This is a genomic window from Herbaspirillum sp. (genome assembly GCF_017744395.1).
GTDB lineage: Bacteria > Pseudomonadota > Gammaproteobacteria > Burkholderiales > Burkholderiaceae_D > Herbaspirillum.
On the sequence record NZ_JAGIBI010000010.1, the window covers coordinates 1 to 51,157 of the forward strand.

Sequence of the window (51,157 nt, forward strand, 5' to 3'; positions counted from 1 at the left end):
CAGGTTCTGGCCAAGCCGGGTTCGATCAAGCCGCACAAGCACTTCACCGGCGAGATCTATGTTCTGTCGAAGGACGAAGGCGGCCGTCACACCCCGTTCTTCAACAACTACCGTCCGCAGTTCTACTTCCGTACCACGGACGTGACCGGCGCGATCGAGCTGCCGAAGGACAAGGAAATGGTCATGCCGGGCGACAACGTGTCGATCACCGTGCAACTGATCAACCCGATCGCGATGGAAGAAGGCCTGCGTTTCGCTATCCGTGAAGGCGGTCGTACCGTCGGCGCCGGCGTCGTCGCCAAGATCTTCGACTAATCGTCGGATTGCACTACCTGTAATACCCGTAGCAATTTTTATCATCGCCGGGGATGACCCCATCCCCGGTTCGTTCTTTAAAGGAAAATCATGTCGGTTCCTAGCCAAAAAATCCGTATCCGTCTGAAAGCATTCGACTATCGTCTGATCGACCAGTCCGCACTGGAAATCGTCGACACCGCCAAGCGTACCGGCGCTGTCGTCAAGGGCCCGGTTCCCCTGCCGACCCGCATCCAGCGCTTCGACGTCCTGCGTTCCCCGCACGTCAACAAGACTTCGCGCGACCAGTTCGAAATCCGTACCCATCAGCGCCTGATGGATATCGTCGATCCGACCGACAAGACGGTTGACGCATTGATGAAGCTGGACCTGCCCGCTGGCGTTGATGTAGAAATCAAGCTGCAATAAAAGCAGGCAATGTGTTGGAAAAACGCACAACCTATGGTTGTGCGTTTTTTTATTCCGGGCTATAATGCTCGGCTTCGATGTGGGTTTTGCGTCTGCAGAATCCGCAATTATTGGTAGTACGAACATCAGCCCCGCCCAATCGCAGGCGGGAATGGAGAAAACAATGAGCCTGGGCCTTGTTGGTCGCAAGGTTGGTATGATGCGCATCTTCACGGAAGATGGGGATTCGATCCCTGTGACCGTGCTGGACGTGTCCAACAACCGCGTGACACAAATCAAAACGCCTGAAGTGGATGGTTATTCCGCTGTTCAGGTGACCTTCGGTCAACGTCGCGCTTCCCGCGTGACCAAAGCCGCTGCCGGCCACTACGCCAAAGCTGGCGTTGAAGCTGGTACCGTCCTCAAAGAATTCCGTGTTGACGCCGCTAAAGCTGCCGAGTTCAAGGCAGGCGACGCCGTTGGCATCGCCCTGTTTGAAGCCGGCCAGAAGGTCGACGTGCAAGGCGTGTCGATCGGTAAGGGCTACGCCGGTACCATCAAGCGTTACAACTTCTCGTCGGGTCGTGCAACCCACGGTAACTCGCGTTCGCACAACGTTCCTGGCTCCATCGGTATGGCGCAGGATCCGGGCCGCGTGTTCCCTGGCAAGCGCATGACCGGTCACCTGGGTGACGTCACCACCACCGTGCAGAACCTGGAAATCGCTCGCGTCGACGCAGAGCGCCAGCTGCTGCTGGTCAAGGGTGCTGTTCCTGGCGCCAAGAACGGTCAAGTGATCGTTTCGCCGGCAGTCAAAGTCAAAGCGAAGAAGGGAGCCTAATCAATGGAACTGAAGCTCCTGAATGACCAAGGTCAAGCTGCTTCGAACGTCGCCGCACCGGATACCATTTTCGGCCGCGACTACAACGAAGCCCTGATCCATCAGGTCGTGGTTGCTTACCAAGCCAATGCTCGCAGCGGCAACCGCAAGCAAAAAGATCGTGAAGAAGTCAGCCACACCACCAAGAAGCCGTGGCGTCAAAAGGGTACTGGCCGCGCACGTGCCGGTATGTCCTCGTCGCCTCTGTGGCGCGGTGGTGGTCGCATTTTCCCGAACTCGCCTGACGAGAACTTCTCGCACAAGGTCAACAAGAAGATGTATCGCGCAGGCGTCTGCTCGATCCTCTCCCAGTTGGCACGCGAAGGCCGTCTGTCGGTGGTCGAGAACTTCGCCGTGGAAGCGCCGAAGACCAAGCTGCTGTCGCAAAAGCTGAAGGGCATGGGTCTGGATTCGGTGCTGGTTATTACTGACAGCCTGGACGAAAACCTGCTGCTGGCCTCCCGCAACCTGCCGGGCGTGCTGGTGGTCGAGCCGCGTCAAGCTGATCCTGTGTCGCTGGTGTTCTACAAGAACGTCCTGGTGACCAAGGCGGCGCTGGCCAAGATTGAGGAGTTGCTGGCATGAACGCAATCGTGAAACATAGCGAAGAGCGCCTGATGAAGGTGCTGCTGGCGCCGGTCATCTCTGAAAAGGCAACCTTCGTGGCCGAGAAGAACGAGCAAGTCGTCTTCCTGGTCGCCAAGGATGCAACCAAGCTGGAAGTCAAGGCTGCCGTCGAACTGCTGTTCAAGGTGGAAGTTGAGTCCGTGCAAGTGGCGAACCGCCAGGGCAAGCAAAAGCGCTCGGGCCGTACCATGGGCCGTCGCAACCACACCCGCCGCGCGTTCGTGAGCCTGAAGCCGGGCCAAGAAATCAACTTCACCGAGGAGGCTAAATAATGGCACTCGTAAAAGTTAAGCCGACCTCGCCCGGCCGGCGCGGTATGGTCAAGGTCGTCAATGCCGACCTGTACAAGGGCCGTCCGCTGGCATCGCTGGTCGAAAAGAAGTCCAAGACCGCTGGCCGCAACAACAACGGTCACATCACCACCCGCCACATCGGCGGTGGCCACAAGCAGCACTACCGCGTTGTCGACTTCCGTCGCAACAAGGACGGTATTCCTGCCAAGGTCGAGCGTATCGAATACGACCCGAACCGTACCGCGCACATCGCACTGCTGTGCTACGCGGACGGCGAGCGTAAGTACATCATCGCTCCCAAGGGCCTGACCGTGGGCGACCAGCTGATCAGCGGCTCGGAAGCGCCGATCAAGTCGGGCAACACCCTGCCGATCCGCAACATCCCCGTGGGTACCACTATCCACTGCGTGGAAATGCTGCCGGGCAAGGGCGCCCAGATCGCACGTACCGCCGGCGCCGCTGTGGTGCTGATGGCACGTGAAGGCACCTACGCCCAGGTTCGTCTGCGTTCCGGCGAAGTGCGCCGCGTTCACATCGAATGCCGCGCCACCATCGGTGAAGTCGGCAACGGCGAACACAACCTGCGCAAGATCGGCAAGGCCGGTGCGACGCGTTGGCGCGGTATCCGCCCGACCGTTCGTGGCGTGGTCATGAACCCGATCGACCACCCGCACGGTGGTGGTGAAGGCCGTACCGCAGCGGGCCGTCATCCGGTTTCGCCGTGGGGCCAGCAGACCAAGGGCAAGAAGACGCGCAGCAACAAGCGCACGACTTCGATGATTGTCTCGCGTCGCGGAAAGAAATAAGGGATAAAACATGACACGTTCATTGAAAAAAGGTCCGTTCTGCGACGCCCACCTGGTGAAAAAGGTTGAGGCTGCCCAGGCAACCAAGGACAAGAAGCCGATCAAGACCTGGTCGCGTCGTTCGACCATCATGCCGGACTTCATCGGCCTGACGATCGCGGTGCATAACGGCAAGCAGCACGTGCCGGTCTATGTGTCGGAAAACATGGTTGGTCACAAGCTCGGCGAATTCGCGCTGACCCGTACTTTCAAGGGTCACGCCGCCGATAAGAAGGCTAAGAAATAAGGTCCTATGATGGAAACTAAAGCTAACCTGCGCGGTGTGCACCTGTCGGCCCAGAAGGGTCGCCTGGTTGCAGACCTGATCCGCGGTAAAAAAGTTGATCAGGCACTGAATATCTTGGCCTTCAGCCCCAAAAAGGGCGCGGCGATCATCAAGAAGGTTCTGGAGTCCGCAATCGCGAACGCCGAGCACAATGATGGCGCTGACATTGACGAGCTGAAAGTCAAGACCATTTATGTGGAAAAGGGTGCGGTCCTGAAGCGCTTCACAGCGCGTGCAAAGGGCCGTGGTGATCGTATTTCCAAGCAATCGTGTCACATTTACGTGACCGTCGGAAACTAAGGAGTCACGATGGGACAGAAGATTCATCCAACCGGTTTCCGTCTGGCGGTTACACGTAATTGGGGTTCGCGTTGGTACGCCGGCAATAACAACTTTGCCGAAATGCTCAACGAAGACCTGAAGGTCCGTGCTTACCTGAAGAAGAAGCTGAAGAACGCTTCGGTTGGCCGCGTCGTGATCGAGCGTCCGGCCAAGAACGCCCGCATCACCATTTACAGCTCCCGTCCGGGCGTTGTGATCGGCAAGAAGGGCGAAGACATCGAAGTGCTGAAGTCGGCACTGGCCAAGCTGATGGGCGTGCCCGTGCACGTCAACATCGAAGAAATCCGCAAGCCGGAAGCCGATGCTCAGCTGATCGCCGATTCGATCTGCCAGCAGCTCGAAAAGCGCATCATGTTCCGTCGCGCCATGAAGCGTGCGATGCAGAACGCAATGCGTCTGGGCGCACAAGGCATCAAGATCATGTCGTCGGGCCGTCTGAACGGCATCGAAATCGCACGTACCGAATGGTACCGCGAAGGCCGTGTGCCCCTGCACACCCTGCGCGCCGATATCGACTACGGTTTCGGCGAAGCTGAAACCACCTACGGCATCATCGGTGTGAAGGTGTGGGTCTACAAGGGCGATCGCCTGGCAAACGGCGAATCCCCGGTGCTGGTCGGCGAGCCGGAAGACGACAAGAAGCGTCGTGGTCCGCGTCGTGACGACGGTAAGCCGGGCGCACGTCCCCGCTCCAAGACTGGCGCTCCTGGCGCCGGCGCGAAGCGTGGTGGCCGTGCTCAGGGTGCCGATGCCGGTGTGTCGGCTGAGAAAGCAGGAGAATAATCATGCTGCAACCAGCACGTAGAAAATATCGTAAAGAACAAAAAGGTCGTAACACCGGTATTTCGCACACCCGCGGTACCGCTGTGTCGTTCGGCGACTTTGGTCTGAAGGCAACCGGCCGCGGCCGTATCACCGCCCGTCAGATCGAAGCTGCTCGTCGTGCGATGACCCGTCACATCAAGCGCGGTGGCCGTATCTGGATCCGCGTGTTCCCGGACAAGCCAATTTCCCAGAAGCCTGCTGAAGTGCGTATGGGTAACGGTAAGGGTAACCCGGAGTACTACGTGGCCGAAATCCAGCCGGGTAAGGTACTGTACGAGATGGACGGTGTCGACGAAACTCTGGCGCGCGAGGCGTTCCGTTTGGCTGCCGCCAAATTGCCGCTGTCGACGACTTTCGTTGTTCGTCAAGTCGGTCAATAATTAGGAGCGGAAATGAAAGCATCTGAACTCCGCGGTAAGGACAAGGCATCGCTGGAAAAGGAACTGGGCGAGTTGTTGAAGGCCCAGTTCAGCCTGCGTATGCAAATTGCAACCCAGCAACTGAACAATACCGCACAGCTGAAGAAAGTACGTCGCGACATCGCGCGTGTGAAAACTGTGATCAACTCGAAGGGTCAACAATGAACGATCAAGTGAAACAAGCGCTCAAGCGCACGCTGATTGGCAAAGTTGTGTCCGACAAGATGGACAAGACTGTTACCGTCCTGATCGAGCGTCACGTCAAGCACCCGCTGTACGGCAAGATCATCGTGCGTACCAAGAAGTACCACGCACATGACGAGTCGAACACGGCCAAGGCCGGCGACACTGTCGAAATCCAGGAAGGCCGTCCGGTCTCCAAGACCAAAGCCTGGACTGTGACACGCGTTGTACAAGAAGCACAAATCGTATAAGTAGTAAAAAGTAGTTCTTGCGCGCTCGATATTATGCTGCCATAATATCGAGCTACTCTTTTGCTGCGCCCTGCCTGCAAAAGAGGATAAAAAAGTAGCTATTCGTCCCCTAACTAGCGAGTTCGCTTGCTAACAGGACCAAGACTGACCGGGTTTCGCATCGTGCGAATCACGGATTAAGTTGGGAAAGAAAATATCATGATTCAAACTGAAAGCCGGCTCGAAGTGGCCGACAACACTGGTGCGCGCGAAGTCCTGTGCATCAAGGTCTTGGGTGGTTCCAAGCGCCGCTATGCGGGCATTGGCGACGTGATCAAGGTTACTGTCAAGAGCGCAGCGCCGCGTGGTCGCGTCAAGAAGGGTGAAATTTATAACGCTGTCGTCGTTCGTACCGCCAAGGGCGTGCGTCGTCAGGATGGTTCGCTGGTCAAGTTCGATGGTAATGCAGCCGTCCTGCTGAACGCCAAGCTGGAGCCGATCGGCACCCGTATCTTTGGGCCGGTGACTCGTGAGCTGCGTACAGAACGCTTCATGAAGATCGTCTCCCTGGCACCTGAAGTTCTGTAAGGAGTGGTCATGGCAAAGATTCGTAAAAACGATGAAGTCATCGTGTTGACCGGCAAAGACAAGGGCAAGCGCGGCGTCGTGGCTGCTCGCGTCAGCGCCGATTACGTCATTGTGGAAGGCGTCAACGTCGCTAAGAAGGCGACTCGCCCGAACCCGATGACTGGTGCAACTGGCGGCATCGTCGATAAGCTGATGCCAATTCATGTGTCGAACGTTGCGTTGTTCAACGCAGCTTCCGGCAAGGCAGATCGTGTGGCTTACAAGGAAGTGGACGGCAAGAAAGTCCGCGCCTACAAGTCCAACGGCGAAGTCGTTAAGGTTTAAACATCATGGCACGTCTTCAACAGTTCTATAAAGATAAAGTCGTTGCTGACTTGACTTCGAAGTATTCGTACAAGTCGGTAATGGAAGTTCCGCGCATCCTGAAGATCACCCTGAACATGGGTCTGTCGGAAGCGGTTGCGGACAAGAAAATCATCGAGCACGCAGTGGGCGATCTGACCAAGATCGCCGGCCAGAAGCCGGTGGTGACCAAGGCGCGTAAGGCGATCGCGGGTTTCAAGATCCGTGAAGGTTACCCGATCGGTTGCATGGTGACCCTGCGTGGCGCGCGCATGTACGAATTCCTGGATCGTCTGATCACCGTGGCCCTGCCGCGCGTGCGTGACTTCCGTGGCGTGTCGGGTCGTGCGTTCGACGGTCGTGGCAACTACAACATCGGCGTGAAAGAGCAGATCATTTTCCCCGAAATCGAGTACGACAAGATCGATGCGCTGCGTGGCATGAACATCAGCATCACCACGACTGCAAAGACCGACGACGAAGCGAAAGCGCTCCTCGCCGCATTTAAATTCCCGTTCAGAAACTGAGGATGCCATGGCAAAACTGGCACTGATTAACCGTGAACAAAAGCGCGCAGCAATGGTGAAGAAGTACGCCGCCAAGCGCGCCGAGTTGAAGGCTGTTATCGACGACCAATCGAAGTCGGATGAAGAACGTTACGAAGCGCGCCTGAAGCTGCAAGCGCTGCCCCGTAACTCGGCTCCGACCCGTCAGCGCAACCGTTGCGCATTGACTGGCCGTCCCCGTGGTACTTTCCGCAAGTTCGGATTGGGCCGTATCAAGGTCCGTGAAATCGCCATGCGCGGCGAAATCCCGGGTTTGACCAAAGCTAGCTGGTAATAGGAGAAGAAGCAATGAGTATGAGCGATCCTATCGCCGATATGCTGACCCGTATCCGCAATGCGCAAGGCGTGAACAAGACCACCGTCGTCATGCCGTCTTCCAAAGTGAAGGTTGCCATTGCCAACGTCCTGAAGGACGAGGGCTATATCGAAGATTTCGCCGTCGTTGCCGCTGAAGGCAAGGCCGAGTTGAAAATTGGTTTGAAGTATTACGCTGGCCGTCCGGTCATCGAGCGCCTGGAGCGCGTGTCCCGTCCGGGCCTGCGCATCTACAAGGGCAAGGATGAAATCCCGAACGTCATGAACGGTCTGGGCGTGGCGATTGTGTCCACCCCGCGCGGCGTGATGACTGACCGCAAAGCACGCGCAACCGGTGTCGGTGGCGAAGTGATTTGCTACGTGGCCTAAGGAGTGCAAGATGTCTCGTGTAGGTAAAATGCCTGTTGCACTGCCGAATGGCGCGGAAGCGACCATCACTGCAGCGCAGATCACCGTCAAGGGCCCGCTGGGTTCGTTGACGCAGCCGCTGACCAACAAGGTCAAGGTGGCAAACAACAATGGCTCGCTGACCTTCGAAGTGGCTGACGACAGCCGCGAAGCGAATGCGATGTCGGGCACCCTGCGTGCCCTGGTCAACAACATGGTCAACGGCGTCACCAAGGGCTTCGAAAAGAAGCTGACGCTGGTTGGCGTGGGTTTCCGTGCACAAGCACAAGGCGACAAGCTGAACCTGTCGCTGGGCTTCTCGCACCCCATCGTTCACCAGATGCCCGCCGGCATCAAGTGCGAAACCCCGACTCAGACCGAAATCCTGATCAAGGGTATCGATCGCCAGGTGGTTGGTCAGGTCGCCGCTGAAATTCGCGCGTACCGCGAACCCGAGCCCTATAAGGGCAAGGGTGTTCGCTACGCTGACGAAGTGGTGACTCTCAAAGAAACCAAGAAGAAGTAATAGGGGTTGATGATGGATAAGAAACAATCTCGTCTGCGCCGCGCGACGCAAACTCGCGCCAAGATCGCAGAACTGAAGGTCAATCGTCTGGCCGTGCATCGTACCAACACGCACATCTACGCCAGCGTGATCGGCCCCGATGCGAACGTGCTGGCTTCGGCCTCCACCCTGGAAGCGGAAGTCCGCGCCCAGCTGGCTGGCCAGTCCGGCAAGGGCGGCAACGCCGCTGCCGCAGCACTGATCGGCAAGCGCGTTGCGGAAAAGGCCCTGAAGGCTGGTGTGACTGAAGTCGCATTCGACCGCTCGGGTTTCCGTTATCACGGTCGCGTCAAAGCGCTGGCTGAAGCTGCGCGTGAAGCCGGCCTGAAGTTCTAAGGATAATCATCATGGCAAAAATGCAATCGAAAACGCAAAGCGACAAGCCTGATGACGGCATGCGCGAGAAGATGATCGCGGTCAACCGCGTCACCAAAGTGGTGAAGGGCGGCCGTATCATGGGTTTCGCTGCGCTGGCAGTGGTCGGTGACGGCGATGGCCGTATCGGCATGGGCAAGGGCAAGTCGAAGGAAGTGCCGGTCGCCGTGCAGAAGGCAATGGAAGAAGCCCGTCGCAAGATGATCAAGGTCACCTTGAAGAACGGCACCCTGCAGCACACCGTCAACGGCAAGCACGGCGCCTCGTCGGTGCTGATGTCGCCGGCCAAGGACGGTACCGGCGTTATCGCCGGCGGCCCGATGCGGGCGATCTTCGAAGTGATGGGCGTGACCAACGTGGTGGCCAAGTCGACCGGTTCGACCAACCCCTACAACATGGTCCGTGCCACCCTCGACGGTCTGTCGAAGATGAACACTCCGGCTGAAGTTGCTGCCAAGCGCGGCAAGTCGGTCGAAGAAATCCTGGGCTAAGGTGATTCAGATGGCTAACACAATCAAAGTCAAGCTGGTCAAGGGTCTGATCGGTACTCGTCAGGATCACCGCGCAACCGTGCGCGGTCTGGGTCTGCGTCGCGTCAACTCGGTTTCCGAGCTGCAAGACACCCCGTCGGTGCGCGGCATGATCAACAAAGTGTCCTATCTTGTGAAAGTTGTTTCGTAAGCGAGAGCTTGCGAACGGAGCGAATCATGGAATTAAACACAATCCAACCCGCAGAAGGCGCGAAGCACGCTAAGCGTCGCGTCGGTCGTGGCATCGGTTCCGGTCTGGGTAAGACCGCCGGCCGCGGTCACAAGGGTCAGAAGTCGCGTTCGGGCGGTTTCCACAAGGTCGGCTTCGAAGGCGGCCAGATGCCCCTGCAACGTCGTCTGCCCAAGCGCGGCTTCAAGTCGCTGGCAACGCCGTTCAAGGCTGAAGTGCGCCTGTCGGACCTGGAAAAGCTGCCCGTCGCCGAGATCGACGTGCTGGCACTGAAGCAAGCCGGCCTGGTGTCGGAACTGGCTCGTGTCGTGCGCATCATCAAGGCTGGCGAGCTGACCAAGAAGGTGACCGTCAAGGGCCTGATCGCAACCAAGGGTGCCAAGGCTGCAATCGAAGCCGCTGGCGGTTCCGTCGGCGAGTGATCCGGGCTCGGAGCATTAATTGGCAACTACTCCTCAATTAGCGAAAGGCGCCGCAAAAGGCTTCCCATGGGGCCGTTTGTGGTTCCTGCTGGGAGCGTTGGTCGTCTATCGCATCGGTGCGCATATCCCGGTTCCGGGTATCGATCCGACGCAGCTGGCTCAATTGTTCAAGCAAAACCAGGGCGGCATCCTGGGCATGTTCAACATGTTCTCCGGTGGTGCTCTGTCGCGTTTCACGATCTTTGCGCTGGGGATCATGCCGTACATTTCGGCATCGATCATCATGCAACTGCTGTCGGTGGTTTCGCCGCAGTTGGAAGCGCTGAAGAAAGAGGGTGAGGCCGGCCGTCGCAAGATCACGCAGTACACGCGTTATGGCACCCTGGTGCTGGCGACGTTCCAGGCGCTGGGCATTGCGGTGGCATTGGAATCGCAAGCCGGCCTGGTGCTGGATCCGGGTCTGGCGTTCCGCCTGACCACGGTGGTGACGCTGGTGACCGGCACGATGTTCCTGATGTGGCTGGGTGAGCAGATTACCGAGCGTGGTCTGGGCAACGGCATCTCGATCATCATCTTCGCCGGTATCGCGGCAGGCCTGCCGAATGCGTTGGGCGGTTTGTTCGAGCTGGTGCGCACGGGTTCGATGAGCGCGTTGTCGGCGATCCTGATTTGCGTGATCGTGGCGCTGGTGACCTTCCTGGTGGTGTTCATTGAACGCGGCCAGCGCAAGATCCTGGTGAACTACGCCAAGCGTCAGGTCGGCAACAAGATCTACGGCGGCCAAAGCAGCCACTTGCCGCTGAAGCTGAACATGGCAGGCGTGATTCCGCCGATCTTCGCATCGTCGATCATCCTGTTCCCGGCGACGATCACGAGCTGGTTCACGTCGGGCGACACGTCCAATCCCTTCATTCGTTTTCTGAAGGATTTGGCAGCGTCGATGGCGCCGGGCGAGCCGATCCATGCGCTGTTGTATGCGATCGCAATTGTGTTCTTCTGCTTTTTCTATACCGCGCTGGTGTTCAACAGCAAGGAAACGGCAGATAACCTGAAGAAGAGTGGTGCATTTGTTCCGGGTATCCGCCCGGGTGACCAGACGGCGCGTTATATCGACAAGATCCTGATGCGTCTGACACTGGCTGGTGCGGTCTATATCACACTGGTCTGCCTGTTGCCCGAGTTCCTGATCGCCCGCTGGAAGGTGCCGTTCTACTTCGGTGGCACATCGCTCTTGATCATCGTGGTCGTGACGATGGATTTCATGGCCCAGGTGCAGAATTATGTAATGTCGCAGCAGTATGAATCGTTGCTCCGCAAGGCTAATTTCAAAGGCGGCATGACCCCGCGCTAAGCGGACCGGTCCCCAGTGAAAGAAGAAAACGGGAATGGCAAAAGACGACGTTATTCAGATGCAGGGCGAGATTCTTGAAAATCTCCCCAACGCGACATTCAGGGTTAAGTTGGAAAACGGTCACGTTGTACTCGGCCATATTTCCGGGAAGATGCGGATGAACTATATCCGCATCCTGCCAGGCGATAAGGTAACGGTGGAACTGACGCCTTACGATTTGAGCCGGGCACGTATCGTGTTCCGAACCAAGTAACAGTGAAACATTGAAAGAAAGAGGGCCACAATGAAAGTGCTCGCATCAGTCAAGCGGATCTGCCGCAACTGCAAAATCATCAAGCGCAATGGCATCGTTCGCGTGATCTGCACCGAACCCCGCCATAAGCAGCGCCAGGGTTAATTTAACGTTATTGATCGAGGAATAACGAATGGCACGTATTGCAGGGGTCAACATCCCCAACCATCAGCACACCGTGATCGGCCTGACCGCCATCTATGGTATTGGCCGTCCGCGCGCAGAAGACATCTGTGCCGCAACCGGCGTTCCGACCAACAAGAAGGTCAAGGACCTGGACGATAACGAGCTGGAAAAGCTGCGTGACGAAATCGCCAAGTTCGTCGTGGAAGGCGACCTGCGCCGCGAACTGTCCATGAACATCAAGCGTTTGATGGACCTGGGCTGCTACCGTGGCCTGCGTCACCGTCGTGGTCTGCCGGTGCGTGGCCAACGTACCCGCACCAACGCCCGTACTCGCAAGGGTCCGCGCAAGGCCGCTCAATCGCTGAAGAAATAATCCCGGCAGGCGCTAGTCACTGGTCGGATTCAAGGAAATCATTATGGCAAAGTCCCCCAACAACGCAGCAGCATCGCGTGTTCGTAAGAAAGTAAAGAAGAACGTTGCTGAAGGTATCGCACACGTTCACGCTTCGTTCAACAACACCATCATCACGATCACCGACCGTCAGGGCAACGCCCTGTCGTGGGCGACTTCGGGTGGTGCTGGCTTCAAGGGTTCGCGCAAGTCGACTCCGTTCGCTGCCCAGGTCGCTGCTGAAACAGCCGGCAAGGTCGCGATCGAATGCGGCATCAAGAACCTGGAAGTGCGTATCAAGGGCCCGGGCCCTGGCCGTGAATCCGCAGTGCGCGCTCTGAACAACCTGGGCATCAAGATCACCCAGATCCAGGACGTGACTCCGGTTCCGCACAACGGTTGCCGTCCGCCGAAGCGCCGTCGCATCTAAGTTGTAGTATAATCTTGCGCTTTTGCGGGATTTGGCTGAAAAGTCACCCCGCAAAGCGCTGGAAACCACCCGCCAATGACCTTGGCGGGTTTTGTTCTTAAGACCACTGTCTGGCTGCAAGCAGGTCAGACTAGCGTCCGGCCGTAAGGGACGTCATTTAAACAAAGGAAATACTGTGGCACGTTATATCGGACCCAAAGCAAAACTCTCCCGCCGCGAAGGCACCGACCTGTTCCTGAAGAGCGCACGCCGCTCGCTGGATTCCAAGTGCAAGCTGGACTCCAAGCCGGGCCAGCACGGCCGCACTTCGGGCGCCCGCACCTCCGACTACGGCAACCAGCTGCGCGAAAAGCAGAAGGTCAAGCGCATGTACGGCGTCCTCGAACGCCAGTTCCGCCGCTACTTCGCTGAAGCCGACCGCCGCAAGGGCAACACCGGCGAAAACCTGCTGAAGCTGCTGGAATCGCGCCTGGACAACGTCGTCTACCGCATGGGCTTCGGCTCGACCCGCGCTGAAGCGCGCCAGCTGGTTTCGCACAAGGCGCTGACCGTCAACGGTATCGTGGTCAACATCGCTTCCTACTCGGTCAAGGCCGGTGACGTCGTCGCCGTGCGCGAAAAGGCCAAGAAGCAAGTGCGTATCGCTGAAGCCCTGTCGCTGGCTGAGCAATCCGGTTTCCCGTCGTGGGTTGCCGTCGATGCCAAGAAGTTCGAAGGCACCTTCAAGTCGTCCCCGGACCGCGGCGAGATCGCCAACGACGTCAACGAATCGCTGATCGTCGAACTGTATTCGCGTTAATCCGCAAAGTAGCAAGTATCACCCGTGCCCACCTTCCTGGTGGGCATTTTTCCGAAAGCCATCAGCCTTATCGGTGTAACGAGCCGAGGGTATTGAAAAGGACATTTCATGCAAAGCAATAGCTTGTTGAAGCCCCGTATCATCGAAGTCGAAGCCATCGCTCCCGGTCACGCCAAGGTCGTGATGGAGCCGTTCGAACGCGGTTATGGCCACACCCTGGGCAACGCGCTGCGCCGCGTGCTGCTGTCGACCATGACCGGCTACGCGCCGACCGAAGTCACCATCGCCGGCGTCGTGCACGAGTACTCGTCGCTGGACGGCGTGCAGGAAGACGTCGTCGACATCCTGCTGAACCTGAAGGGCGTGGTCTTCAAGCTGCACAACCGCGACGAAGTCACCCTGACCCTGAAGAAGGAAGGCGAAGGCGTCGTCCTGGCATCCGATATCGATCTGCCGCACGACGTGGAATTGATCAACCCGGATCACGTGATCGCCAACCTGACCGGTGGCGGCAAGCTGGACATGCAGATCAAGGTCGAAAAGGGCCGCGGCTATGTGCCGGGCAACGTCCGCCGCCTGTCGGAAGACACCAACAAGACCATCGGCCGCATCATCCTGGACGCTTCGTTCTCGCCCGTGCGCCGTGTTTCCTACGCTGTCGAATCGGCACGCGTGGAACAGCGTACCGACCTGGACAAGCTGGTCATGAACATCGAGACCAACGGCGTCATCACCCCGGAAGAAGCGATCCGCCAATCGGCCCGCGTGCTGGTTGACCAGCTGAACGTGTTCGCCGCCCTGGAAGGCACCGAAGCGACTGCGGAAGCACCGTCGCGCGCACCGCAGGTCGATCCGATCCTGCTGCGTCCGGTGGACGACCTGGAGCTGACCGTGCGTTCGGCAAACTGCCTGAAGGCCGAGAACATCTACTACATCGGCGACCTGATCCAGCGCAGCGAAAACGAACTGCTGAAGACCCCGAACCTGGGCCGCAAGTCGTTGAACGAAATCAAGGAAGTCCTGGCTTCGCGCGGCCTGACCCTGGGCATGAAGCTGGAAAACTGGCCGCCCGCCGGCCTGGAGAAGTAATTTTTGCCATGTGGCCGGTGAGGATGAAGGTCCCGCCGGCCATATTGGCAAGAACGCAGTAGCAATGTTGTCAAGCAGTCTTATTTAATTGTCATAACCGGTCCGCGTTCGAGTGAGCCAAGCGAACTCAACGATCGAAGAACTGGATTAAAACTAACCTGAAAGGAAATCACCATGCGTCACCGTCACGGTCTCCGCAAACTGAATCGTACTTCGTCCCACCGCCTGGCCATGTTGCGCAACATGACCGTTTCGCTGCTCAAGCACGAAGCCATCAAGACCACCCTGCCGAAGGCCAAGGAACTGCGCCGCGTCGTCGAGCCGATCCTGACCCTGGGCAAGACCGACACCCTGGCCAACAAGCGCCTGGCATTCAACCGCCTGCGCGACCGCGAAATCGTCGGCAAGCTGTTCTCCGAACTGGGCCCGCGCTACGCTACCCGCAACGGCGGCTACCTGCGCATCCTGAAGATGGGTTTCCGTCAAGGCGACAACGCTCCGATGGCATTCGTCGAACTGGTTGACCGTCCGGAAGTCAGCGACGATGCAGAAGTGCAGACTGCCGAATAATTTCGGTTGTCACCAAGAAAAAGCCAGGCATTGCCTGGCTTTTTTGTTTTTCGGCGCGGGTAAAGCAGTACGCTTGCGCATCGAATGCCTGCCTCGGATGCCTGCCGTGTGCAGATGTGGTTGAATAAGGGATTGTCTCTTCTTCATATGCAGCGCCATGCCCCGCCATCATCGGCCGCGCATGGCAAAGGACACCAGACATGACATCATCCCAATTGAACCAGCCGCTGCTGGTGCTGACCAATGTACCTGAACAGGAGTTGGCGCAATCCCTGGCGCGCACGCTGGTGGACGAGGGGCTGGCCGCCTGCGTGAACATCCTGGCGCCGGTGGCGTCGGTGTATCGCTGGCAGGGCAAGGTGGAGCATGCCAGCGAAATCCCGTTGCTGATCAAGACTACGCAGGCGCGCTACGCAGAGGTGGAGCAGGCGATCTGCCGCGCCCATCCTTACGATGTGCCGGAGATCGTCGCGCTGCCGGTGGCGGCAGGTTTGCCTGCCTACCTCCAGTGGATGCGGGAAGAGACCGGCAAGCCCCTGAGCACCTGATGTGAAGAACCGAAACTGAGCCGCATGAACAACATCAAGAACCGCATTTCCCGCGGCGCGCAGCGCCTGCTGACGAACCTCCTTTGCCTGCTGCCGCTGGCCGCCTTGCTGGCGCTGCAGCCGGCGCGCGCGGCCGACGACTACCTGCCGCCGGAACAGGCCTTCCAGCTCAGCGCGCGCATGCTGGACGCCGCTACGCTGGAACTGAGCTACCGCATCGCCGACGGCTACTACATGTACCGCGACCGCTTCCATTTCAGCGCGCAGGGAGCGACGCTGGGCGAGCCGCAGTTCCCGCATGGCGTGACCAAGTACGACGAGAATTTCCAGAAGGAAGTGGAGACCTACCACAAGGAAGTTGTAGCGCGGATTCCGGTGTCGGACGCAGCCGGCCCGTTCACCATCGATGCGGTATCGCAGGGCTGCGCCGACAAGGGACTGTGCTATCCGCCGATGACGCTGAAACTGAACCTGTCGCCGCAGGCGATCGGCGCCGTGGTGCGCGCCGGCAGCAATAGCGATGCCGCGGCGCCGGCCGGCACCGCCGATGTCGACGGCATTGCCGCCGTGCTCAAGGGCGGCAAGCTGTGGAGCATCCTCTCGCTGTTCTTCATCCTCGGCATCGGGCTATCGTTCACGCCTTGCGTGCTGCCGATGGTGCCCATCCTGTCTTCCATCATCGTCGGCCAGCAAGGCGCGGCGACCGGCCAGGGGCGCGCCCGCAGCTTCCTGCTGTCGGTCGACTACGCGCTCGGCATGGCGCTGGTCTATACGGCGCTGGGCGTGGCGGCCGGCATGCTGGGCGAAGGCTTGTCGGCTTACTTGCAGAACCAGTGGGTCCTGGGCGCCTTCGCGCTGCTGATGGCGGGGCTGGCCCTGTCCATGTTCGATGTCTATCAATTGCAGGTGCCGGCTGCGCTGCAATCCAAACTGTCGGACGCTTCCGGCGGCGGCAGCGGCAAGTGGGTCGGCGTATTCCTGATGGGCGCGATTTCCGCATTGATCGTCGGCCCTTGCGTGGCCGCTCCGCTGGCCGGCGCGCTGCTGTACATCAGCCAGACCGGCAACCTGGTGCTGGGCGGCAGCGCGTTGTTCGCCATGGCGTTGGGCATGAGCGTGCCGCTGCTGCTGATCGGCGCCTCGGCCGGCGCCTTGCTGCCGCGCGCCGGCGCCTGGATGGACGCGGTCAAGCGCTTCTTCGGCGTGCTGATGCTGGGCACCGCGTTGTGGATGGTGTCGCCGGTGATTCCAGCCTGGCTGCAGGTGGCCGGATGGGCGGCGCTCGGGATCGGCTATGGCGCCTACCTGCTGTGGTCGCGTCCGGCCGGCTGGCTGGCGCGCGCCTTTGGCCTGGTATTTGCCGCGCTGGGATTGCTGCAGCTGGTCAGCGTCGCCACCGGCGGGCGCGATCCGCTGGCGCCGTTGGCGCACTTGTCGGCGCCGGGCCGGGCGGGCGAGCAGGCCGAATTCGTCCGGGTGCGCTCGTCGGCCGAGCTGGATGCCGCGCTGGCGCAGAATGCCAGGGGCGAGCGCCGGCCGGTGATGCTGGATTTCTATGCCGACTGGTGCGTTTCCTGCAAGGAAATGGAGCGCTTCACCTTCACCGACGCGCGCGTGAAGGAACGGTTCAGCCAGATGCTGCTGCTGCAGATCGACGTCACCGCCAACAATGCGGACGACCGCGCCATGCTCAAGCGTTTCAAGCTGTTCGGGCCGCCGGGCATCATGTTCTTCAGTGGCGACGGCAGGGAGCAGGCCGACAAGCGCGTGATCGGCTATCAGGACGCCGACCGTTTCCTCTCGGTATTGCAAAGCTTGTGAGGCACAGGGAGTGCCGGAACGGGAACTGATCATTGCCGTGCGTTATTTGGTTACGCCTTAATAATTGTTGGATGAAGCCCCGGGGCAAGTTATAGTCTTCGTTCCCCTTTCTTCTCACCCTCGAACAAGGAGACCGTTATGACACTGCGTCTGGGCGACACCGCGCCGGATTTCGAGCAAGAATCCTCGATCGGCAAAATCAAATTCCACGACTGGGCGGGCGATTCCTGGGTCGTGCTGTTCTCCCACCCGGCCGATTTCACGCCGGTCTGCACCACCGAACTGGGCCTGACCGCCAAGCTCAAGCCGGAGTTCGACAAGCGCAACGTCAAGGCCATCGCGCTGTCGGTGGACGGCGCCGAGGCCCACAACCAGTGGATCAAGGACATCGAGGAAACCCAGCAGACCGTGGTCGGCTTCCCCATCGTGGCCGACGTCGACAAGAAGGTCGCCGGCCTGTACGACATGATCCACCCGAACCAGTCCGAGACCGCCACCGTGCGCTCGCTGTTCGTGATCGACCCGAAGAAGAAGGTGCGCCTGATCATCACCTACCCGATGAGCACCGGCCGCAACTTCGACGAAGTGCTGCGCGTGATCGACGCCCTGCAGCTGACCGACGGCTACACCGTGGCCACCCCGGGCAACTGGAAGGACGGCGACGACGTGATCATCCCGCTGACGGTCAAGGATGAGGAAGTGATCAAGCAGAAGTACCCGAAGGGCTACAAGGCGCCGCGTCCGTACCTGCGCATCACGCCGCAGCCGAACAAGTAAGAGTAAAGGCGTACGCAATCGCCATAAAAAAGCGCTCCCTCGGGAGCGCTTTTTGTTTTCGCGGGAGGCGCTTCTATTGCGGCGCCACCGCCTGCGAGAAATCCTCGATGAACAGCCGCGCCGCCGGCGACAGCTGGGTGCCGTGGCGCGTCACCAGCTGGTAGGGCTCGCTGCGCGTGTGCAACTGCAGCGGCAGGATGCAGGTCATGCCGAAGCGGGTGCAGAACTGCGCCACGTCCACCGACAGCAGCGCCACGAAATGTGGGTTCTTCTGCAGCAGCGACAGCGTGGTGAAGGCCGAGGTGGTTTCCATCAGATGCAGCGGGAAGCGCAGGTCGGCGTTGTGGAATTCGCGCTCCAGCGAGACCCGCATCGGCATGTTGGCCGAATACACCACCCAGCGCGAATCGGCCAGGTCCGACAGTTGCAATTGTTTCGCGTGCGCCAGCGGGTGGCTGACGCTGGCCACCACCGCCAGCTCTTCGTCGTGGATGTTGAAGGCATCGTACAGGTGCGGGCGCTGGCTGATGCTGGTGCGGCAGATCGCCATGTCCAGCCTCCCCTGGTCCAGCAGCCGCAACAGGCGTGCGCTGGTGTCTTCCACGATTTCCACCGACAGCGTGGGGCGCTTTTCCAGCAGGCGCGTCAAGGCGTCGGTCAGCAGCGGCACCGCGCCCATGATGGTGCCCACCGCCAGCCGCCCGCCGTTGCCTTGCATGATCGACAGCATTTCCTCGCGCAGGTGGGTCAGGTCGGTCTGGATCAGCCGCGCATAGCGGATCACGCAATGGCCGAGGTCGGTCGGCTCCAGCCCGCGGTTGGTGCGCACGAACAAGGACACGCCCAGGGTGCTTTCGATTTCCTGCAGGGCCTTGCTGGCGCCGGGCTGGGTCAGGGCGACCTGCTCGGCCGCCTTGAGCAGCGAGCCGTGGTCGGACAGGGCGATCAGCAGGCGCAACTGGCGCAGGTGCAGGCGCGAGGTGATCGAGGCGAGCGAGGGCAGGGAGGCTTGCATGGCGGCGGACCGTTCTGGCGGAATCGGAAAGGCTCCAGTATGACCGTTGGTTATACCCGTATCAACACATCTCATTAGTCAAAGCGCTTGCATTGGCTTAGAGTCTGGCTTTCCAACCAAGGCTGCAACGGGGAAAACGGATGAGTATCCGGGTTCCCGCCAGGCAGGACGCCAACGAGCCCTTGGGCCGATATCTATAAATCAAGGCTATGTGATGGCACTCATCAATTACATTACCCAAGTCCAGTTCGACTATGGCGCACTGTCGCTGCTGCAGCAGGAATGCGAGCGCATCGGCATCAAGAAGCCGCTGGTGGTCACCGACATGGGCATCCGCAACGCCGGCCTGCTCGCCAAGGTGCTGGGCCAGTTGAAGGACGGCGCCGCCGTCCCCGTGTACGACCAGACTCCCCCGAACCCGAACGAAAACGCCGTGCGCGGCGCCGTGGCGATGTTCCGTGAGGCCGGCTGCGACGGCATCGTGGCCGTCGGCGGCGGTTCCTCGATCGACCTGGCCAAGGGCGTGGCGGTGTGCGGCACGCACGACGGCCCGCTGAAGTCCTTCGCGCTGATCGAAGGCGGCCTGTCCAACATCACCGCCAAGACCGCGCCGGTGATCGCCATCCCGACCACCGCCGGCACCGGCAGCGAAGTCGGCCGCGGCGCCATCCTGATCCTGGACGACGGCCGCAAGGTCGGTGTGATCTCTCCGTTTATCGTGCCCAAGGTCGCCATCTGCGACCCGGAACTGACGCTCGGCCTGCCGGCGCTGATGACTGCCGCCACCGGCATGGACGCCATCGCCCACTGCCTGGAAACCTTCATGGCGCCGGCCTTCAACCCGCCCGCCGACGGCATCGCGCTGGACGGCCTGTGGCGCGCCTGGGCGCATATCGAACGCGCCACCAAGGAGCCGGGCGACCGCGAAGCGCGCCTGAACATGATGAGCGCCTCGATGCAGGGCGCGATGGCGTTCCAGAAGGGCCTGGGCTGCGTGCACAGCCTGTCGCACTCGCTGGGCGGCATCAATCCGAAACTCCACCACGGCACCCTGAACGCTATCTTCCTGCCGGCCATCATCGCTTTCAACGAAAGCGCCGAGACCATGGTCAAGGACAACAAGATGGCGCGCATGGCGCACGCCATGGGCTTGAAGAGCGGCGCCGAGATCGGCCCCGCCATCAAGGAAATGAGCAAGCGCCTTGGCCTGCCCGCCGGCCTGGGCGAGCTGGGCGTGACGGCCGACATGTTCCCCAGGATCATCCAGGGCGCATTGGCCGACCACAGCCACAAGACCAACCCGCGCGTGGCGTCGGAGCAGGACTACGAACGCATGCTGCAGCAATCCATGTGATGCGCAAAACGTAATCGCAACCCAGCCGGCCGCCCCTCGTCCACAAGAGGTGCGGCTTTTCGCGCACGACCCCGCCGGGGCGGCGCCCAACATTGACAGACTATTCAATAAACCAGGAGCACATCGTGAGCTTGAACATCCTCGGACATAACTACATCGGCGGCCAGCGCAGCGGCAAGGGCGAGGTCAAACTGCACAGCGTGGACGCCACCACCGGCGCGCTGTTCGAAACGCCGTTCCTGACCGCGACCGAAGCCGAAGTCGCCGCCGCCGTGCGGGCGGCCGAGAAGGTTTATCCGGCTTACCGCGCGACCACCTCGCAACAGCGCGCCGCTTTCCTGGACGCCATCGCCGATGAAATCGATGCGCTGGGCGACGACTTCATCGCCGCCGTCGCGCGCGAAACCGCGTTGCCGGCAACGCCGCGCCTGACCGGCGAGCGCGCCCGCACCAGCGGCCAGATGCGCCTGTTCGCCAAGGTCCTGCGCCGCGGCGATTTCTACGGCGCCCGTATCGACACCGCGCTGCCCGACCGCAAGCCGCTGCCGCGCCCGGACATCCGCCAGTACAAGATCGGCGTCGGCCCGGTGGCCGTGTTCGGCGCCAGCAACTTCCCGCTGGCATTCTCGGTGGCCGGCGGCGATACTGCAGCCGCCCTGGCGGCCGGCTGCCCGGTGGTGTTCAAGGCCCACAGCGGCCACCTGGTGACGTCCGAACTGGTGGCTGACGCCATCGAGCGCGCCGTCAAGAAGACCGGCATGCCGGCCGGCACCTTCAACATGGTCTACGGCAGCGTCGGCGGCCAACTGGTCAAGAGCCCCGAGATCCAGGCGGTCGGCTTCACCGGTTCGCTGCGCGGCGGCCGCGCCCTGTGCGACATGGCGGCGGCGCGTCCGCAGCCGATCCCGGTGTTCGCCGAGATGTCCAGCATCAACCCCATCATCCTGATGCCCGAAGCGCTCAAGGCGCGCGGCGAAACCATCGCCAAGGAACTGGCGGCATCGGTGGTGGTCGGCTGCGGCCAGCTGTGCACCAACCCCGGCCTGCTGATGGGCGTGCGTTCGCCCGAGCTGAGCGCCTTCATCGACAGCCTGTCGGGCGCGATCTCCGGCCAGTCCCCGGCCACCATGCTCAACAGCGAAGCGCTGTCGCACTACAACGGCGGCGTGGCGCGCCTGACCCAGTTGCCGGGCGTGAAGGTCATCGCCACCGGCGGCAGCAGCTACACCCAGGCGGTGCCGCACCTGTTCAAGGCGGATCCCTCCCTGCTGTTCTCCAAGGAAGCGCCGCTGGAAGAAGAAGTGTTCGGTCCCTGCACCGTGATCGTGGAACTGGAAAGCCGCGAGCAACTGATCGACTTTGCCGCCAGCATGAACGGCCAGCTGACCGCCACGCTGCAAGCCGAAATCGGTGACCTGCAGGGCAACCAGGACCTGATCGCGCTGCTGGAGCAGAAGGCCGGCCGCCTGCTGCTGAACGGCTACCCGACCGGCGTCGAGGTATGCGATGCGATGGTCCACGGCGGCCCGTACCCGGCGACTTCGGATGCGCGCGGCACGTCGGTCGGCACGCTGGCCATCGAGCGCTTCCTGCGCCCGGTGTGCTACCAGAACTACCCGGACGCGATGCTGCCGGTGCCGCTGCAAAACGCCAACCCGCTGGGCCTGATGCGCCTGGTCGATGGCGAAATGACGCGCGCCACCGTCGGCTGAGCCGACCGGAAACAAGGCATGCGCCATAAGGCGCATGCCCGGGAAGTCGCACAAGAAAGCACATAAGAAATCGAAATGGGCCGCGGCGCGATGCCGCGGCTTCCACCCGGAGGAGGAGACCTTGAAGAAGAACATCAAGCGCGCGGCCGTGTCCGCCGCCATGTGCGCCTTGTTTGGCGCATCCCTGCCGGTGCAGGCCGCCGGCGACACCATCAAGATCGGTTTCATCACCGACCTGTCCGGCACCTACGCCGACATGGACGGCCAGGGCGGCATCGAAGCCATCAAGATGGCCATTGCGGACGCCGGCGGCAGCATCAACGGCAAGAAGATCGAATTCGTGTTCGCCGACCACCAGAACAAGGCCGACATCGCCGCCAACAAGGCGCGCGAATGGTTCGACCGCGACGGCGTCGACATGCTGGTGGGCGGCGTGAACTCGGCCGCCAGCCTGGCCATGGGCAAGGTCGCGGGCGAGAAGAAGAAGGTGTTCCTCTCGGTCGGCGCCGGCACCACGCGCCAGACCAACGAGGAATGCAACGCCTACACCGTCCAGTACGCCTACGACACCACCGCGCTGGCGCGCGGCACGGGCGCCGCCATCACCAAGCAGGGCGGCAAGTCGTGGTTCTTCGTGACGGCCGACTACGCGTTCGGCACCTCGCTTGAGAAAGACACCAGCGAAGTGGTGAAGGCCGGCGGCGGCACCGTCGTGGGCCAGGTGCGCGCGCCGCTGGCGACCTCCGACTTCTCGTCGTTCCTGCTGCAGGCGCAATCCTCCAAGGCGCAGATTTTGGGCCTGGCGGTGGCCGGCGGCGACATCATCAACGCCATCAAGGCGGCCAATGAATTCGGCGTGAACAAGACGATGAAGCTGGCGGGCCTGCTGATCTTCATCACCGATACCCACGCGCTGGGCCTGCAGGTCACGCAGGGCATGTACCTGACCGACGGCTGGTATTGGGACATGAACGACCAGTCGCGCGCATGGGGCAACCGCTACTTCGGCAAGATGAAGAAGATGCCGACCATGTTCCAGGCCGGCGACGCTTCGGCGGTGGGGCAGTACCTGAAGGCGGTCAAGGCCGTGGGCAGCACCGATGCCGACCGTGTGATGGACTACCTGCGCAAGAACAAGATCAACGATTTCTTCACCTCCAACGGCGTCATCCGTCCGGACGGCCGCATGGTGCACGACATGTACCTGATGGAAGTGAAAAAGCCGTCCGAATCCAAGCGTCCGTGGGACTACTACAAGCTGGTGCAGACCATTCCCGGCGAGCAGGCCTACATGACCAAGGCCGAGTCCAAATGCGCGCTGTGGAAGTAAGACAGGTATAGGTTTAACCGGCGCTTCCGAAGAAGCGCCGGACAGGTTTTGAGCAGAAAGTCTGATGTGGATCGGACCATGTTCAACGCATCCCGGGCGACCGGGGTGCGTTTTTTTTCGTCCGTTGAACGGCGCGCTCAGCCGCGGCGCGGCACTTGCGGGCGCATCGACACGCCCAGGCGGTTCCAGGCGTTGATGAGGGCCACGGCGAAGGTGATGTTGGCGATCTCGGTGTCGCTGAAGTGCTGCTGCATCAGGGCGAAGGCGGCATCCTCCTTCTCGCCGTCCTGGTGCTTCAGGTCGGTGAAGCGCTCGGCCCAGTTCAGCGCGGCGCGTTCCGGTTCGGTGAAGAACGGGATCTCGCGCCAGGCGGCCAGGGTGTTCAGGCGCCGCTGGTCTTCGCCGGCCTTGAGCAGGTCGTGCGAATGCATGTCGGCGCAGAAGGCGCAGCCATTGATCTGCGACACGCGCAGGAACAGCAGTTCCAGCAGCCTCGGGTCGACGCCGCTCCGGTGCACGGCATCGTTGGCCTGGAGCAGGGCGTTGAAGGCGGGAGCGGCGAGTTTGGTGTGTTGCAGGCGTTGCTTGAAGTCGGACACGGCATTTCTCCTTGAGATGAGGGATCGACGCCGGCGCACATGGCCGGTGTACCTCCATAAGACGGAGCGCCAAGTCGGCTTGTGACAGTTTTTTTTAAAAAAAACGGAAAATTTTTTTTAGGAGCGCAAGGTCTGGCGGGCGATCGCCGCCAGTTTGTCCGGGTTGCGCACGACATAGATTTCCGCAATGAGGCCGTTCTCGGTCTCCAGCACCTGGGCCGATTCCAGCTTGCCGTCCACATAACGCAACAGGCCCGCACTGCCATTGATCCAGGCGGCCCGATAGGCGATGCGTTGGCCGAAGCGGCGGATGTTGGCGTAGTACAGCCAGGAGATGCGCGCGCCCGAGAACAGCGGATGCGGAAAGGACGATACCTTGCCGCCGCCGTCGCCGATCAGGCGCGCGTCTTCGGCCAGCAGGCTTAGCATGGCCTCGCGCTCGCCGCTTTGCACCGCCTGCATGAACTTTTGCAGCAGGGCGTCATGGGTTTCACGGGAGACGGGGGCGGAGGCGGTGCGTAGCGGCTTGCGCGGTACGGCGCTGCGCTTGCCGGCTTCTTCGTGCCTGGCCAGACGTTCGCGCGCGCGGTGCACCAGCTGGCGGCAGCTCGCTTCGCTCTTTTGCAGGATGGCGGCGATGTCGGGATAGTCGTTGTCGAACACTTCGCGCAGCAGGAAGGCGGCGCGTTCCTCGGGTTTCAGGCGTTCGAGCAGCAGCAGGTAGGCGAAGGAGACGTCGCTGTGCTGTTCCAGCAGCGCTTCGGGCGAGGGCGCCAGCAGCGCATCGCCGGACAGGTCGATTCCGGGGCCGGCTTCGGCCAGGTCCACCAGCGGTTCCGGCAGCCAGTGGCCGACGTAGGATAGGCGTTCCTGCTGCGCCTGGCGCAGGCGGTCGATGCACAGCCGCGTGACGACGGTGACCAGCCAGGCTTCGGCCGATTCCAGCGCTTGCGTATCCTGGCCGTGCCAGCGCAGCCAGGCGTCCTGCAGCACGTCCTCGGCATCGCTGCGCGAGCCCAGCATGCGGTAGGCCACGCCGAACAGGCGCGGCCGGTGGCGGCTGAAGAGGTCGAGGTCGTCGCTGCCGGCGCCCATGCCCGCGCCTGGGTTATGCCTGCTTGAGCTTGCGCGCGATGTCCAGCGCGAAGTAGGTCAGCACGCCGTCGGCGCCGGCGCGCTTGAAGGCCATCATGGCTTCCATCATGGTCTTGTCGTGGTCCAGCCAGCCATTCTGGGCGGCGGCCTTGATCATGGCGTATTCGCCGCTGACCTGGTAGGCGAAGGTCGGCACCTTGAACTCGTCCTTCACGCGGCGCACGATGTCCAGGTAGGGCATGCCGGGCTTGACCATCACCATGTCGGCGCCTTCGGCCAGGTCCAGCGCCACTTCGCGCAGCGCCTCGTCGCTGTTGGCCGGGTCCATCTGGTAGGTGGCCTTGCTGCCCTTGCCGAGGTTGGCGGCCGAACCGACCGCGTCGCGGAAGGGGCCGTAGAAGGCCGAGGCGTACTTGGCCGAGTAGGCCATGATGCGGGTGTAGATATGACCCTTGGATTCCAGCATGGTACGGATGGCGCCGATGCGGCCGTCCATCATGTCGGACGGCGCGACCACGTCGACGCCGGCGTCGGCCTGGGTTTGCGCCTGCCTGACCAGCAGTTCGATGGTTTCGTCGTTGAGGATGTACCCGGCCTCGTTCAGCACGCCGTCCTGGCCATGGCTGGTGTAGGGATCCAGCGCGACGTCGCACAGCACGCCCAGTTCGGGGAAACGTTCCTTCAGCGCGCGCACCACGCGCGGGATCAGGCCGTCCGGATTGGTGGCTTCGATGCCGTCCGGCGTCTTCAGCGCGGGATCGATCGCCGGGAACAGCGCCAGCACCGGCACTCCCAGCTTCACGCATTCCTCGGCTACCGGCAGCAGCGCATCCAACGACAGGCGTTCCACGCCCGGCAGCGACGGCACCGGGGTGCGCAGGTTCTGGCCTTCCTGGACGAACACCGGATAGATCAGGTCGGCGGCGGTGATGACGTTCTCGGCCATCAGGGCGCGCGAAAAGGCATCGCGGCGCATGCGGCGCATGCGCAGGGCGGGGTAGGCGGCAGTGTTGGGCAGGCTGGCGTTGGAAACTGGCATGGCTTTCTTTCAGTTCAATGTGTCGCTAATTGATATCAACCTAGGATAAGTTCTAGGAAAATGTCGTTATGTTCTGAAAATTGAGGCTCCCGCAGGAAGTTTTGCAACTTTCCATAGGGGCACCAATCTTACGTTCAGGCAATTCGTTGCCTCCCGCTTCCCCTTCCCTCCCTGAGCGGGGCTGATCGCGCAAGCGAAAGGCGTTCGGCCTTGGAGAGATTTCCCCTCTCTCCAAGGCCTTTTTTATTGCCTGCCCGGTCCTCTCGTCTCTTCCGCCTCTTTATTCTTCAAAACCGGCTTATTCGGCGGCCGGCGGCGTTTCTTCGCCTGCTTCATCTTCCTCGCCGGATTCGATCAGCCCGGCCAGTTGCAGGATCTTGTCATTGGCCTCATCCAGGCCGGTGCGCTTGAGCGCCGAGAACAACTGCGCCGTGAACGGGAACGGCTTGCCGTTTTCGTCGACGTAGCTGGCCAGGTAGGTCTGGGCCTGGCGCAAGGCCTTGGTGGCGTCGTTACGGTTGAGCTTGTCGGCCTTGCTCAAAATGCAATGGATGGGTTTGCCGGTCGGCGCGAACCACTCGATCATCTGGATATCGAGGTCGGTGAAGGGGCGGCGCGAGTCGACGATCAGCACCAGCGCGGCCAGTTGCTGGCGATAGCGCACGTAGTCGCCCAGCAGCGCCTGCCAATGGTGCTTGGCCGAGCCGGACACTTCCGCGTAGCCGTAGCCGGGCAGGTCGACCAGCAGGGCGCGGATCTCGTCGGGGCGCGCTTCGTCGTTGCGGTGCTGGCCGACATGGGCGCCGCCGATGGAGAAGTAATTGATGTGCTGGGTGCGGCCGGGCGTCTTGGAGGCGAAGGCCAGGCGCTTCTGGTTGCACAGCACGTTGATCGCGGAGGACTTGCCGGCGTTGGAGCGGCCGGCGAAGGCGACTTCCGGCACATCGGTCTTGGGCAGGTCCCGCAAATGGTTGACGGTAGTGAAGAAGCGGGCTTGCCAAAGTTGCGACATGGTGGGGCAGAAATCCGAAAGAGGGGCAAAAAATGCAGAAAAGCTATTGTACAATGGCCCGATACCCATTGCCGTGTTGACGCCGGGCAAGTAAAAATGGCGGCCATTGGAGACAGGTCAAAAGACCGGCATTTAGGTATGGGGGCAGCCAGCCGCCAACGGGCAGAATCTCTGAATTCCACAACCACAATAAGTATTAGGGTGACGAATGAACCGTGCTTTTTCCCCATTTCTGAAAACCGTATTTGTTGCATTCCTGGCAGTGTCTTCTCTGGCACATGCCGCTGAAGAGAAAAAGGCGGCCGCCAAGGCCGATCCGGCCAAAGGCGAAGCGCTCTACACCAACGGCGATAACGCCCGCAATATCGTGGCCTGCGTCTCTTGCCACGGCGCCGCCGGCAACTCGACCATCACGCAGAATCCCAAGCTGGCCGGCCAGCACGAGGCCTACATCGCCAAGCAACTGATGAACTTCCGTTCGCCGGAACGCAACAATCCGGTCATGTCGCCGCTGGCCAAGGCCCTGTCCGACGACGACATCAAGAATGTCGCGGCCTTCCTGTCGGCGCAGTCGCCCAAGCCGGGCGCGGCCAAGGACAAGGACACGATCGACCTTGGCAAGCACATCTGGCGCGGCGGCATTGCCGCCAAGAACGTACCGGCCTGCGCCGGCTGCCACAGCCCGAACGGCGCCGGCATCCCGGCCCAGTATCCGCGCCTGGCCGGCCAGCACCAGGACTATACGGTGGCGCAACTGACCAGCTTCCGCGGCGGCGGCCGCAACAACAGCCCGCAGATGACGGCCATCGCCGAGCGTTTGTCGGACAAGGAAATCAAGGCCGTGGCGGATTACATCGCCGGCCTGAAGTAAGGAACCGATCCGGGGAAAGAGGCGGCCTGCGTGCCGCCTCTTTTTTCGTCCGCGCCAGATATGCGTACCGGCATACAGGTACTGCGCCGTCGCGTATCACGCACTTATTCCGGGAGCGGTAAAATCCCGGCTTGACATGCTTTGCCGTCCGGCAAGGCTATCGCAACAGATCCGCAGATTCGGTAAGGCAGGAATATGACGACGGGCAGCAGTACCCAAGGGATAGTGATCAGGACCAGGCAGCGCTGGGTAGGCGATACGGTCGAACTGGTGTCATCGATGCGCTTTGCGATCAGCCTGCTGACGCTGATCGCGATCGCCTCGGTGATCGGCACCGTGCTGAAGCAGAACGAGCCGATGCCGAACTACGTCAACCAATTCGGGCCGTTCTGGTTCGAAGTCTTCAACAAGCTGGGCCTGTATGCCGTGTATTCGGCCTGGTGGTTCCTGCTGATCATGGGTTTCCTGGTGCTGTCGACCTCGCTGTGCATCGCGCGCAATGCGCCCAAGATGCTGCGCGACGTCAAGAGCTGGCGCGACAACGTGCGCGAGCAGTCGCTGCGCAATTTCCACCACAAGGCCGAATGGCAAAGCGGCGAGCCGCCCGCGCAGGCGGCGGCGCGCCTGTCCCGGCAAGTGGGCGCGCGCGGCTACAAGGTCAAGCTGGTCGACAAGGAAGGCGGCACGCTGCTGGCCGCCAAGCAGGGCGCGGCCAACAAATGGGGCTATATCTTCGCGCATGCGGCCATCGTCATCATCTGCCTGGGCGGCCTGCTCGACTCCGACCTGCCGATCCGTTTCCAGCAGTGGTTCTACGGCAAAGAGGCCTTCGCCGGCAACGGCATCATCTCGCAGATCCCGGAGCGCTATCGGCTGGGCATCGGCAACCCGACCTTCCGCGGCAACACGCTCATTCCCGAGGGCGCCAGCAGCAGCACGGCGATCATCCCCCAGCAGGACGGCGTGATGATCCAGGACCTGCCGTTCACCATCCAGCTGAAGCGCTTCATCATCGACTTCTATTCGACCGGCATGCCCAAGCTGTTCGCCAGCGAAGTGGTGGTGCGCGACCATGAAACCGGCAAGGAAACCGAGGCCACCATCAAGGTCAACGAACCGCTGATCTACAAGAACGTGGCGATCTACCAGTCCAGCTTCGAGGATGGCGGCTCCAAGCTCAAGCTGGTCGGCTACCCGATGCGCGGCGGCGAGAACAGCCGTTTCGACCTCGCCGGCGAAGTCAACGGCAGCACGCCGCTGACCCAGGCCGCGGGCGACTACACGGTGGAATGGAGCGGATTCCGCCCCTTCAACGTGGAAAACATGAACAGCGCAGGCAAGGGCGCGGCCGACAGCGGCGGCGACGCGCGCGCGGTCAACGTCGGCAAGACGGTCAACCGCGGCATCATGGGCGACCTCGACAAGCACCTCGGCTCCGGCGCCAAGAACGCCGCCGGCAAGGATTTCAAGAACGTCGGCCCGAGCATCCAGTACAAGTTGCGCGACAAGACCGGCCAGGCGCGCGAATACTTCAACTACATGCAATCGATGCAGATCGACGGCGCTTATGTGTTCCTGGCCGGCATGCGCGAGCAGCCCGACCAGCCGTTCCGCTACCTGCGCATCCCGGCCGACGACAACGACAGCGTGGCCGAGTGGATGCGCCTGCGCGCGGCGCTGGCCAACCCGGCATTGCGCGAGGAAGCGGCGCGCCGCTACGCCCGCCAGGCGATTTCCGACAGCCGCAACGCCACGCCCGCGCTGCGCGAACAACTGCAGCAGTCGGCCCAGCGCGGGCTGGATATCTTCGCCGGCGACGGCAAGGTCTCGGGCTTCATCGCCGTCACCCGATTCCTGGAGAAGCTGCCGGCGGCCGAACAGGAAAAGGCCGCCGACATCTTCATGAAGATCCTCAACGGCAGCATGTGGGAACTGTGGCAGGCCGCGCGCGCCAAGGATGGCTTGGCGCCGATCGCCGGCGACGAGGCGCATGGACGCTACCTGCAACTGGCGATCAATGCGCTGGCCGATTCGGCCTTCTATCCGGCGCCGGTGTTCCTGCAACTGTCTAGCTTCCAGGAGATCAAGGCCTCTGTGCTGCAGGTGACGCGCTCGCCGGGCAAGAAAGTGGTCTACCTGGGCTGCCTGTTCCTGGTGCTGGGCGTGTTCGCGATGCTGTATATCCGCGAGCGCCGCCTGTGGATCTGGATCAAGCCGCAAGGCGACGGCCAGGGCAGCCACGCACTGCTGGCCATGAGCACCCAGCGCAAGACACTGGACTTCGAAAAGGAATTCGCGCAAATGAAAGCCGGGCTCGCGCCCGCCGCCGATTCTGCGCCATGATGTTGAACAAAGCCGGCGCCGCCGGCATGGCGGCAGCGATGCCGTGGAGGATGAAATGGAACTGACAGAAGCAACCCGAGGCTACCCCCAGGAACAGGGCTTCTTCCGCCGCCTGGGCGTGGTGGACTGGATCTACGCGGCGGCGCTGGCGGCCGGCTCGCTGTACGCGCTCGCGCGTTTCGGCAGCTACATGGACTACTACGAGAAGGCGGTGCTGCTGCTGGCCGCGCCGACCTTCGCCTGGCTGGGCTGGCACTGGAAGCAGGTGCGCTGGCTGATGCCGCTGCTGGCCGTGCTGGCGCTGGGCGCCATCGGCATGTATGGCGGTTCGCTGGAGATGGCGAACCAGAAATTCTTCCTCAAGTACCTGCTCTCCAGCCAGTCGGCCATCCTGTGGATGAGCGCGCTGTTCTTCCTGTCCACGCTGTTCTACTGGGGCGGGCTGGCCACGCGCGCCGGCACCGGCGCGGTGCTCGGCTCCAAGCTGTGCTGGGCGGCGGTGGTGCTGGGCTTTACCGGCATGCTGGTGCGCTGGTACGAGTCCTACCTGCTGGGGGCCGACGTCGGCCACATCCCCATCTCCAACCTGTATGAAGTGTTCATCCTGTTCTGCATGATCACGGCGCTGTTCTACCTGTATTACGAGGAGCGTTACGCCACCCGACAGCTGGGCGCGTTCGTGCTGACGGTGATCTCGGCGGCGGTCGGCTTCCTGATGTGGTACACGGTGTCGCGCGACGCGGCCGAGATCCAGCCGCTGGTGCCGGCGCTGCAAAGCTGGTGGATGAAGATCCACGTGCCGGCCAACTTCATCGGCTACGGCACCTTCGCGCTGGCGGCGATGGTGTCGGTGGCCTACCTGCTCAAGTCCAAGGGCATCCTGGCGGATCGCCTGCCGTCGCTGGAAGTGCTGGACGACGTGATGTACAAGGCGATCGCGGTCGGCTTCGCCTTCTTCACCATCGCCACTATCCTCGGCGCGCTGTGGGCGGCCGAAGCCTGGGGCGGCTACTGGTCGTGGGATCCGAAGGAAACCTGGGCGCTGATCGTCTGGCTCAACTACGCGGCCTGGCTGCACATGCGGCTGATGAAGGGCTTGCGTGGGCAAGTGGCGGCATGGTGGGCGCTGGTCGGTTTGCTGGTGACGACCTTCGCCTTCCTCGGCGTGAACATGTTCCTCTCCGGCTTGCACTCTTACGGCGAACTCTGAAGGACGCGCAATGAAAGACCCCGCCAACGCGATCGACCTGGTCATCTTCGACTGCGACGGAACCCTGGTCGACAGCGAAGTGGTCGCCGCCGAAGCCTGGTCCGAATATGTCGCCCGCTATGGCGTCGACCTCACGGCGCGCGAGGCGCTGGCACAGTTCCGCGGCGTCAGCATGAAGCAGTGCGTGGCCCGGATCGAGGAATTGCACGGGGCGCCGCTGCCGGAAGTCTTCGAAAAGGAATTGCGCCAGGTGATGGCCGGCATGCTGGAGCAGCGGCTCCAGCCTATCAATGGCGCGCTGGAGATGGTGCAGGCGCTGTCCATCCCCTATGCGCTGGCGTCCAACGCGCCGCATCCCAAGATCGAGCTGTGCCTGCGCGTGACCGGCCTGCTGCCGTATTTCGCCGGGCGCATCTTCAGCGCCTACGACGTGCAGCGCTGGAAACCCGACCCCGCGCTGTTCCTGTTCGCCGCCAACAGCCTGGGAGTGGCCCCGGCGCGCTGCGCGGTGGTGGAAGACAGCCTGCCGGGCATCCAGGCCGGGATGGCGGCGGGCATGAAGGTGATCGCGCTGCAGGAGCACGGGGTGCATCCGGATATGCCCAAGGGCGTCTCGGTCATCACCCGGCTGTCCGAGCTGCATCCGCAACTGGCGTCCTGACGGCGATTGGCCGCGCGCAGTAACGGGGCAGGGGCATCCGGGGCGGCGCGGATTTGGGTAAGATGAAGCGTGCGCCAACCTGTGCCGAAGAAGCCGGGGCCCGCCTTTCCCGAGCCAGCAACCGAGCATGAGCCATCCTATGGACCGCGACCGGCAGATCATTTATTGCGACCGAGATATCGAAGTGCGCCCGCTGGGTGTACGGGAAGCGCCGGCGCTTTACGATGCGGTGCGCCACTCGGTGCGCGCCATCGGCGAATGGGAAGCCTGGTGCACGCCCGACTATTCGCTGGCCGACGCCAGGCTGTTCCTGCAGCGCAGTATCGAACAATGGGAGATGCGCGCCGCCTACGACTTCAACGTCATCGAACGCACATCCGGCCTGGTGGTCGGTTCAGTGGCGATCAACCAGGTCAGCCAGCTTAACCAGTTGGCCAACCTGGGCTACTGGGTGCGCGACGGCTACACCGGGCGCGGCATCGCAGCGGTAGCCGCCCGCGCGGCGGCGGCGTTCGCCTTCACCAAGACCGGCCTGACCCGGCTCGAGATCGTGGCCCAGGCCGGCAACCTGCGCAGCCAGCGGGTGGCCGAGAAAACCGGCGCCACGCTGGAGTGCCTGGCGCGCAACCGCCTGGTCTTCCATGGCGAGCCACGCGACGCCAAGGTGTTTTCGCTGGTGCCGGCCGATCTTGGCTTGCCGGTATCGGCGGCGGCCTGATCTGTTTCTTTTCCGCAATTTCTTCGTGCCGGAAAGTTTCCTTTATGGAATTTTCTTGTCTGGTTGTCAGTATTTTTACGTCTCTTGTGCCGAATTGATACGTTTGGCAACACTTGTTTCATTTTCAGCGTGCCTCGAAAAAGCGCACAATTGCTTCTTCATGGGGAGCTAAAAAAGCCATTGTTTTCAATAATTTACGAAATTGGTGCAGTACATCACGAAAATGCCGTTCGAAAACAAATGAAAATTAGCTGACAAAATACTGACTTTTGCGTATTCCAAATCGCACTTGGGGCGTTACATACTTCAAGCGCCTGTTAAGGGCGCTTATGTATCTGGAACGGTTGTCGGGAAGCAAGGATTTCCCGGATCGTTACCGGTCCCCCGGAATGTCAACCGGAGGACGTTGAGCGTCAAGCGACGTAAGAGGAAATACGATGCAAGCTATACAACGCAACAAGACCAGTGCCAACAACGGCTACAACGGCCGCGCAGCCCAGCAATACGTGAGCGACGGCGACGCCCGCCCGTCCCGTTTCGGCAAGCGCTTCAAGGGCGCGGGCGAAACGCCGCACCCCGACGACGATTGCGGACCGGTCTACGACAAGATTTCAAAACAGATGGACGATATCGTCGAAGGCGGCTCGCCGCAGCGCTTCAAGCGTCCCAAGATGGAAAGCGACATCATCGCCCGATGATGCCGTAGCGCCCCGCGCCATCGCGGGGCCGAGACGTCCGGCGGCGGGCCAGCACGGCAGGGCCCGGCCGGATCGGATGTTCAGAGCGTTTCTTCGCGCGGGTCCCGCGATAGCAGGCGCGACACCATCTCCTGCACCGACACCCCATCGAACAAGGCCGCCGCCACCGCGTCGGTGATCGGCATGTCGATGCCTTTTTCCTGCGCCAGCTCGCGTACCGCCTTGGCGCAGCGCACCCCTTCAGCCACGTGTCCCAGCTCGGCCACGATGTCATCCAGCTTTTTGTTTTGCGCCAAGCCCAGGCCCACGCGCCGGTTGCGCGAGAGGTCGCCGGTGCAGGTCAGGATGAGGTCGCCCACGCCGGACAGGCCCATGAAGGTTTCAGGGCGGCCGCCCAGCGCCACGCCCAGCCGGGTGATTTCGGCCAGGCCGCGGGTGATCAGCGCGGCGCGCGCGTTCAGGCCCAGCTGCAGGCCGTCGGCCACGCCGGTGGCAATGGCCAGGATGTTCTTCACCGCGCCGCCGATTTCAACGCCGACCAGGTCGTCGCTCGAATAGATGCGGATGTTGCCGCCATGTACGGCCGCCACCACGCACGCGCACAGCGCGGCATCGGCGCCGGCGATGGTCAGCGCGCAGGGCAGCCCGCGCGCGACTTCCTGCGCGAACGAAGGGCCCGACAGCACGCCGGCCGGAATCGCCGATCCCAGCACCTGCTGCACGACCTGGTGCGGCAACAGGCGGGTGCCTTCTTCCAGGCCCTTGCACAGCCAGACCAGGTTGGGGATGGGATGGCCGCGCAGCTGCCCGGCCAGGCCGCGCAGGCCGGCGACCGAGGAGGCGACGATCAGCAGCGAAGTCTGCGGCTCGCCGCAGACATGGCCTACGGCCGCATCGAAATCGGAGGTGACTTGCAGCGCGTCGGGCAGCGCGAAGCCCGGCAGGTACAGCCGGTTCTCGCGTTGCCGGCCGGCCTCTTGCATGGCCTGGGCATTGCGCCCCCATAGCACGACGTCATGCTTGCGCGCCAATGTGACGGCCAGCGCGGTGCCCCATGCGCCGGCGCCGAGGATGGTGATTTTCATGGGATGGCGTGAGAGCGTGGTGGTTAAGCGTAATCAGCGGACGCAAGCGAACCCGGTCCGCCGGGGTGCGGGAGCGGGACTCAGTCGCCCCAGACGTCGGCGGCCCGGGCGAAGCCGGTCTGGCCGTCGCGGTGGCGCACCTTGACCCAGCCATTGTGCGGGCTCTCGATCATTTCCAGCAGCACGTTCTTGTCGGCGGTAAACACGACGGCGCTGCCTTCATCGGCCGCATTGAAGATGCGTGCGTTGGCGGCGGACACCACCAGCATGCGCTTGGGCGTCAGGGTCTTGGACTGCAGCCACGACAGCGTGCCGGCGGCATCGCGCACCTTGCTCCATTCGCCGTAGGTCAGCACCACCTCGACCGGCATGCCGCGCGGCGCGACATAGACGCGGCGGCCCTTTTCGGAAGGGGCGTCGTACATGATGGCAGGCGCGGCGCCGACCGACTTGAAATCGAGCGCGAAGGCGTTGGGAGCGAATGCGGCAGCGCCCAGGACGGTCGCGCAAAGGATCAGGGGCAGGCGTTTCATCGGTGAAGTCTCCGCGTTCGGGAAAGCGCCCCGGCATGGCCGGGGCGGGATTGCAGAGCGGTCAGTTGACGGCGGTGGAGCCGCCGTTGACCAGGGTGGCGCCTTGCTGTTCGGCCAGGGCCTGCAGGCGCTGCTGGTAGAACAGTTCGAAGTTGATCTCGGCCAGGTGCACCGGCGGGAAACCGGCGCGGGTGATGGCGTCGGCGATGTTGGCGCGCAGGTACGGGTAGATGATGTTGGGGCAGCCGATGCCCAGCAGCGGGTCCAGCTGTTCGGCCGGCACGTTGCGGATCTCGAAGATGCCGGCTTGCTTGCCCTCGACCAGGAAGGCCACTTTTTCGCCGACCTTGGCGGTCACGGTGATGGTCACGGTCGATTCGAACACGCCTTCGGCCAGCGCCTCGGCGCCGACGTCGACCGACACTTCGATCGACGGGGCTTCCTGTTCCAGGAAGATGGCCGGCGAATTCGGCTGTTCCAGCGACAGGTCCTTCAGGTAGACGCGCTGGATCTGGAAAACGGCTTGTTGCTCAGCTTGTTGGTTCTGTTCCGACATGGATCTCTTTCAGGTTCGGTGAATCGATAATAAAAGTGTGCTCAGGCTTGCAGCAGCGGGTCCAGCTTGCCGGCGCGGTCCAGCGCGCTCAGGTCGTCGAAACCGCCGACATGGGTGTCGCCGATATAGATCTGGGGCACGGTGCGGCGGCCGGTTTTCTGCATCATCAGCTCGCGCTGTTGCGGGTCGAGGTCGACGCGGACCTTCTCGATCTGCGCCACGCCCTTGCTGGTCAGCAGGCGCTCGGCCATGACGCAGTACGGGCACACGGCGGTGCAGTACATGACGACCGCGGCGCTCATTTCGCGTCCTTGGTGGTCAGCGGCAGGCCCTGGCCCTGCCAGGCGGCGATGCCGCCGTTCAAGCCGTAGACTTCGGTGAAGCCGGCTTTCTTGAGCGAGGCTTCGGCCTTCATGGCCTGGGTGCCGTTCTGGCACACCACGATGACCGGGCGGCCCTTGAGCTTGTCCAGCTCGCCGATGCGTTGCGGCAACTCCTTGAGCGGGATATTGCGGGCGTCGCGCAGGTGGCCGGCGGCGAACTGGCCGGCGTCGCGCACGTCCAGCACCAGGGTCTTGCCCTGGTTGAGCATCTGGGTCGCCTGCAGCAAGGTCAGCTTATTGCCGCGCTGCTGCAGGTAAGGAACCAGCAGGGCGCCGCCGGAGACCAAGGCCAAGGCGATCAGGAAAATATTGTCGATGATGAATTTCACGGCTATCCAATGAGTTTACTGAATCCCGGCATTATAAAATAGAAGCTTTCGCGATTTGCATTATCCGGATCGCCCGGCCTTCACGGGCCCGAAAGTCACGGCAGCCGCCATGCGCCCGGACTTTCCGCATACCGCTTTTCCATCATCAAAAAAGCCCACTATGTACAAAATCGTATTCATGCGCCACGGCGAATCGACCTGGAACCTGGCCAACCGCTTCACCGGCTGGGTCGACGTCGACCTGACCGAAAAGGGCGTGGCCGAAGCCCGCCAGGCAGGCAAGCTGTTGAAGGAAGCCGGCTTCCAGTTCGACCTGGCCTATACCTCGGTCCTCAAGCGCGCCATCCGCACCCTGTGGACCACGCTGGACGAAATGGACCAGATGTATGTTCCGGTGAAGAACGACTGGCGCCTGAACGAGCGCCACTACGGCGCCCTGCAAGGCCTGAACAAGGCGGAGACCGCCGCCCAGTACGGCGACGCCCAGGTGCTGGTCTGGCGCCGCAGCTACGATACCCCGCCCAACCCGCTGGCCCCGGGCGACGAGCGCGACGCCTTCGGCGATCCGCGCTACGCCGGCCTGTCGCGCGAGCAGGTGCCGCTGACCGAATGCCTGAAGGACACCGTGGCCCGCGTGCTGCCGGCCTGGAACGATGCCATCGCCCCGGCCATCCGCGCCGGCAAGCAGATCATCGTGTCCGCCCACGGCAACAGCCTGCGCGCCCTGATCAAGTACCTGGACGGCATCAGCGACGACGACATCGTCGGCCTGAACATCCCCAACGGCCAGCCGCTGGTGTATGAGCTGGATGCCGACCTGAAGCCGATCAAGAGCTATTACCTGGGCGACCAGTCCGCCATCGAAGCTGCGCTCAAGGCGGTAGCCAACCAAGGGAAGTCGAAATAAAACTGCGTTCCTTCCGCCAGGCGCGCGCCGTCCCGCGCACGCCATTCGCTTCCATTTTCCGGACAGCCCGGCAGCACGCCGCGCCGCTGCTGGCGGCCGCGGTCGCCAGCGCCGCGCTGTGGACGCCGGCCGCGCATGCTCAGGCCATTACCGAGCGCACCAAGCAGAAACAGGCCGCCGAAAAGGAAAGGGCCGACCTGCAGCAGCGCCTGACGGCCCTGAAGCGCGACATCGACCAGACCGAGACCGCCAAGGACAACGCCGCCGATGCGCTGGCCGCTTCCGAACAGGCGATCTCCAAGGCCAACCGTTCGCTGCGCGACCTGGCGCAGGAACAGCAGGCCACCGAGAGCCGGCTGGCCGAACTGGTGCGCCAGCTCAATGAACTGACCGCGCTGGTCAACGCCCAGCAGGCGCAACTGTCCAAGCTGCTGCGCGAGCAGTACGTGGCCGGCAACGAAGACCGCATCAAGCTGCTGCTGTCGGGCGACAATCCCAACCGCATCAACCGCGAACTGCAGTACATGGGCTACGTCTCGCAAGCCCAGGCCAAACTGATCGAAACGCTGCGAGCCAACCTGCAGGCGATCCGCAGCAACAAGGCCGACACCCAGAACGCCAAGTTCGAACTGGAAGAGATCGCCCAGGAAGAAAAAGAACAGAAGCAGGTGCTGGAGAAGGAAAAGGCGCGGCGTTCGACCCTGCTGGCGCAGTTGTCGACCAAGCTCAATTCGCAGCGCAAGGAAGCCGGCCGCATCGAGCAGGACCAGCAGCGGCTGTCGGCCCTGGTCGACAAGCTGGCGCAGATCATCGAGCAGCAGAAGAAGGCCGAAGCCGAGGCGCGCGAGAAGCGCCGCCAGGAACAATTGGCCAAGGCCCGTGCCGAACGCGAGAAGCGCCTGGCTGAGCAGCGCGCGCGCGCCGCCGAAGCGGCCAAGGCCGGCAAGCCGGCGCCGAAGATGCCGGATCCGGCCGACGCCATCGACGACGACGAACCGCCCAAGACCGCTTCGCTGGGCCGCAACGACACGCTGCCCGAACTGCAGCAGGACAATTTCGGCAAGCCTTTCGCCAGCCTGCGCGGGCAACTGCGCCTGCCGGTCAGGGGCGACCTGACGGCCAAGTTCGGCAGCCGCCACGGCGACGGGCCGACCTCGCGCGGCCTGTTCATCCGCGCCGCGGAAGGCGCGGAGGTGAGGGCGGTGGCGGCCGGGCGGGTGGTGTTCGCGGACTGGCTGCGCGGTTTCGGCAACCTGATCATCGTCGACCACGGCAACCAGTACATGACGATCTACGGCAACAACCAGTCGGTATTGAAGCGCGCCGGCGACCTGGTCAAGGCCGGCGAAGGCATTGCCACCGCGGGCAACAGCGGCGGCAACGAACAATCGGGTTTATACTTTGAAATGCGGCATCAAGGCCGCGCATTCGACCCACTGGGGTGGGTAACTACTAGGTGACACATGGGCAGCAAACTCAAGAATATCAGTCTGATCGGGTTGGGCATGGTGGCGGGCGCCACGGCGATGATCCAGTTCGATGCCATCGCGCAGAAGAACGCAACGGCATCGCTGCCCTTGGAAGAGTTGCGCCAGATGGCCGACGTGTTCGGCCTGATCAAGTCCGACTATGTCGAGCCGGTAGAGGACAAGAAGCTGCTGACTGAAGCCATTTCCGGCATGGTCGCCTCGCTCGACCCGCACTCGGCCTACCTGGACAAGAAGGCCTACAAGGAACTGCGCGAAGGCACCATGGGCAAGTTCGTCGGCCTGGGCATCGAGGTCGGCATGGAAGACGGCTACGTCAAGGTGATTTCGCCGATCGAGGATTCCCCCGCATTCAAGGCCGGCATCAAGGCCGGCGACCTGATCACCCGCCTGGACAACACCCCGGTCAAGGGCCTGACCCTGGACGAGGCGGTCAAGAAGATGCGCGGCGAGCCCAATACCAAGATCACGCTGACCATCGCCCGCAAGGAAGAAGACAAGCCCATCATCCTGACCATCACGCGCCAGGAAATCCGCGTGCAAAGCGTCAAGTCCAAGGTCATCGAACCCGGCTACGCCTGGCTGCGCGTGACCCAGTTCCAGGAACCGACGGTGGACGACATGGCCAAGAAGCTGGCCGCGATCTACGCCCAGGAACCGAACCTGAAGGGCCTCGTGCTCGACCTGCGCAACGACCCGGGCGGCGTGCTGCCGGGCGCCATCGGCGTGTCGGCCGCGTTCCTGCCGCGCGACTCGGTGGTGGTGTCGACCAACGGCCAGTTGCCCAGCTCCAAGCAGACCTTCTACGCCAAGCGCGAGTTCTACGCCTCCAATCCGCTGAACGACCCGCTGTCGCGCCTGCCGGACGCCATCAAGAAGGTGCCGATGGTGGTGCTGGTCAACAGCGGCTCGGCCTCGGCTTCCGAAATCGTGGCCGGCGCGCTGCAGGACTACAAGCGCGCCGTCATCATGGGCACGCAGACCTTCGGCAAGGGCTCGGTGCAGTCGGTGATCGCGCTGCCGCCCGAGAAGAACACCGCGGTCAAGCTGACCACCGCGCGCTACTTCACGCCCAACGGCCGCTCGATCCAGGCGCGCGGCATCGTGCCTGACATCATGGTCGACGAATACCCGGACGGCGACGGCCTGAACGGCCTGCGCCTGCGCGAGGCCGACCTGTCCAAGCACCTGACCAACGACACCGACAAGTCGGCCGAGGTCAAGGCGCAGACCATGGACGAAATGGCCGAGGAACGCCTGATCGCCGCCGAGAAGAAGCGCAAGCCGCTGGACTTCGGCAGCAAGGACGACTTCCAGCTGTCGCAGGCCCTGAACCACCTGAAGGGTTTGCCGGTGAAGGTCTCCAATGCCAAGCCGGAAGTGCGCAACGAGGAAGGCAAGGACAGCGCGCCGGCCAAGGACGACGGCAAGGACAACAAGGCGCCGCCGGCCAAGAGCCCGGCCAAGTAAGCATTCAGGTACTTTGTGCCAGGCCGCTCCCCCGGGCGGCCTTTTTTCATGGGGTTTCACACATTTCGCCATGAACGACCAACAATTGCTGCGCTACTCGCGCCACATCCTGCTCGACGAGATCGATATCGAAGGCCAGTCGCGCCTGTTGGCCGGGCACGCGCTGGTGATCGGCGCCGGCGGCCTGGGCTCGCCGGCCGCCATGTACCTGGCTTCGGCCGGGATCGGCCGCATCACGCTGGTGGATAACGACACGGTCGACCTGACCAACCTGCAGCGGCAGATCATGCACACCACCGGCCGCGTCGGCCAGGCCAAGGTCGAATCGGGCCGCGAGGCGCTGCGCCAGATCAACCCGGATACCGAAGTGGCGGCGCTGGCCGAACGCCTCGAAGGCGAGCGTTTGCAGCAACTGGTGGCGCAGGCCGACGTGGTGCTCGACTGCAGCGACAACTTCGCCACCCGCCATGCCGTCAACCGCGCCTGCGTCGCCGCCGGCGTGCCGCTGGTGTCGGGCGCGGCGATCCGTTTCGACGGCCAGGTCAGCGTGTTCGACACCCGCAGTGAGGATTCGCCGTGCTATGCCTGCCTGTTCCCGCCCGAGCGTGAATTCGAGGAGGTGCAATGCTCGATGATGGGCGTGTTCTCGCCGCTGGTGGGCATCATCGGCACCATGCAGGCGGCCGAGGCCCTGAAGCTGGTGGCCGGCATCGGCCGTTCGCTGGCCGGGCGGCTGCTGATCCTGGAAGCGCGCGAGATGGAGTGGACCTCGATCACGGTGGCGCGCGACCGCCATTGTCCCGTGTGCGGGAACCGGCACGGCTGAGCGCTTGGAACAGCGTTTGCTGCGCTGCGGAAAGAGGGCGCCGAAGCGCCTATTTCCCCGCGGCCTTCTGGTATAAACTGTAATCGGTTTGCCAACCGCATTTTGCAAGCAGCGCTCAAGGCGCGCTTCGCCTTGTATCCCGCCCTGCAGCCACTTTTGTCCAACTCCGCCGCGTTCGGCAAGCCCGGCGGCGATGGCCTGGCGGGAACGTAGTCAAAGTCCTTGGCATCGCAGAGTGTTGGTGTACAATCCTTGACCGCGAAAAAGGCTGTGCCATCGGCAGCCCGGATCGACAGCAGGATCAATATCGGCACGGGAAGTGGATTCAAAAGCGACCAGTTCCGGCAGCAAGCAAGGCCGCCGCCGGGCCATTGGATATAGTTGAAAAACCGTAGTATTGAAAGTCAGCGAAGTGGCAACTAAAACTCCCAAAACTACCCCTGCAGCGCAACCATTGCTCACTGAGGAACAAATCCTCAAGATGGACGAGAAGGACTACATGAACGAAGCGCAGCTCGCTTTCTTCAAGGCCCGCCTCAAGCAATTGGAAAAGGATCTGCTGAAGAATGCGGACGAAACCACCGAACACCTGCGCGAAACCGTGCTGGTGCCGGATCCGGCCGACCGCGCCACCATCGAGGAAGAACACGCCCTCGAACTGCGCACCCGCGATCGCGAACGCAAACTGCTCAAGAAGGTCCAGCAGTCCATCGTCGCCATCGACAACGGCGAATACGGCTGGTGCGAAGAGACTGGCGAGCCGATCGGCATCCCTCGTCTGCTGGCGCGTCCGACCGCGACCCTGTCGCTGGAGGCGCAGCAACGCCGCGAGCTCAAGCAAAAGCTCTACGGCGACTGATCCCGGCCCGGCAGGGCCCTGCCCCCGGGCCGCCGCGGCCGAGGGGCAAGCGCCGGCAGCGTTCTGGCCGCCGGCGTGGATCGGCTGACTGCATCGTTTGCCGATTTCCCGTTTTTTCTGAGCATTCCCGGGTGCCGCCGCCATCGAGCGACATGGCGCGGCGCCGAAGCTGATTCACCTACCATGCCCATCCTGCGTTTCACGCGCCGTTCCGCCTTCATCGCCTTGCTGGCGGTGTCGCTGCTGTTCGCGCAGGCAATGGGCTTCCTGCACGGCATCGCGCACGCCGGGTGGCCGGGCGGCGCCGTGCATTCGCTGATCGACGAGTCGCTGTTCGACGAAGGCGACGAACATCCCCAATATCCCCAATTTGCATCGACCGCCTCCGGCGGCCAGGAGCAGGCCGTTCACGGCGGTGACGCGCACCATTCCTGCGCGGCCTACGACGCCGCCACGCTGTCGGCCGGCGTGCACTTCGATTTCCCCCTGCCGCCGCTGCTGCCGCCCGCGCGCATGCTGGCACTGTGGCAAGCCTTCGCATCCTGGGATGCGCCTTTTGTCTGCCATTTCTCCCCGCGCGCCCCGCCGCGCTGAATTCCTCTCCCCCCACTGATCCAGCATTTCGTTGCCGGTTGTCTTTCGTGATCCGGCCGCATGTTCGCCGTCGCCTTGTGCGGTCCGGCGGCGCCGCGGCATGGGCGCGTCCGGACGGCCGGCGTATCGGCGCCGACGGCACAGGCCGGCCGGCGCATTGCATGCACTACGAGGAATTCACATGGCAATCCCATTTTCACTGCAACGCCAACTCATCTCCGCCGCGGTAGCTTCCGCGCTGGCAACCTGGGCCGCTCCGGCCCTGTCGGCCAGCGCCGCCGACAATGCGGCCGTCCCCGAACAACAAGCCGCGCTGCAGCCCATCGTCGTGACCGCCACCCCCTTCGCTTCGGAGCAGGATGTGCAAGTGCTCGCTCCCGCCAAGGTGCTGGCCGGCGACGAGTTGAAGAACAAGCTAGGCAATTCGCTGGGCGACACCCTGTCCTCCGAGTTGGGCGTGTCGGCCTCGGCCTTCGGCGCCGGCGCCTCGCGGCCCATCATCCGCGGCATGGAAGGGCCGCGCGTGATGGTGCTGCAAAACGGCATGGCGGTGTCCGACGTCTCCACCGTCTCCAACGACCACGCGGTCGCCACCGAAGCCGCCACCGCGCGCCAGATCGAGATCCTGCGCGGCCCGGCCGCGCTGCTGTACGGCTCGGGCGCCATCGGCGGCCTGGTCAACGTGGTCAACGACCGTATCCCGACCGAACTGGTCGGCAGGCCCACCGGCACCGTTGAAGGGCGCTACGGCACCGTCGACGGCGAGAAGAACGGCTCCTTCTCGCTGGATACCTCGGCCGGCCCGATCGGCCTGCATGTCGACGGCAACTATCGCGACACCGACAACTACAAGATCCCCGGCAATGCCAGGCAAGGCGACGCTTCCACCGCCTCGGGCCGCCTGCCCAATTCGTTCACGCACGAGACCAGCGGCGGCGTGGGCGCATCCTATATCGCCGACTGGGGCTACGTCGGCCTGTCGGCCTCGACACTGGACGATCACTACGGCATCCCTACCGCCGAGATGTCCTTCATCGACCTGCACCAGAGCCGCTATGACATCGACACGCTGGTGAACAACCCCTTCGCCGGCATCGAGAAGTTCCGTTTCCGCTTCGGCTATACCGACTACACCCACACCGAAAAGCAGCAGGACGGCACGCCCGCCACCGTGTTCAAGAACCGCGTGCTGCAGACGCGCTGGGAGCTGACCCACGCGCCGCTGGCCGGCTGGCATGGCACCTTCGGCGTGCAGACCGAGCAAGGCAACTACTCGGCGCTGTCGGCTGCCACCGGCACTTCCGAACTGACGCCGCCGACACGCTCCTCGTCCTTCGCCGGCTTCCTGGTGGAGGAGCGCCAGTTCGGCCAGGTGCTGGCCAGCACCGGCCTGCGCGCCGAGAGCGTGAGCCGGCGGCCCGACAGCGGCAGTGGTTTGGCGGGGCGCGACTTCAGCCTGCTGTCATGGTCGGCCGGCGCCCTGTGGGCCTTCCAGCCCGGCTACGGCCTGGGGCTGACCTACTCGCTGGCGCAGCGCGCGCCGACGGTGGAGGAGCTGTATTCCAACGGCCCGCATGAATCGACCGCGACGTTCGACATCGGCGACAGCCAATTGAAGAAGGAGACTTCCCACAACATCGAGCTGACGCTGCAAAAGACGGAGGGACTGGTGCGCTGGAAGGGCAACCTGTTCCGCAACAAGGTGGGCAACTACATCTATGGCCGCACCAACGGCCAGGTGGATGCGGAAGGCAATGCCGACCCGGCCGGCGAATTCACCCAGCGCTTCTGGTCGCAGGGCGACGCCACCATCCGCGGCGCCGAAGCGGAAGTCACCTGGAACTGGAACGGCCAGGGCCTGTCGGCGCGCGCCTTCGCCGATACGTCGCGCGGCACGCTGGACGATCTGGGCAACCTGCCGTTGCAGCCGGCTACCCGTTACGGCTTCGAACTGGGCTACAAGACCGGCCCCTGGAACAGCGGCATGAAAGTGCTGCGCGCGCAGAAGCAGGATCGCCTGGCGTCCTTCGAAAACTATGAAACGCCGGCCTACACCCAGCTCGATGCCAACCTCTCGTACACGCAGAAGTGGAGCGGCGTGAAGCTGACCTGGTTCGCGCTGGCGCGCAACCTGCTGAACCAGGACATCCGCCTGTCGACCTCGGTGCTCAGGGAGTCGGTGCCGCTGGGCGGGCGCAACCTGATCGTGGGTGTGCGCACCAGCTTCTGATGAAGAAGCCGGGGGAGGGCGCCCCTTCCCCCGGACCGGGCCACAAGACTGCGGGCATCACGGCGCCGGCGGGAAATCCAGCGCGGTGTCGTTGACCCGGTTGTACAGGTTGGTGAAGGTGATCGCGGTTACCGCCAGCAGCGTGTCGACGATCTGCGCATCGCTGTAGGCGGCGCGTACCCGTTCCACCAGTTCCGCCGGCGCCGTGCCGCGCGTGGCGACCAGGCTGCGCGCGAATTCGGCCAGCAGGTCCAGCCTGGCGTCGCCGGATGGCCGGCCGTGGCGCAGGCCGAGCATGGCGGCGTCTTGCAGCCCCACCTTCCTGCCCATCAACGTGTGCGCCGCCAGGCAGTAATCGCAGCCGGCCTGTTCGCTCACGGCCAGCTTGACGGTTTCGATCTCCTGGGGCGACAGGGTACTCTTGCGCAGGGCGCCGTCCAGGTGCAGCACCGACTCCAGGGCGACGGGGCTCAGCATGCCGATGCCGGCGTAGGCATTGGGCACCTTGCCCACGCCGGCCTTGATGGCGGCGAACAGTTGCGCGGCCTGGCCGCTGGCTTCGGTGATCGGTGCAATGGTGAGGCGGGACATGATTTCTCCTTTTGGCTGGGGCGCGGGCACTCGTCATCGGCGGGATCGCCGTCTGTCCGTTCCCGCGCACGGTTCCAATATAGGCTTGCATGGTGGGATTGTTGATGCTTTTGAATCGCTTAAAATTGCTCAAAAATCTCAAGCGATGGAGAAGACATGGATGTCCTGAGCCGCCTGCTGTCCCTGCACCCGGTGCGCGCCGCGCTGGATATCCGCTGCCGCTTCGGCGAGCCGTGGAACCTGCGGCATCAGGCCCTGGCTTCAGGCGTCGCGCCCTACCATTTCATCCTTGAAGGACGCGCCCGGCTGGAGCTGGAAGGTCGCCCGCCGCTGGAATTGCAGGCCGGCGACCTGGTGCTGTTCGCGCACGGCGCCGCGCATGCCATCTACACCGCGCCGCCCGGCGCGGCGTCGGCGGTGCGGGTGGTCGATCCCGCTGCGCCGGTGCGGCTGCATGTCAACGGCGATGCCGGTGGCAGCGGGCAGCCGCTGTCCGATTTCCTGTGCGGCCAATTCCATTTCGAATCGCCGCAATCCAATGCCCTGATGCAAGCCATGCCCGAGGTCGTGCTGGTACGCGGCGCGGACCTTGCCGAAGGCCACGGCCTGCGCATGCTGGCCACCTTGCTGCGCGACGAATGCGGCGGCATCGACGGCAGCGGCGCGTTGCGCGAAGGGGCGCAGGCGATCGTGGCCGGGCTGGCGTCGGCGCTGTTCGGACTGGCGCTGCGCGCCTGGCTGGAGCAGGGCGGGCCGCAGCCGGGTTTGCTGGCGCTGCTGGGGCATCTGCGGCTGCACAAGGCGGTGCAGGCCATGCTCGACGCGCCGCAGCAGGAGTGGTCGCTGGAGCGCCTGGCCGGGGTTTGCCATATGTCGCGCGCGACCTTCGCGCGCCAGTTCCGCGCGGCCGGCGGCGCCACCCCGGGCCAGGTGCTGCAGCAGTTGCGCATGGCGCATGCGGCCAGGCTGCTGGGCAGCGGCACGATGGGGACGGCGGAAATCGGCGAAGCGGTCGGCTACCGCTCCGAGGCGGCGTTCAACCGTGCGTTCAAGCAATACAGCGGAGCGGGGCCGGGCAGCTACCGTCGCCGCTTGCGCAGCGGCGAGGCAGCCTAGGAAAGGGCGGGGGAACGAAGGCGGTGCAGGATCAGCGGATCGGCAGGCGGATGGTGTTCTTCACTTCTTCCATCACCGCGTAGGTATGCGTCTCGCGCACGCCCTTCAATTGCAGCAGCGACTTGCCGAGGAATTCGCGGTAGGCGTTCATGTCCTTGACGCGCGACTTGACCAGGTAGTCGAAGCCGCCGGCCACCATGTGGCATTCCATGATCTCGGGAATGCTCTGCACGCTTTTCTTGAATTCGGCGAACACGTCGGGCGTGGTGCGGTCCAGCACCACCTCGATGAACACCAGCAGCGACACGTCCAGCAGCTCGGGGTTCAACTGCGCGGCGAAGCCCAGGATATAGCCCGCTTCCTGCAGCTTGCGCACCCGCTCCAGGCAGGCCGCCGGCGACAAATTCACGCGCGCGGCCAGGTCGACATTGCTGATGCGGCCGTCGTTTTGCAGTTCGGCCAATATTTTTTTACTGATTTTGTCGAGCGCCGTCATGGTTTCTGAATTTTATTCAGCAGATTGCGTAAAAGGGAAATTTTGTTTTGATTATAAAGGCAATAAACGCGCCTAATATCAGCCAAGAGTAAATAGAATCCTCCCTCATAAAAAATACAACGCAATGCGGGCACGGTGCGCCAACGGCGGCGCATCTGCGCGGATGACAACAGAAATTCCCGACAATCTTTTTACGAGTTTTGATATGTTCGTACCTGCAACGGCGCAGTCAGTACAGCATCGACGGAATCGTTACCCCGTACCCCGGGGACGTACATCCAGCGTTTTAAGCTAACCAAGCTATCCACCGCAGTCTGATTTTCTAGAAGAGAGAGGAAACACCCAAATGTTCAAGCGCATTTCCGGACTCAATATCATCGCCGCATCGCTGGCACTGGTTCCCGCCTTCGCCATGGCGCAGGAAACCCAAGTGGTCAAGATCGGCTTTTCCAGCCCGCTGACAGGCCCCCAGGCGTCGGCCGGCAAGGATAACCAGGGCGGCCTGATGATGGCCGTGGAGCGCCTGAACGCGCAGCCCATCACCGTCGGCGGCAAGAAGATCAAGTTCGAAGTGATCGCCGAAGACGACCAGGCCGATCCGAAATCGGGCGTGGCCGCCGCGCAGAAGCTGGTCGACCAGGGCATCAAGGCCATCGTCGGTCCCTACAACTCGGGCGTGACCATCCCCACTTCGCGCGTGTTCAATGACGCCGGCATCGTGGTCGCCACCGTCGCCTCCAATCCCAAGATCACCCAGCAAGGTTTCGCCACCCTGTTCCGCGTCGCCGCCAGCGACAGCCAACTGGGCGGCAAGATGGCCCTGTACGCGGCCAAGGAACTCAAGCTCAAGCGCGTTTCCGTGATTGACGACCGTACCGCCTACGGCCAGGGCCTGGCCGAAGAGTTCAGCAAGGTCGCCAAGGCCAACGGCATCGAAGTGGTCAGCAAAGACTTCACCAACGACAAGGCCACCGACTTCACCGCCATCCTGACCTCGATCAAGGGCAAGAAGCCCGACGCCGTCTTCATCGGCGGTTACGCCCCGCAAGGCGGCCCGATCAAGCGCCAGATGAAGCAACTGGGCATCAATGCCCTGCTGCTGGGCGGCGACGGCATCTGTTCGCCTGAAATGGGCCGCCTGGGCGGCGACGCCATCGGCGAGTCGGTCTACTGCACCCAGGGCGGCACCATGCTGGACAAGGCCAAGGAAGGCAAGGTCTTCTCCGACGACTACCAGAAGAAGTACGGCCGTCCTGCGGAAACCTACGCCGTGTCCTTCTACGACGGCATGATGCTGATCGCCCAGGCCATGAAGACCGCCAATTCGGTCGAACCCAAGCAGTTCGGCCCGGCGCTGGCCAAGATCAGCTACAAGGGCGTGGCCGGCCAGTACGACTTCGACGCCAACCACGACCTGAAGCAATCGCCGGTGACCGTGTACCGTTTCAAGGACGGCCTGCCGGTGCCGCTGACCAGCTACTGATCGGCCATCCCCCTTTGGCGGCCTGAACGCACTTTCCCGCCGGCGCCGGCCGGCGGGAAGTTCAGCCTCCCCGCCAGCAATCCATCCGCGCAAGCATCCCGCCCTGTCGGCACCAGCCGGCAGGGTGGTACCCTTTGCGTTTGCAGGCAGAACCGCAATCCGAACAAGGAAGACCATGCTCAACTACACCCGCACCGTCCAGACCATTGACGCCCACACCGGCGGCGAACCGTTGCGCATCGTCGTTTCCGGCCTGCCGAAGATCCCGGCCGGCACCATCCTGCAGCAGCGCGCCTGGCTGCGCGAACACCGCGACGACCTGCGCCGGTTCCTGATGAACGAGCCGCGCGGCCACGCCGACATGTACGGCGCCTACCTGTTGCCGCCGGTCACGCCGCAAGCCGACTTCGGCGTCATCTTCATCCACAACGAAGGCTACAGCGACATGTGCGGCCACGGCATCATCGCCCTGGGCAAGGTGCTGGTCGAGATGGGCTACGTCGAACCGGTGGCGCCGGTCACGCGCATCTGCTTCGACGCCCCGGCCGGCTTCATCGAAGCCTTCGTCGAGTGGGACGGCAAGCGCGCCGGCAAAGTCAGCTTCAACAACGTGCCGGCCTTCATCTACCGCCGCGACGTCGAGGTCGAGACCCCCAGCTTCGGCAAGATCATCGGCGACATCGTCTTCGGTGGCGCCTTCTACTACTACATCAATGCCAAGCAGGCGAACCTCACCGTGAAGCCGGAACTGGTGCGCCAGCTGATCCAGCTCGGCGCCGAGACCAAGGCGGCGGTGATCGCCAAGGTGCAGATCCAGCATCCGCTGGAACCGGGCCTGAACACCCTGTACGGCACCATCGTCGACAGCGAACCCAATTTCCCCGGCGCCGACCAGTCCAACGTCTGCATCTTCGCCGACCGCGAAGTGGACCGCTCGCCGACCGGCACCGGCACCTCCGGCCGCGCCGCGCAGCTGTTCCTGCGCGGGCAGCTGGCGCTGAACCAGAACTACGTCAACGGCAGCATCGTCGGCAGCAATTTCGGCGTGCGCGTGACTGCCCCGACAAAGGTCGGCGAGTTCGACGGCGCGCTCACCGAAGTCAGTGGCTACGCCCATATCATGAGCACCAACCAGTGGGTGCTGGAAGAGTCCGATCCGTTCCCGACCGGCTTCTTCCTGCGCTGATTCAACCGAAAGTACCGGCATGCATATCCTCGACGCCCAACAAACCGCCGCCGCGCTGCCTTACGCGCAACTGGTCGACGCGCTGGAAACCGCCGCGCAGGAATTCGTCTCCGGCCGCATCCGCGCCCCCGAGCGCCAGGTGGTGACCATCGACAGCGCCAGCGTACTGCTCGGCATGCCGGCCATCGCCGACGACCTGTCGGTGACCAAGCTGATCACCGTGCATGCCGAGAACGGCAAACACAACCTTCCCGCCATCCAGGGGGAAGTAGTGGCTTTCGAAACCCACACTGGCCGCCGCATCGCCCTGATGGATGGCCCCACCGTCACCGGCCGCCGCACCGCCGCCATGACCATGCTGGGCATCAAGACGCTGCTGCCGCGCGCGCCGAAGTCGGCGCTGCTGATCGGCACCGGCGCGCAAGCCGCGGCGCATGCCGACGCGCTGGCGCAATATTTCGGCATCAGGCAATTCTGGATCGCCGCGCGCGACCTGGCGCGCACGCAGGCGTTTTGCAGCGCCCTGTGCGAACGCCATCCGCAGGTGGCCGCCAGCCCGCTGCCGGCATCCATGCTGCAGCAGGACCTGCCGCATACCGACGTGCTGATCGCGCTGACCACGTCGCACAGCGCCGTCATCCCCGAACAGGTCGCGCCCGACACGCTGGCCATCGGCGTCGGCGCCTTCAAGCCCGACATGGTCGAATTCCCGGCGCCGCTGCTGCATGCGCGCACCATCGTGGTCGACGACGTCGGCGGCGCGCACCACGAAGCCGGCGACCTGATCCAGGCCAAGGTGGACTGGGCGCGCGTGGTCGCCATCGGCGATGTGCTGTCCGGCAAGGTGGACCGCGCGACGCTGTCGGCCAACGGCGCGCTGCCGGTCTTCAAGACCGTCGGCCAGGCTTCCTGGGATCTGGCCGCGGCCCGCGTGATGCGAGCGGTCCTGGCTTGACCTTATCCACCCGGAGCGCGGCTTGTCCCGCGCTCTTTTCTTATCCGTCGTTTCATCCGCAACAAACTGCATATAAAAGAGGGAGAACCCAAATGACATGCAACCAGGCGCGCCGTCCACAAGGCGCAAGCAAGCCCACCCTCCGGCTGGCCGGAAGGCCATAACCGCAACGCCGCACAGGAGACATCGATTCATGGACATTTTCATCCAGCAAATCATCAACGGCTTGGTGCTAGGGAGCATGTACGCGCTGATCGCGTTGGGTTACACGATGGTGTACGGGGTGCTGAACCTGATCAACTTCGCGC

Annotated in this window: 65 protein-coding genes and 2 pseudogenes; 55 read left to right on the forward strand and 12 right to left on the reverse strand. The window is 62.8% G+C overall.

From position 1 onward, the window contains the following. From tuf to J7548_RS19455, 33 genes and pseudogenes are all read left to right on the forward strand, one after another. Positions 1–315, forward strand: a pseudogene (gene tuf, locus J7548_RS19295) (elongation factor Tu); the annotation flags it as partial. Positions 316–405: 90 nt separating this feature from the next. Continuing rightward, entirely contained in the window at positions 406–723 is a 318-nt protein-coding gene (gene rpsJ / locus J7548_RS19300; RefSeq protein WP_006464935.1) for a 30S ribosomal protein S10, read from the forward strand. Between the two features lie 163 nt (positions 724–886). After that, a complete protein-coding gene (gene rplC / locus J7548_RS19305) occupies positions 887–1,543 on the forward strand; it encodes a 50S ribosomal protein L3 (protein WP_290977938.1) in 657 nt (218 codons plus the stop codon). A gap of 3 nt (positions 1,544–1,546) precedes the next feature. Then, entirely contained in the window at positions 1,547–2,167 is a 621-nt protein-coding gene (gene rplD, locus J7548_RS19310) for a 50S ribosomal protein L4 (RefSeq protein ID WP_290977819.1), read from the forward strand. Next, complete coding sequence (gene rplW / locus J7548_RS19315; protein ID WP_290977820.1) at positions 2,164–2,481, forward strand: 50S ribosomal protein L23; 318 nt, start codon at positions 2,164–2,166, stop codon at positions 2,479–2,481. Before rplD ends, rplW begins: the two co-directional genes overlap by 4 nt. Beyond that, the gene (gene rplB / locus J7548_RS19320; protein WP_290977821.1) at positions 2,481–3,308 is read left to right on the forward strand and encodes a 50S ribosomal protein L2; all 828 of its coding nucleotides are present in this window, start codon (positions 2,481–2,483) and stop codon (positions 3,306–3,308) included. The genes rplW and rplB overlap by 1 nt, the downstream gene beginning before the upstream one ends. Before the next feature lie 10 nt (positions 3,309–3,318). Next, a complete protein-coding gene (gene rpsS, locus J7548_RS19325; RefSeq protein ID WP_007875308.1) occupies positions 3,319–3,594 on the forward strand; it encodes a 30S ribosomal protein S19 in 276 nt (91 codons plus the stop codon). Positions 3,595–3,600: 6 nt separating this feature from the next. After that, positions 3,601–3,933 carry a 50S ribosomal protein L22 gene (rplV, locus tag J7548_RS19330; RefSeq protein WP_175354815.1) on the forward strand — a complete coding sequence of 111 codons (333 nt, stop codon included), beginning with the start codon at positions 3,601–3,603 and terminating at the stop codon, positions 3,931–3,933. A gap of 9 nt (positions 3,934–3,942) precedes the next feature. Next, on the forward strand, positions 3,943–4,758 hold the full coding sequence (gene rpsC / locus J7548_RS19335; RefSeq protein ID WP_290977827.1) for a 30S ribosomal protein S3: 816 nt from the start codon (positions 3,943–3,945) through the stop codon (positions 4,756–4,758). 2 nt (positions 4,759–4,760) lie between these two features. After that, the gene (gene rplP / locus J7548_RS19340) at positions 4,761–5,180 is read left to right on the forward strand and encodes a 50S ribosomal protein L16 (RefSeq protein ID WP_290977829.1); all 420 of its coding nucleotides are present in this window, start codon (positions 4,761–4,763) and stop codon (positions 5,178–5,180) included. 12 nt (positions 5,181–5,192) lie between these two features. After that, a complete protein-coding gene (gene rpmC / locus J7548_RS19345) occupies positions 5,193–5,384 on the forward strand; it encodes a 50S ribosomal protein L29 (RefSeq protein WP_290977831.1) in 192 nt (63 codons plus the stop codon). Next, positions 5,381–5,653, forward strand: coding sequence for a 30S ribosomal protein S17 (gene rpsQ / locus J7548_RS19350; RefSeq protein WP_141917789.1), 273 nt, complete (start codon positions 5,381–5,383; stop codon positions 5,651–5,653). Before rpmC ends, rpsQ begins: the two co-directional genes overlap by 4 nt. A gap of 198 nt (positions 5,654–5,851) precedes the next feature. Continuing rightward, a complete protein-coding gene (gene rplN / locus J7548_RS19355; protein WP_006464924.1) occupies positions 5,852–6,220 on the forward strand; it encodes a 50S ribosomal protein L14 in 369 nt (122 codons plus the stop codon). Positions 6,221–6,229: 9 nt separating this feature from the next. After that, positions 6,230–6,544 carry a 50S ribosomal protein L24 gene (gene rplX, locus J7548_RS19360; RefSeq protein ID WP_290977837.1) on the forward strand — a complete coding sequence of 105 codons (315 nt, stop codon included), beginning with the start codon at positions 6,230–6,232 and terminating at the stop codon, positions 6,542–6,544. A gap of 5 nt (positions 6,545–6,549) precedes the next feature. After that, positions 6,550–7,089 carry a 50S ribosomal protein L5 gene (rplE, locus tag J7548_RS19365; RefSeq protein WP_290977839.1) on the forward strand — a complete coding sequence of 180 codons (540 nt, stop codon included), beginning with the start codon at positions 6,550–6,552 and terminating at the stop codon, positions 7,087–7,089. Positions 7,090–7,096: 7 nt separating this feature from the next. Next, positions 7,097–7,402, forward strand: a complete 306-nt coding sequence (gene rpsN, locus J7548_RS19370) for a 30S ribosomal protein S14 (RefSeq protein WP_290977841.1) — start codon at positions 7,097–7,099, stop codon at positions 7,400–7,402. 14 nt (positions 7,403–7,416) lie between these two features. Then, positions 7,417–7,812: a 30S ribosomal protein S8 gene (gene rpsH, locus J7548_RS19375; protein ID WP_290977843.1), complete on the forward strand. Its 396-nt coding sequence runs from the start codon at positions 7,417–7,419 to the stop codon at positions 7,810–7,812. 10 nt (positions 7,813–7,822) lie between these two features. Then, positions 7,823–8,356, forward strand: a complete 534-nt coding sequence (rplF, locus tag J7548_RS19380) for a 50S ribosomal protein L6 (protein ID WP_290977846.1) — start codon at positions 7,823–7,825, stop codon at positions 8,354–8,356. Positions 8,357–8,368: 12 nt separating this feature from the next. Then, positions 8,369–8,731 (forward strand): 50S ribosomal protein L18, encoded by a 363-nt coding sequence (gene rplR / locus J7548_RS19385; protein WP_050469965.1) that lies wholly within the window; start codon positions 8,369–8,371, stop codon positions 8,729–8,731. 11 nt (positions 8,732–8,742) lie between these two features. After that, on the forward strand, positions 8,743–9,261 hold the full coding sequence (gene rpsE / locus J7548_RS19390; RefSeq protein ID WP_290977848.1) for a 30S ribosomal protein S5: 519 nt from the start codon (positions 8,743–8,745) through the stop codon (positions 9,259–9,261). 10 nt (positions 9,262–9,271) lie between these two features. Further along, positions 9,272–9,451: a 50S ribosomal protein L30 gene (gene rpmD, locus J7548_RS19395; protein WP_057289740.1), complete on the forward strand. Its 180-nt coding sequence runs from the start codon at positions 9,272–9,274 to the stop codon at positions 9,449–9,451. Positions 9,452–9,477: 26 nt separating this feature from the next. Further along, positions 9,478–9,912, forward strand: coding sequence for a 50S ribosomal protein L15 (gene rplO / locus J7548_RS19400; protein WP_290977852.1), 435 nt, complete (start codon positions 9,478–9,480; stop codon positions 9,910–9,912). 19 nt (positions 9,913–9,931) lie between these two features. Next, a complete protein-coding gene (gene secY, locus J7548_RS19405; RefSeq protein ID WP_290977854.1) occupies positions 9,932–11,263 on the forward strand; it encodes a preprotein translocase subunit SecY in 1,332 nt (443 codons plus the stop codon). 34 nt (positions 11,264–11,297) lie between these two features. Beyond that, positions 11,298–11,516 carry a translation initiation factor IF-1 gene (gene infA, locus J7548_RS19410; protein WP_005663428.1) on the forward strand — a complete coding sequence of 73 codons (219 nt, stop codon included), beginning with the start codon at positions 11,298–11,300 and terminating at the stop codon, positions 11,514–11,516. Positions 11,517–11,546: 30 nt separating this feature from the next. Next, a complete protein-coding gene (gene rpmJ, locus J7548_RS19415; RefSeq protein WP_013232189.1) occupies positions 11,547–11,660 on the forward strand; it encodes a 50S ribosomal protein L36 in 114 nt (37 codons plus the stop codon). Between the two features lie 28 nt (positions 11,661–11,688). After that, positions 11,689–12,054, forward strand: coding sequence for a 30S ribosomal protein S13 (gene rpsM / locus J7548_RS19420; protein WP_196872240.1), 366 nt, complete (start codon positions 11,689–11,691; stop codon positions 12,052–12,054). Between the two features lie 43 nt (positions 12,055–12,097). Next, positions 12,098–12,502, forward strand: a complete 405-nt coding sequence (gene rpsK / locus J7548_RS19425) for a 30S ribosomal protein S11 (protein WP_050469922.1) — start codon at positions 12,098–12,100, stop codon at positions 12,500–12,502. A 175-nt stretch (positions 12,503–12,677) separates the two neighbouring features. Further along, positions 12,678–13,301 (forward strand): 30S ribosomal protein S4, encoded by a 624-nt coding sequence (gene rpsD / locus J7548_RS19430; protein ID WP_290977862.1) that lies wholly within the window; start codon positions 12,678–12,680, stop codon positions 13,299–13,301. A gap of 108 nt (positions 13,302–13,409) precedes the next feature. Next, on the forward strand, positions 13,410–14,390 hold the full coding sequence (rpoA, locus tag J7548_RS19435) for a DNA-directed RNA polymerase subunit alpha (RefSeq protein ID WP_290977864.1): 981 nt from the start codon (positions 13,410–13,412) through the stop codon (positions 14,388–14,390). Positions 14,391–14,564: 174 nt separating this feature from the next. Then, positions 14,565–14,960, forward strand: a complete 396-nt coding sequence (rplQ, locus tag J7548_RS19440) for a 50S ribosomal protein L17 (protein WP_290977866.1) — start codon at positions 14,565–14,567, stop codon at positions 14,958–14,960. Positions 14,961–15,160: 200 nt separating this feature from the next. Next, the gene (gene cutA, locus J7548_RS19445; protein ID WP_290977868.1) at positions 15,161–15,508 is read left to right on the forward strand and encodes a divalent-cation tolerance protein CutA; all 348 of its coding nucleotides are present in this window, start codon (positions 15,161–15,163) and stop codon (positions 15,506–15,508) included. 24 nt (positions 15,509–15,532) lie between these two features. Beyond that, positions 15,533–17,329, forward strand: coding sequence for a protein-disulfide reductase DsbD (gene dsbD, locus J7548_RS19450; RefSeq protein WP_290977870.1), 1,797 nt, complete (start codon positions 15,533–15,535; stop codon positions 17,327–17,329). A gap of 138 nt (positions 17,330–17,467) precedes the next feature. Next, positions 17,468–18,106 carry a peroxiredoxin gene (locus tag J7548_RS19455; RefSeq protein WP_044528189.1) on the forward strand — a complete coding sequence of 213 codons (639 nt, stop codon included), beginning with the start codon at positions 17,468–17,470 and terminating at the stop codon, positions 18,104–18,106. Positions 18,107–18,179: 73 nt separating this feature from the next. On the opposite strand, the gene J7548_RS19460 is transcribed toward J7548_RS19455, so the two are convergent. Beyond that, positions 18,180–19,121, reverse strand: a complete 942-nt coding sequence (locus J7548_RS19460; RefSeq protein ID WP_290977874.1) for a LysR family transcriptional regulator — start codon at positions 19,119–19,121, stop codon at positions 18,180–18,182. Between the two features lie 214 nt (positions 19,122–19,335). Between J7548_RS19460 and J7548_RS19465 the strand changes: the two genes are divergently transcribed. The 3 genes from J7548_RS19465 to J7548_RS19475 all read left to right on the forward strand — a co-directional run bounded on the left by J7548_RS19465 (position 19,336) and on the right by J7548_RS19475 (position 23,517). Continuing rightward, positions 19,336–20,475: an iron-containing alcohol dehydrogenase gene (locus tag J7548_RS19465; protein ID WP_290977876.1), complete on the forward strand. Its 1,140-nt coding sequence runs from the start codon at positions 19,336–19,338 to the stop codon at positions 20,473–20,475. A gap of 125 nt (positions 20,476–20,600) precedes the next feature. Then, positions 20,601–22,187, forward strand: coding sequence for an aldehyde dehydrogenase (NADP(+)) (locus tag J7548_RS19470; protein ID WP_290977878.1), 1,587 nt, complete (start codon positions 20,601–20,603; stop codon positions 22,185–22,187). Positions 22,188–22,308: 121 nt separating this feature from the next. Next, a complete protein-coding gene (locus tag J7548_RS19475) occupies positions 22,309–23,517 on the forward strand; it encodes an ABC transporter substrate-binding protein (protein WP_290977880.1) in 1,209 nt (402 codons plus the stop codon). 137 nt (positions 23,518–23,654) lie between these two features. On the opposite strand, the gene J7548_RS19480 is transcribed toward J7548_RS19475, so the two are convergent. The 4 genes from J7548_RS19480 to yihA all read right to left on the reverse strand — a co-directional run bounded on the left by J7548_RS19480 (position 23,655) and on the right by yihA (position 27,262). Further along, positions 23,655–24,116: a carboxymuconolactone decarboxylase family protein gene (locus J7548_RS19480; protein WP_290977882.1), complete on the reverse strand. Its 462-nt coding sequence runs from the start codon at positions 24,114–24,116 to the stop codon at positions 23,655–23,657. A gap of 117 nt (positions 24,117–24,233) precedes the next feature. Beyond that, the gene (gene sigJ, locus J7548_RS19485) at positions 24,234–25,211 is read right to left on the reverse strand and encodes an RNA polymerase sigma factor SigJ (protein WP_290977884.1); all 978 of its coding nucleotides are present in this window, start codon (positions 25,209–25,211) and stop codon (positions 24,234–24,236) included. Between the two features lie 13 nt (positions 25,212–25,224). After that, complete coding sequence (gene hemB, locus J7548_RS19490; protein WP_290977886.1) at positions 25,225–26,250, reverse strand: porphobilinogen synthase; 1,026 nt, start codon at positions 26,248–26,250, stop codon at positions 25,225–25,227. Positions 26,251–26,548: 298 nt separating this feature from the next. Further along, a complete protein-coding gene (gene yihA / locus J7548_RS19495) occupies positions 26,549–27,262 on the reverse strand; it encodes a ribosome biogenesis GTP-binding protein YihA/YsxC (protein WP_290977888.1) in 714 nt (237 codons plus the stop codon). 208 nt (positions 27,263–27,470) lie between these two features. Here yihA and J7548_RS19500 point away from each other — a divergent pair, with 208 nt between their 5' ends. The 6 genes from J7548_RS19500 to J7548_RS19525 all read left to right on the forward strand — a co-directional run bounded on the left by J7548_RS19500 (position 27,471) and on the right by J7548_RS19525 (position 33,763). After that, complete coding sequence (locus tag J7548_RS19500) at positions 27,471–28,133, forward strand: c-type cytochrome (RefSeq protein ID WP_290977890.1); 663 nt, start codon at positions 27,471–27,473, stop codon at positions 28,131–28,133. 195 nt (positions 28,134–28,328) lie between these two features. Continuing rightward, positions 28,329–30,476: a cytochrome c biogenesis protein ResB gene (locus J7548_RS19505; RefSeq protein ID WP_290977892.1), complete on the forward strand. Its 2,148-nt coding sequence runs from the start codon at positions 28,329–28,331 to the stop codon at positions 30,474–30,476. Positions 30,477–30,531: 55 nt separating this feature from the next. Continuing rightward, a complete protein-coding gene (gene ccsB, locus J7548_RS19510) occupies positions 30,532–31,686 on the forward strand; it encodes a c-type cytochrome biogenesis protein CcsB (protein WP_290977894.1) in 1,155 nt (384 codons plus the stop codon). 10 nt (positions 31,687–31,696) lie between these two features. Then, positions 31,697–32,347, forward strand: coding sequence for an HAD-IA family hydrolase (locus tag J7548_RS19515; protein ID WP_290977896.1), 651 nt, complete (start codon positions 31,697–31,699; stop codon positions 32,345–32,347). A 127-nt stretch (positions 32,348–32,474) separates the two neighbouring features. Continuing rightward, positions 32,475–33,065, forward strand: coding sequence for a GNAT family N-acetyltransferase (locus tag J7548_RS19520; protein WP_290977898.1), 591 nt, complete (start codon positions 32,475–32,477; stop codon positions 33,063–33,065). Positions 33,066–33,502: 437 nt separating this feature from the next. Further along, on the forward strand, positions 33,503–33,763 hold the full coding sequence (locus J7548_RS19525; RefSeq protein ID WP_290977900.1) for a hypothetical protein: 261 nt from the start codon (positions 33,503–33,505) through the stop codon (positions 33,761–33,763). 80 nt (positions 33,764–33,843) lie between these two features. Here the strand turns inward: J7548_RS19525 and J7548_RS19530 are convergent, their stop codons facing one another. From J7548_RS19530 to J7548_RS19550, 5 genes are all read right to left on the reverse strand, one after another. After that, on the reverse strand, positions 33,844–34,848 hold the full coding sequence (locus J7548_RS19530; RefSeq protein ID WP_290977902.1) for an NAD(P)H-dependent glycerol-3-phosphate dehydrogenase: 1,005 nt from the start codon (positions 34,846–34,848) through the stop codon (positions 33,844–33,846). A gap of 80 nt (positions 34,849–34,928) precedes the next feature. Then, the gene (locus J7548_RS19535) at positions 34,929–35,381 is read right to left on the reverse strand and encodes an SH3 domain-containing protein (protein ID WP_290977904.1); all 453 of its coding nucleotides are present in this window, start codon (positions 35,379–35,381) and stop codon (positions 34,929–34,931) included. A gap of 61 nt (positions 35,382–35,442) precedes the next feature. Beyond that, the gene (gene secB, locus J7548_RS19540; protein WP_290977906.1) at positions 35,443–35,937 is read right to left on the reverse strand and encodes a protein-export chaperone SecB; all 495 of its coding nucleotides are present in this window, start codon (positions 35,935–35,937) and stop codon (positions 35,443–35,445) included. A gap of 41 nt (positions 35,938–35,978) precedes the next feature. Beyond that, entirely contained in the window at positions 35,979–36,239 is a 261-nt protein-coding gene (gene grxC / locus J7548_RS19545) for a glutaredoxin 3 (RefSeq protein WP_290977908.1), read from the reverse strand. Further along, positions 36,236–36,649 carry a rhodanese-like domain-containing protein gene (locus J7548_RS19550; RefSeq protein ID WP_290977910.1) on the reverse strand — a complete coding sequence of 138 codons (414 nt, stop codon included), beginning with the start codon at positions 36,647–36,649 and terminating at the stop codon, positions 36,236–36,238. The genes grxC and J7548_RS19550 overlap by 4 nt, the downstream gene beginning before the upstream one ends. A 160-nt stretch (positions 36,650–36,809) precedes the next feature. Between J7548_RS19550 and gpmA the strand changes: the two genes are divergently transcribed. The 7 genes from gpmA (at position 36,810) to J7548_RS19585 (ending at position 45,022) form a co-directional block, all read left to right on the forward strand. Further along, on the forward strand, positions 36,810–37,556 hold the full coding sequence (gpmA, locus tag J7548_RS19555) for a 2,3-diphosphoglycerate-dependent phosphoglycerate mutase (protein ID WP_290977912.1): 747 nt from the start codon (positions 36,810–36,812) through the stop codon (positions 37,554–37,556). A gap of 86 nt (positions 37,557–37,642) precedes the next feature. Beyond that, positions 37,643–39,016: a peptidoglycan DD-metalloendopeptidase family protein gene (locus tag J7548_RS19560; protein ID WP_290977941.1), complete on the forward strand. Its 1,374-nt coding sequence runs from the start codon at positions 37,643–37,645 to the stop codon at positions 39,014–39,016. Positions 39,017–39,019: 3 nt separating this feature from the next. Then, positions 39,020–40,513: a S41 family peptidase gene (locus J7548_RS19565; protein WP_290977914.1), complete on the forward strand. Its 1,494-nt coding sequence runs from the start codon at positions 39,020–39,022 to the stop codon at positions 40,511–40,513. A gap of 70 nt (positions 40,514–40,583) precedes the next feature. Next, on the forward strand, positions 40,584–41,339 hold the full coding sequence (moeB, locus tag J7548_RS19570; RefSeq protein WP_290977916.1) for a molybdopterin-synthase adenylyltransferase MoeB: 756 nt from the start codon (positions 40,584–40,586) through the stop codon (positions 41,337–41,339). Between the two features lie 454 nt (positions 41,340–41,793). After that, positions 41,794–42,198, forward strand: a complete 405-nt coding sequence (gene dksA, locus J7548_RS19575) for an RNA polymerase-binding protein DksA (protein ID WP_290977918.1) — start codon at positions 41,794–41,796, stop codon at positions 42,196–42,198. A 183-nt stretch (positions 42,199–42,381) separates the two neighbouring features. Next, on the forward strand, positions 42,382–42,792 hold the full coding sequence (locus J7548_RS19580; RefSeq protein ID WP_290977920.1) for a hypothetical protein: 411 nt from the start codon (positions 42,382–42,384) through the stop codon (positions 42,790–42,792). Positions 42,793–42,973: 181 nt separating this feature from the next. Further along, complete coding sequence (locus tag J7548_RS19585) at positions 42,974–45,022, forward strand: TonB-dependent receptor (protein WP_290977922.1); 2,049 nt, start codon at positions 42,974–42,976, stop codon at positions 45,020–45,022. Between the two features lie 57 nt (positions 45,023–45,079). Here the strand turns inward: J7548_RS19585 and J7548_RS19590 are convergent, their stop codons facing one another. Continuing rightward, entirely contained in the window at positions 45,080–45,613 is a 534-nt protein-coding gene (locus tag J7548_RS19590) for a carboxymuconolactone decarboxylase family protein (protein WP_290977924.1), read from the reverse strand. On the opposite strand from J7548_RS19590, the gene J7548_RS19595 reads away from it, so the two are divergent. Next, positions 45,612–45,782: a hypothetical protein gene (locus J7548_RS19595; RefSeq protein WP_290977926.1), complete on the forward strand. Its 171-nt coding sequence runs from the start codon at positions 45,612–45,614 to the stop codon at positions 45,780–45,782. The genes J7548_RS19590 and J7548_RS19595 overlap by 2 nt on opposite strands. Continuing rightward, positions 45,770–46,729, forward strand: a complete 960-nt coding sequence (locus J7548_RS19600) for an AraC family transcriptional regulator (RefSeq protein ID WP_290977928.1) — start codon at positions 45,770–45,772, stop codon at positions 46,727–46,729. Before J7548_RS19595 ends, J7548_RS19600 begins: the two co-directional genes overlap by 13 nt. Before the next feature lie 31 nt (positions 46,730–46,760). On the opposite strand, the gene J7548_RS19605 is transcribed toward J7548_RS19600, so the two are convergent. Further along, positions 46,761–47,225, reverse strand: a complete 465-nt coding sequence (locus J7548_RS19605; RefSeq protein WP_290977930.1) for an Lrp/AsnC ligand binding domain-containing protein — start codon at positions 47,223–47,225, stop codon at positions 46,761–46,763. Between the two features lie 346 nt (positions 47,226–47,571). Between J7548_RS19605 and J7548_RS19610 the strand changes: the two genes are divergently transcribed. From J7548_RS19610 to J7548_RS19625, 4 genes and pseudogenes are all read left to right on the forward strand, one after another. After that, complete coding sequence (locus tag J7548_RS19610; protein WP_290977932.1) at positions 47,572–48,708, forward strand: branched-chain amino acid ABC transporter substrate-binding protein; 1,137 nt, start codon at positions 47,572–47,574, stop codon at positions 48,706–48,708. Between the two features lie 175 nt (positions 48,709–48,883). Continuing rightward, positions 48,884–49,894, forward strand: coding sequence for a trans-3-hydroxy-L-proline dehydratase (gene lhpH / locus J7548_RS19615; RefSeq protein WP_290977934.1), 1,011 nt, complete (start codon positions 48,884–48,886; stop codon positions 49,892–49,894). Between the two features lie 19 nt (positions 49,895–49,913). Then, positions 49,914–50,849, forward strand: coding sequence for a delta(1)-pyrroline-2-carboxylate reductase family protein (locus J7548_RS19620; RefSeq protein ID WP_290977936.1), 936 nt, complete (start codon positions 49,914–49,916; stop codon positions 50,847–50,849). Positions 50,850–51,042: 193 nt separating this feature from the next. Further along, positions 51,043–51,157 (forward strand): annotated as a pseudogene (locus J7548_RS19625) (branched-chain amino acid ABC transporter permease); the annotation flags it as partial.

Excerpts from the sequence above, each read along its gene's own strand:
- rpsJ (WP_006464935.1), top strand. The coding sequence starts at position 406 with ATGTCGGTTCCTAGCCAAAAAATCCGTATCCGTCTGAAAGCATTCGAC.
- rplC (WP_290977938.1), top strand. The coding sequence starts at position 887 with ATGAGCCTGGGCCTTGTTGGTCGCAAGGTTGGTATGATGCGCATCTTC.
- rplD (WP_290977819.1), top strand. The coding sequence starts at position 1,547 with ATGGAACTGAAGCTCCTGAATGACCAAGGTCAAGCTGCTTCGAACGTC.
- rplW (WP_290977820.1), top strand. The coding sequence starts at position 2,164 with ATGAACGCAATCGTGAAACATAGCGAAGAGCGCCTGATGAAGGTGCTG.
- rplB (WP_290977821.1), top strand. The coding sequence starts at position 2,481 with ATGGCACTCGTAAAAGTTAAGCCGACCTCGCCCGGCCGGCGCGGTATG.
- rpsS (WP_007875308.1), top strand. The coding sequence starts at position 3,319 with ATGACACGTTCATTGAAAAAAGGTCCGTTCTGCGACGCCCACCTGGTG.
- rplV (WP_175354815.1), top strand. The coding sequence starts at position 3,601 with ATGATGGAAACTAAAGCTAACCTGCGCGGTGTGCACCTGTCGGCCCAG.
- rpsC (WP_290977827.1), top strand. The coding sequence starts at position 3,943 with ATGGGACAGAAGATTCATCCAACCGGTTTCCGTCTGGCGGTTACACGT.
- rplP (WP_290977829.1), top strand. The coding sequence starts at position 4,761 with ATGCTGCAACCAGCACGTAGAAAATATCGTAAAGAACAAAAAGGTCGT.
- rpmC (WP_290977831.1), top strand. The coding sequence starts at position 5,193 with ATGAAAGCATCTGAACTCCGCGGTAAGGACAAGGCATCGCTGGAAAAG.
- rpsQ (WP_141917789.1), top strand. The coding sequence starts at position 5,381 with ATGAACGATCAAGTGAAACAAGCGCTCAAGCGCACGCTGATTGGCAAA.
- rplN (WP_006464924.1), top strand. The coding sequence starts at position 5,852 with ATGATTCAAACTGAAAGCCGGCTCGAAGTGGCCGACAACACTGGTGCG.
- rplX (WP_290977837.1), top strand. The coding sequence starts at position 6,230 with ATGGCAAAGATTCGTAAAAACGATGAAGTCATCGTGTTGACCGGCAAA.
- rplE (WP_290977839.1), top strand. The coding sequence starts at position 6,550 with ATGGCACGTCTTCAACAGTTCTATAAAGATAAAGTCGTTGCTGACTTG.
- rpsN (WP_290977841.1), top strand. The coding sequence starts at position 7,097 with ATGGCAAAACTGGCACTGATTAACCGTGAACAAAAGCGCGCAGCAATG.
- rpsH (WP_290977843.1), top strand. The coding sequence starts at position 7,417 with ATGAGTATGAGCGATCCTATCGCCGATATGCTGACCCGTATCCGCAAT.
- rplF (WP_290977846.1), top strand. The coding sequence starts at position 7,823 with ATGTCTCGTGTAGGTAAAATGCCTGTTGCACTGCCGAATGGCGCGGAA.
- rplR (WP_050469965.1), top strand. The coding sequence starts at position 8,369 with ATGGATAAGAAACAATCTCGTCTGCGCCGCGCGACGCAAACTCGCGCC.
- rpsE (WP_290977848.1), top strand. The coding sequence starts at position 8,743 with ATGGCAAAAATGCAATCGAAAACGCAAAGCGACAAGCCTGATGACGGC.
- rpmD (WP_057289740.1), top strand. The coding sequence starts at position 9,272 with ATGGCTAACACAATCAAAGTCAAGCTGGTCAAGGGTCTGATCGGTACT.
- rplO (WP_290977852.1), top strand. The coding sequence starts at position 9,478 with ATGGAATTAAACACAATCCAACCCGCAGAAGGCGCGAAGCACGCTAAG.
- infA (WP_005663428.1), top strand. The coding sequence starts at position 11,298 with ATGGCAAAAGACGACGTTATTCAGATGCAGGGCGAGATTCTTGAAAAT.
- rpmJ (WP_013232189.1), top strand. The coding sequence starts at position 11,547 with ATGAAAGTGCTCGCATCAGTCAAGCGGATCTGCCGCAACTGCAAAATC.
- rpsM (WP_196872240.1), top strand. The coding sequence starts at position 11,689 with ATGGCACGTATTGCAGGGGTCAACATCCCCAACCATCAGCACACCGTG.
- rpsK (WP_050469922.1), top strand. The coding sequence starts at position 12,098 with ATGGCAAAGTCCCCCAACAACGCAGCAGCATCGCGTGTTCGTAAGAAA.
- rpoA (WP_290977864.1), top strand. The coding sequence starts at position 13,410 with ATGCAAAGCAATAGCTTGTTGAAGCCCCGTATCATCGAAGTCGAAGCC.
- rplQ (WP_290977866.1), top strand. The coding sequence starts at position 14,565 with ATGCGTCACCGTCACGGTCTCCGCAAACTGAATCGTACTTCGTCCCAC.
- cutA (WP_290977868.1), top strand. The coding sequence starts at position 15,161 with ATGACATCATCCCAATTGAACCAGCCGCTGCTGGTGCTGACCAATGTA.
- dsbD (WP_290977870.1), top strand. The coding sequence starts at position 15,533 with ATGAACAACATCAAGAACCGCATTTCCCGCGGCGCGCAGCGCCTGCTG.
- J7548_RS19455 (WP_044528189.1), top strand. The coding sequence starts at position 17,468 with ATGACACTGCGTCTGGGCGACACCGCGCCGGATTTCGAGCAAGAATCC.
- J7548_RS19460 (WP_290977874.1), bottom strand. The coding sequence starts at position 19,121 with ATGCAAGCCTCCCTGCCCTCGCTCGCCTCGATCACCTCGCGCCTGCAC.
- J7548_RS19465 (WP_290977876.1), top strand. The coding sequence starts at position 19,336 with ATGGCACTCATCAATTACATTACCCAAGTCCAGTTCGACTATGGCGCA.
- sigJ (WP_290977884.1), bottom strand. The coding sequence starts at position 25,211 with ATGGGCGCCGGCAGCGACGACCTCGACCTCTTCAGCCGCCACCGGCCG.
- hemB (WP_290977886.1), bottom strand. The coding sequence starts at position 26,250 with ATGCCAGTTTCCAACGCCAGCCTGCCCAACACTGCCGCCTACCCCGCC.
- yihA (WP_290977888.1), bottom strand. The coding sequence starts at position 27,262 with ATGTCGCAACTTTGGCAAGCCCGCTTCTTCACTACCGTCAACCATTTG.
- J7548_RS19500 (WP_290977890.1), top strand. The coding sequence starts at position 27,471 with ATGAACCGTGCTTTTTCCCCATTTCTGAAAACCGTATTTGTTGCATTC.
- J7548_RS19505 (WP_290977892.1), top strand. The coding sequence starts at position 28,329 with ATGACGACGGGCAGCAGTACCCAAGGGATAGTGATCAGGACCAGGCAG.
- ccsB (WP_290977894.1), top strand. The coding sequence starts at position 30,532 with ATGGAACTGACAGAAGCAACCCGAGGCTACCCCCAGGAACAGGGCTTC.
- J7548_RS19515 (WP_290977896.1), top strand. The coding sequence starts at position 31,697 with ATGAAAGACCCCGCCAACGCGATCGACCTGGTCATCTTCGACTGCGAC.
- J7548_RS19520 (WP_290977898.1), top strand. The coding sequence starts at position 32,475 with ATGAGCCATCCTATGGACCGCGACCGGCAGATCATTTATTGCGACCGA.
- J7548_RS19525 (WP_290977900.1), top strand. The coding sequence starts at position 33,503 with ATGCAAGCTATACAACGCAACAAGACCAGTGCCAACAACGGCTACAAC.
- J7548_RS19530 (WP_290977902.1), bottom strand. The coding sequence starts at position 34,848 with ATGAAAATCACCATCCTCGGCGCCGGCGCATGGGGCACCGCGCTGGCC.
- J7548_RS19535 (WP_290977904.1), bottom strand. The coding sequence starts at position 35,381 with ATGAAACGCCTGCCCCTGATCCTTTGCGCGACCGTCCTGGGCGCTGCC.
- secB (WP_290977906.1), bottom strand. The coding sequence starts at position 35,937 with ATGTCGGAACAGAACCAACAAGCTGAGCAACAAGCCGTTTTCCAGATC.
- grxC (WP_290977908.1), bottom strand. The coding sequence starts at position 36,239 with ATGAGCGCCGCGGTCGTCATGTACTGCACCGCCGTGTGCCCGTACTGC.
- gpmA (WP_290977912.1), top strand. The coding sequence starts at position 36,810 with ATGTACAAAATCGTATTCATGCGCCACGGCGAATCGACCTGGAACCTG.
- J7548_RS19565 (WP_290977914.1), top strand. The coding sequence starts at position 39,020 with ATGGGCAGCAAACTCAAGAATATCAGTCTGATCGGGTTGGGCATGGTG.
- moeB (WP_290977916.1), top strand. The coding sequence starts at position 40,584 with ATGAACGACCAACAATTGCTGCGCTACTCGCGCCACATCCTGCTCGAC.
- J7548_RS19580 (WP_290977920.1), top strand. The coding sequence starts at position 42,382 with ATGCCCATCCTGCGTTTCACGCGCCGTTCCGCCTTCATCGCCTTGCTG.
- J7548_RS19585 (WP_290977922.1), top strand. The coding sequence starts at position 42,974 with ATGGCAATCCCATTTTCACTGCAACGCCAACTCATCTCCGCCGCGGTA.
- J7548_RS19595 (WP_290977926.1), top strand. The coding sequence starts at position 45,612 with ATGATTTCTCCTTTTGGCTGGGGCGCGGGCACTCGTCATCGGCGGGAT.
- J7548_RS19590 (WP_290977924.1), bottom strand. The coding sequence starts at position 45,613 with ATGTCCCGCCTCACCATTGCACCGATCACCGAAGCCAGCGGCCAGGCC.
- J7548_RS19600 (WP_290977928.1), top strand. The coding sequence starts at position 45,770 with ATGGATGTCCTGAGCCGCCTGCTGTCCCTGCACCCGGTGCGCGCCGCG.
- J7548_RS19605 (WP_290977930.1), bottom strand. The coding sequence starts at position 47,225 with ATGACGGCGCTCGACAAAATCAGTAAAAAAATATTGGCCGAACTGCAA.
- J7548_RS19610 (WP_290977932.1), top strand. The coding sequence starts at position 47,572 with ATGTTCAAGCGCATTTCCGGACTCAATATCATCGCCGCATCGCTGGCA.
- lhpH (WP_290977934.1), top strand. The coding sequence starts at position 48,884 with ATGCTCAACTACACCCGCACCGTCCAGACCATTGACGCCCACACCGGC.
- J7548_RS19620 (WP_290977936.1), top strand. The coding sequence starts at position 49,914 with ATGCATATCCTCGACGCCCAACAAACCGCCGCCGCGCTGCCTTACGCG.